Source organism: Streptomyces sp. NPDC052773, assembly GCF_044547145.1.
Taxonomy (GTDB): Bacteria; Actinomycetota; Actinomycetes; order Streptomycetales; family Streptomycetaceae; genus Streptomyces.
The window spans coordinates 504,798-560,345 of record NZ_JBITZX010000003.1 but is presented as its reverse complement, the minus strand read 5'-3'; the positions used below and the strand labels follow the sequence as shown (position 1 = coordinate 560,345).

General features: G+C 72.2%; 47 protein-coding genes (1 of these 47 cut by a window edge). 19 read left to right on the top strand and 28 right to left on the bottom strand.

Annotation, left to right across the window (positions count from 1 at the left end):
• Window positions 1-459: 459 nt before the first annotated feature.
• The gene (locus tag ACIG0D_RS10485; protein WP_399798165.1) at window positions 460-1,467 is read right to left on the bottom strand and encodes a stage II sporulation protein M; all 1,008 of its coding nucleotides are present in this window, start codon (window positions 1,465-1,467) and stop codon (window positions 460-462) included.
• A gap of 129 nt (window positions 1,468-1,596) precedes the next feature.
• On the opposite strand from ACIG0D_RS10485, the gene ACIG0D_RS10480 reads away from it, so the two are divergent.
• The gene (locus ACIG0D_RS10480; protein WP_399798163.1) at window positions 1,597-2,535 is read left to right on the top strand and encodes an RDD family protein; all 939 of its coding nucleotides are present in this window, start codon (window positions 1,597-1,599) and stop codon (window positions 2,533-2,535) included.
• A 69-nt stretch (window positions 2,536-2,604) separates the two neighbouring features.
• Here ACIG0D_RS10480 and ACIG0D_RS10475 read toward each other — a convergent pair whose 3' ends face one another.
• On the bottom strand, window positions 2,605-3,219 hold the full coding sequence (locus ACIG0D_RS10475; protein WP_399798161.1) for a hypothetical protein: 615 nt from the start codon (window positions 3,217-3,219) through the stop codon (window positions 2,605-2,607).
• A 127-nt stretch (window positions 3,220-3,346) separates the two neighbouring features.
• Window positions 3,347-4,804, bottom strand: a complete 1,458-nt coding sequence (gene ahcY, locus ACIG0D_RS10470) for an adenosylhomocysteinase (protein WP_399798159.1) — start codon at window positions 4,802-4,804, stop codon at window positions 3,347-3,349.
• A 397-nt stretch (window positions 4,805-5,201) separates the two neighbouring features.
• Between ahcY and ACIG0D_RS10465 the strand changes: the two genes are divergently transcribed.
• Both ACIG0D_RS10465 and lepB read left to right on the top strand, forming a co-directional pair.
• A complete protein-coding gene (locus ACIG0D_RS10465) occupies window positions 5,202-7,421 on the top strand; it encodes a fructose-specific PTS transporter subunit EIIC (RefSeq protein WP_399798156.1) in 2,220 nt (739 codons plus the stop codon).
• Between the two features lie 90 nt (window positions 7,422-7,511).
• Window positions 7,512-8,183, top strand: coding sequence for a signal peptidase I (gene lepB, locus ACIG0D_RS10460; RefSeq protein ID WP_399798154.1), 672 nt, complete (start codon window positions 7,512-7,514; stop codon window positions 8,181-8,183).
• A gap of 138 nt (window positions 8,184-8,321) precedes the next feature.
• On the opposite strand, the gene ACIG0D_RS10455 is transcribed toward lepB, so the two are convergent.
• The 6 genes from ACIG0D_RS10455 to ACIG0D_RS10430 all read right to left on the bottom strand — a co-directional run bounded on the left by ACIG0D_RS10455 (window position 8,322) and on the right by ACIG0D_RS10430 (window position 15,239).
• Window positions 8,322-9,302 (bottom strand): cation diffusion facilitator family transporter, encoded by a 981-nt coding sequence (locus ACIG0D_RS10455; protein ID WP_399798152.1) that lies wholly within the window; start codon window positions 9,300-9,302, stop codon window positions 8,322-8,324.
• A gap of 147 nt (window positions 9,303-9,449) precedes the next feature.
• Window positions 9,450-10,601: a mannose-6-phosphate isomerase, class I gene (gene manA, locus ACIG0D_RS10450; RefSeq protein ID WP_399798149.1), complete on the bottom strand. Its 1,152-nt coding sequence runs from the start codon at window positions 10,599-10,601 to the stop codon at window positions 9,450-9,452.
• Window positions 10,602-10,707: 106 nt separating this feature from the next.
• Window positions 10,708-11,835 carry an SIS domain-containing protein gene (locus tag ACIG0D_RS10445; protein ID WP_399798146.1) on the bottom strand — a complete coding sequence of 376 codons (1,128 nt, stop codon included), beginning with the start codon at window positions 11,833-11,835 and terminating at the stop codon, window positions 10,708-10,710.
• A 152-nt stretch (window positions 11,836-11,987) separates the two neighbouring features.
• Window positions 11,988-12,158, bottom strand: coding sequence for a Trm112 family protein (locus tag ACIG0D_RS10440; RefSeq protein WP_356343069.1), 171 nt, complete (start codon window positions 12,156-12,158; stop codon window positions 11,988-11,990).
• 1,054 nt (window positions 12,159-13,212) lie between these two features.
• A complete protein-coding gene (locus ACIG0D_RS10435) occupies window positions 13,213-14,577 on the bottom strand; it encodes a phosphomannomutase/phosphoglucomutase (RefSeq protein ID WP_399798144.1) in 1,365 nt (454 codons plus the stop codon).
• 239 nt (window positions 14,578-14,816) lie between these two features.
• Window positions 14,817-15,239, bottom strand: a complete 423-nt coding sequence (locus tag ACIG0D_RS10430) for a DUF3499 domain-containing protein (RefSeq protein ID WP_365766452.1) — start codon at window positions 15,237-15,239, stop codon at window positions 14,817-14,819.
• Window positions 15,240-15,481: 242 nt separating this feature from the next.
• Here ACIG0D_RS10430 and ACIG0D_RS10425 point away from each other — a divergent pair, with 242 nt between their 5' ends.
• Window positions 15,482-15,931, top strand: coding sequence for a metallopeptidase family protein (locus tag ACIG0D_RS10425; protein WP_365766453.1), 450 nt, complete (start codon window positions 15,482-15,484; stop codon window positions 15,929-15,931).
• Between the two features lie 135 nt (window positions 15,932-16,066).
• Here the strand turns inward: ACIG0D_RS10425 and ACIG0D_RS10420 are convergent, their stop codons facing one another.
• The 3 genes from ACIG0D_RS10420 to ACIG0D_RS10410 form a co-directional block, all read right to left on the bottom strand.
• Entirely contained in the window at window positions 16,067-17,578 is a 1,512-nt protein-coding gene (locus ACIG0D_RS10420; RefSeq protein WP_399798140.1) for a DUF5719 family protein, read from the bottom strand.
• Window positions 17,575-21,204, bottom strand: coding sequence for a glycosyltransferase (locus tag ACIG0D_RS10415; protein ID WP_399798138.1), 3,630 nt, complete (start codon window positions 21,202-21,204; stop codon window positions 17,575-17,577). The genes ACIG0D_RS10420 and ACIG0D_RS10415 overlap by 4 nt, the downstream gene beginning before the upstream one ends.
• A gap of 182 nt (window positions 21,205-21,386) precedes the next feature.
• Window positions 21,387-21,650 (bottom strand): WhiB family transcriptional regulator, encoded by a 264-nt coding sequence (locus ACIG0D_RS10410; RefSeq protein WP_003975777.1) that lies wholly within the window; start codon window positions 21,648-21,650, stop codon window positions 21,387-21,389.
• A gap of 688 nt (window positions 21,651-22,338) precedes the next feature.
• On the opposite strand from ACIG0D_RS10410, the gene ACIG0D_RS10405 reads away from it, so the two are divergent.
• The 4 genes from ACIG0D_RS10405 (at window position 22,339) to ACIG0D_RS10390 (ending at window position 26,295) form a co-directional block, all read left to right on the top strand.
• Window positions 22,339-22,833 carry a cysteine dioxygenase family protein gene (locus ACIG0D_RS10405; protein WP_365766711.1) on the top strand — a complete coding sequence of 165 codons (495 nt, stop codon included), beginning with the start codon at window positions 22,339-22,341 and terminating at the stop codon, window positions 22,831-22,833.
• 71 nt (window positions 22,834-22,904) lie between these two features.
• Entirely contained in the window at window positions 22,905-23,864 is a 960-nt protein-coding gene (cofD, locus tag ACIG0D_RS10400) for a 2-phospho-L-lactate transferase (protein ID WP_399798135.1), read from the top strand.
• Window positions 23,861-25,225 (top strand): coenzyme F420-0:L-glutamate ligase, encoded by a 1,365-nt coding sequence (locus ACIG0D_RS10395; protein WP_399798133.1) that lies wholly within the window; start codon window positions 23,861-23,863, stop codon window positions 25,223-25,225. The genes cofD and ACIG0D_RS10395 overlap by 4 nt, the downstream gene beginning before the upstream one ends.
• Window positions 25,226-25,266: 41 nt before the next feature.
• Complete coding sequence (locus ACIG0D_RS10390) at window positions 25,267-26,295, top strand: DNA-3-methyladenine glycosylase family protein (protein ID WP_399798130.1); 1,029 nt, start codon at window positions 25,267-25,269, stop codon at window positions 26,293-26,295.
• Window positions 26,296-26,600: 305 nt separating this feature from the next.
• On the opposite strand, the gene ACIG0D_RS10385 is transcribed toward ACIG0D_RS10390, so the two are convergent.
• Window positions 26,601-27,683, bottom strand: a complete 1,083-nt coding sequence (locus ACIG0D_RS10385) for a sugar phosphate nucleotidyltransferase (protein WP_399798128.1) — start codon at window positions 27,681-27,683, stop codon at window positions 26,601-26,603.
• Window positions 27,684-27,826: 143 nt separating this feature from the next.
• A complete protein-coding gene (locus tag ACIG0D_RS10380; RefSeq protein WP_399798125.1) occupies window positions 27,827-29,287 on the bottom strand; it encodes a peptidoglycan recognition protein in 1,461 nt (486 codons plus the stop codon).
• Window positions 29,288-29,427: 140 nt separating this feature from the next.
• On the opposite strand from ACIG0D_RS10380, the gene ACIG0D_RS10375 reads away from it, so the two are divergent.
• The 4 genes from ACIG0D_RS10375 (at window position 29,428) to ACIG0D_RS10360 (ending at window position 35,592) form a co-directional block, all read left to right on the top strand.
• Window positions 29,428-30,186: a TIGR03089 family protein gene (locus ACIG0D_RS10375; protein ID WP_399798123.1), complete on the top strand. Its 759-nt coding sequence runs from the start codon at window positions 29,428-29,430 to the stop codon at window positions 30,184-30,186.
• 205 nt (window positions 30,187-30,391) lie between these two features.
• Window positions 30,392-31,582: an LCP family protein gene (locus tag ACIG0D_RS10370; RefSeq protein ID WP_399798120.1), complete on the top strand. Its 1,191-nt coding sequence runs from the start codon at window positions 30,392-30,394 to the stop codon at window positions 31,580-31,582.
• Window positions 31,583-31,832: 250 nt separating this feature from the next.
• Window positions 31,833-33,665 carry an LCP family protein gene (locus ACIG0D_RS10365; protein WP_399798117.1) on the top strand — a complete coding sequence of 611 codons (1,833 nt, stop codon included), beginning with the start codon at window positions 31,833-31,835 and terminating at the stop codon, window positions 33,663-33,665.
• A gap of 307 nt (window positions 33,666-33,972) precedes the next feature.
• Window positions 33,973-35,592, top strand: coding sequence for an LCP family protein (locus ACIG0D_RS10360; RefSeq protein WP_399798215.1), 1,620 nt, complete (start codon window positions 33,973-33,975; stop codon window positions 35,590-35,592).
• A 37-nt stretch (window positions 35,593-35,629) separates the two neighbouring features.
• Here ACIG0D_RS10360 and ACIG0D_RS10355 read toward each other — a convergent pair whose 3' ends face one another.
• The gene (locus ACIG0D_RS10355; protein ID WP_399798114.1) at window positions 35,630-36,670 is read right to left on the bottom strand and encodes a glycosyltransferase family 2 protein; all 1,041 of its coding nucleotides are present in this window, start codon (window positions 36,668-36,670) and stop codon (window positions 35,630-35,632) included.
• A 74-nt stretch (window positions 36,671-36,744) separates the two neighbouring features.
• Here ACIG0D_RS10355 and ACIG0D_RS10350 point away from each other — a divergent pair, with 74 nt between their 5' ends.
• Window positions 36,745-38,268: an LCP family protein gene (locus ACIG0D_RS10350; protein WP_399798112.1), complete on the top strand. Its 1,524-nt coding sequence runs from the start codon at window positions 36,745-36,747 to the stop codon at window positions 38,266-38,268.
• Between the two features lie 19 nt (window positions 38,269-38,287).
• Here ACIG0D_RS10350 and ACIG0D_RS10345 read toward each other — a convergent pair whose 3' ends face one another.
• Window positions 38,288-38,836: an acyl-CoA thioesterase gene (locus ACIG0D_RS10345; RefSeq protein ID WP_399798109.1), complete on the bottom strand. Its 549-nt coding sequence runs from the start codon at window positions 38,834-38,836 to the stop codon at window positions 38,288-38,290.
• 119 nt (window positions 38,837-38,955) lie between these two features.
• On the opposite strand from ACIG0D_RS10345, the gene ACIG0D_RS10340 reads away from it, so the two are divergent.
• Complete coding sequence (locus ACIG0D_RS10340) at window positions 38,956-40,242, top strand: LCP family protein (protein WP_399798107.1); 1,287 nt, start codon at window positions 38,956-38,958, stop codon at window positions 40,240-40,242.
• A gap of 74 nt (window positions 40,243-40,316) precedes the next feature.
• On the opposite strand, the gene ACIG0D_RS10335 is transcribed toward ACIG0D_RS10340, so the two are convergent.
• A complete protein-coding gene (locus tag ACIG0D_RS10335) occupies window positions 40,317-41,474 on the bottom strand; it encodes an acyl-CoA dehydrogenase (RefSeq protein WP_399798104.1) in 1,158 nt (385 codons plus the stop codon).
• Window positions 41,475-41,637: 163 nt separating this feature from the next.
• Here ACIG0D_RS10335 and ACIG0D_RS10330 point away from each other — a divergent pair, with 163 nt between their 5' ends.
• On the top strand, window positions 41,638-42,981 hold the full coding sequence (locus tag ACIG0D_RS10330) for a UDP-glucose dehydrogenase family protein (protein WP_399798102.1): 1,344 nt from the start codon (window positions 41,638-41,640) through the stop codon (window positions 42,979-42,981).
• Between the two features lie 441 nt (window positions 42,982-43,422).
• Here ACIG0D_RS10330 and ACIG0D_RS10325 read toward each other — a convergent pair whose 3' ends face one another.
• Window positions 43,423-43,929 (bottom strand): CGNR zinc finger domain-containing protein, encoded by a 507-nt coding sequence (locus ACIG0D_RS10325; protein WP_399798099.1) that lies wholly within the window; start codon window positions 43,927-43,929, stop codon window positions 43,423-43,425.
• An 89-nt stretch (window positions 43,930-44,018) separates the two neighbouring features.
• Here ACIG0D_RS10325 and ACIG0D_RS10320 point away from each other — a divergent pair, with 89 nt between their 5' ends.
• Together ACIG0D_RS10320 and ACIG0D_RS10315 are read left to right on the top strand one after the other, a co-directional pair.
• On the top strand, window positions 44,019-44,384 hold the full coding sequence (locus ACIG0D_RS10320) for a VOC family protein (protein WP_399798096.1): 366 nt from the start codon (window positions 44,019-44,021) through the stop codon (window positions 44,382-44,384).
• A gap of 27 nt (window positions 44,385-44,411) precedes the next feature.
• Complete coding sequence (locus ACIG0D_RS10315; protein ID WP_365766307.1) at window positions 44,412-44,804, top strand: VOC family protein; 393 nt, start codon at window positions 44,412-44,414, stop codon at window positions 44,802-44,804.
• Between the two features lie 36 nt (window positions 44,805-44,840).
• On the opposite strand, the gene ACIG0D_RS10310 is transcribed toward ACIG0D_RS10315, so the two are convergent.
• From ACIG0D_RS10310 to ACIG0D_RS10285, 6 genes are all read right to left on the bottom strand, one after another.
• Window positions 44,841-45,968, bottom strand: coding sequence for a dipeptidase (locus tag ACIG0D_RS10310; protein WP_399798092.1), 1,128 nt, complete (start codon window positions 45,966-45,968; stop codon window positions 44,841-44,843).
• A gap of 154 nt (window positions 45,969-46,122) precedes the next feature.
• Window positions 46,123-46,386: a Txe/YoeB family addiction module toxin gene (locus tag ACIG0D_RS10305; protein ID WP_399798089.1), complete on the bottom strand. Its 264-nt coding sequence runs from the start codon at window positions 46,384-46,386 to the stop codon at window positions 46,123-46,125.
• Window positions 46,383-46,622, bottom strand: a complete 240-nt coding sequence (locus ACIG0D_RS10300) for a type II toxin-antitoxin system Phd/YefM family antitoxin (RefSeq protein WP_399798213.1) — start codon at window positions 46,620-46,622, stop codon at window positions 46,383-46,385. The genes ACIG0D_RS10305 and ACIG0D_RS10300 overlap by 4 nt, the downstream gene beginning before the upstream one ends.
• 13 nt (window positions 46,623-46,635) lie before the next feature.
• A complete protein-coding gene (locus ACIG0D_RS10295; RefSeq protein WP_399798086.1) occupies window positions 46,636-47,814 on the bottom strand; it encodes a dipeptidase in 1,179 nt (392 codons plus the stop codon).
• A gap of 53 nt (window positions 47,815-47,867) precedes the next feature.
• On the bottom strand, window positions 47,868-48,404 hold the full coding sequence (gene purE / locus ACIG0D_RS10290; RefSeq protein ID WP_399798084.1) for a 5-(carboxyamino)imidazole ribonucleotide mutase: 537 nt from the start codon (window positions 48,402-48,404) through the stop codon (window positions 47,868-47,870).
• Window positions 48,401-49,576, bottom strand: a complete 1,176-nt coding sequence (locus tag ACIG0D_RS10285) for a 5-(carboxyamino)imidazole ribonucleotide synthase (RefSeq protein WP_399798080.1) — start codon at window positions 49,574-49,576, stop codon at window positions 48,401-48,403. The genes purE and ACIG0D_RS10285 overlap by 4 nt, the downstream gene beginning before the upstream one ends.
• 162 nt (window positions 49,577-49,738) lie before the next feature.
• Here ACIG0D_RS10285 and ACIG0D_RS10280 point away from each other — a divergent pair, with 162 nt between their 5' ends.
• A complete protein-coding gene (locus ACIG0D_RS10280; protein WP_365766312.1) occupies window positions 49,739-50,287 on the top strand; it encodes a GtrA family protein in 549 nt (182 codons plus the stop codon).
• Window positions 50,288-50,328: 41 nt separating this feature from the next.
• Here the strand turns inward: ACIG0D_RS10280 and ACIG0D_RS10275 are convergent, their stop codons facing one another.
• Together ACIG0D_RS10275 and ACIG0D_RS10270 are read right to left on the bottom strand one after the other, a co-directional pair.
• The gene (locus tag ACIG0D_RS10275) at window positions 50,329-51,600 is read right to left on the bottom strand and encodes an ATP-binding protein (RefSeq protein ID WP_399798077.1); all 1,272 of its coding nucleotides are present in this window, start codon (window positions 51,598-51,600) and stop codon (window positions 50,329-50,331) included.
• A 32-nt stretch (window positions 51,601-51,632) separates the two neighbouring features.
• Window positions 51,633-52,310, bottom strand: coding sequence for a response regulator transcription factor (locus ACIG0D_RS10270; protein WP_037628240.1), 678 nt, complete (start codon window positions 52,308-52,310; stop codon window positions 51,633-51,635).
• Between the two features lie 509 nt (window positions 52,311-52,819).
• Between ACIG0D_RS10270 and ACIG0D_RS10265 the strand changes: the two genes are divergently transcribed.
• A complete protein-coding gene (locus ACIG0D_RS10265; RefSeq protein WP_399798072.1) occupies window positions 52,820-54,313 on the top strand; it encodes a peptide MFS transporter in 1,494 nt (497 codons plus the stop codon).
• A gap of 234 nt (window positions 54,314-54,547) precedes the next feature.
• On the opposite strand, the gene ACIG0D_RS10260 is transcribed toward ACIG0D_RS10265, so the two are convergent.
• Together ACIG0D_RS10260 and ACIG0D_RS10255 are read right to left on the bottom strand one after the other, a co-directional pair.
• Window positions 54,548-55,054, bottom strand: a complete 507-nt coding sequence (locus tag ACIG0D_RS10260; RefSeq protein ID WP_399798070.1) for an ATP-binding protein — start codon at window positions 55,052-55,054, stop codon at window positions 54,548-54,550.
• Window positions 55,055-55,216: 162 nt separating this feature from the next.
• Window positions 55,217-55,548 carry the 3' portion of an STAS domain-containing protein gene (locus ACIG0D_RS10255; RefSeq protein ID WP_399798068.1) on the bottom strand. Its footprint extends 49 nt past the window's final position, so only the last 332 of its 381 coding nucleotides appear in the window; the start codon falls outside the window, past its right edge; the stop codon is at window positions 55,217-55,219.

Sequence of the window (55,548 nt, the reverse complement as noted above, 5' to 3'; positions counted from 1 at the left end):
ACCTCGACCATCGGTGATCCGATGGACGGGGTATCAACATATCTGGCGTTGACTTTTGGCACGCTGTTGAGTTCTCAAGGAACGGACGCTTCCTTTGTACTCACCCTCTCGGGCTTTCCTCCGGGCGCTTCCCTTCGGTCTTGCGTTTCCGACTCTATCAGATCTTTTCTCGATCCGATTTCCTCGGTGCTTTCCAGGTTCCCGCTCTCGCGTTTCCCTTTCCGGCGGTTCCGACTTTATCAGAACTTTCGAGCCGGTCAGACCGGCCATCGGTTTCCGATTTCATCGGGAGGGGCTTCGTCGAAATCGATATTTCGAGAAGCGATAGGTTCTCAAGGTCACCGACCGGATCAGGTCCAGTCCCAGGCAACTGTTCGAATCTACCTCCCCGCTCGCGCCGTGTCAACGGCTCTTGCGGGGCGAAGAGGACACTAGCAGCTCAGCGGGCGTGGATGCACATCAGGCGGCCGTGGGCACGGTGGCGCTGCGTTCGGCCGCCTCTACGTCGCCGGTCTCCCCGGCGCGGGCCGCGCGGCCGCCGAGGACGTAGACGTAGGTCAGGAAGGCCAGCTCGGCGACGACGCCGATCGTGATGCGGGCCCACGTCGGCAGGCCGGACGGGGTGACGAAGCCTTCGATGGCACCGGCGACGAAGAGCACGAGGGCGAGGCCGATGGCCATGCCCAGGGCGGCACGGCCCTCCTCGGCGAGGGCTGTGCGGCGAGTGCGGGGGCCCGGGTCGATGAGGGTCCAGCCGAGACGGAGGCCGGTTCCCGCGGCGACGAAGACGGCGGTGAGTTCCAGGAGGCCGTGCGGCAGGACGAGGCCGAGGAAGGTGTCGAGGCGGCCGGCCGAGGACATCAGGCCGAAGCCGATGCCGAGGTTGAGCATGTTCAGGAAGAGGATCCAGATGACCGGAATGCCGAGGAAGACGCCCAGGATCAGGCAGATGGCGGCGGCCTGGGCGTTGTTCGTCCAGACCTGGGCGGCGAAGGAGGCCGCGGGGTGGCTGGAGTAGTACGACTCGTACTCGCCGCCGGGGCGGGTGAGCTCGCGTAGTTCGCTCGGGGCCGCGATCGTCGCCTGGACGTCGGGGTGGGTGCCGATCCACCAGCCCAGGAGGGCCGCGACGAGCGCGGAGAGCAGCGCGGTGGGCACCCACCAGTGACGGGAGCGGTAGACGGCGGCGGGGAACCCGTATGCGAGGAAGCGGGTCACGTCGCGCCAGGAGGCACGGCGGGTCCCTGTGACGGCTCCACGCGCGCGTGCCACCAGTTGGCTGAGCCGGCCGGTCAGCTGGGGATCGGGCGCGCTGGACCGGATGAGGGACAGGTGGGTCGCCGTGCGCTGGTAGAGGGCGACGAGTTCGTCTACCTCCGGACCGGTGAGCCGGCGCCGGCGGCGGAGCAGGGCGTCCAGGCGGTCCCACTCCGCGCGGTGGGCGGAGACGAAGACGTCGAGGTCCATCGGTGTGCCTGCTCCTCGGCTGATCGTCGCGACTCGTCGTGGATGTCAGCTTGTCGTACTGCGGCGCGATGTGCGCTCAGCTTGGCAGACTGGCCGTTCTCGGGGCAGGCCAGGGGAAGGACGGCGGGCGTGAGTGAGCTGGTGACGGGCGAGGCTGTGGCGCTTGAGCTGCGCCCGGCGAGGTTGCCCAGCAGGGCCTTGGCCGTGCTGCTCGATCTGGTCGTGGCCGTGGTGGCCTACATCGCCGTGTCCGTGGGGCTGCTCATGGCGACCGCGTCGTTGGATCAGGCCGCGCAGACCGCGGTGTCCATTGCGACATTCGTGCTGATCCTTGTGGGTGCGCCGATCGCGGTGGAGACGCTGAGCCATGGGCGTTCGCTGGGGAAGCTGGTGTGCGGGCTGCGGGTGGTGCGGGACGACGGCGGGCCGATCCGGTTCCGCCACGCGCTGGTGCGCGGCGCGATCGGGGCCTTCGAGATTCTGCTGACCTTCGGAGTCGTCGCCTGTATCGCCTCGCTGATATCGGCGCGGGGCCGGCGGCTCGGGGACGTGTTCGCGGGGACTCTCGTGGTGCGGGAGCGGGTGCCCGTGGCGCGGACCGGGTTCATCGCGCCGCCTCCGCCCGGGCTCGCCGGGCGGTTCTCAGGGCTGGACCTGTCCGCGGTTCCCGACGGGCTGTGGCTGGCCGTGCGCCAGTACCTGGCGCGGACGCGGCAGCTGGATCCGCAGGTGGGCCGGGCCATGGCGGAACGTCTCGCCGGTGATCTCGCGGCGCGGACGGGTGCTCCGGTGCCGCCGGGGGTGCCCCCGGCCGACTATCTGGCCGCGGTGCTCCAGGAGCGGCAGGCACGTGAGGTGCGGCGGGTGTTCGAGAACGGGAAGGGTTCGGCGGTCGGCCCCGCCGGGCAGCCGGCGGGGGGTTCGGCGGCCGGTGCCTCCTACGTTCCGCCCGCCGTGCCGGTCGAGCGGGCAGCACCGCCGGGCGGCGGGTCCGCGCAGCCTGCGCCGGCACGGGGTGAGGGTGCTTCAGCCGAATCCCCCGCCACCGGGTTCGTGCCCCCGGCCTGAGGTGCCGGCAGGCCGACCTTCGCGGGGGCCACGCATCGCTCGGGCGCGGACGTCACTCGGACGCGGTCGTCACTCGAACACGGTCGGCGGTGAGTCCAGGTCCTCCAGCTCGATGCCGGGGGCCGCGAGGACCACGTCGCCGGCGATGTGCACGGCGTGCTGCTCGCCCGTGTCCAGGGCTGTGACCTGGTATTCGTCCACGGTCAGGGGGCCGTTGTCAGTGCCGTGTGTTTCTCTGTTCACCAGGGCCCAGGACTGGTCGACGGTGCGCGGGGCGAGGACCGGGTCCGTGAAGGCGACGAGGCGTACGCGGGTGGCCGCGCTGGAGGGGGTGAGGCGCAGGAGACGAGTGGTGGCGACGAGAAACGCGGGGGATGTGCCGGTGAACGCGTGGGCGCGGACGTTGCCTTCCGTGGCGTGAGCGCCGGTGGGGTCCGTGCGGACCCAGGTGACCCCGTCGAGGGCGGCGCCGCGCACCTGCCAGCCGCCTGCGTGGAGTTCGAGGCGGATGGGGCGGCCGAGGTCGTCGAGGGCGAGGTCGACGGAGCCGTGGTGGTCGCCCGAGGGTGTCGTCGTCTGGGCGACGTAGCGCCAGCCGGAGGGGCCGGGGGCGCAGTGGAAGTGCTCTTCTGCGAGGGGGGTGTGATCGTGCGGATCGTGGAGCGAATAGCGGCCGCGGGGCATGGGGGTCCTGGGGTCTGACGGGCTGGTCCGGGACGCTGCCGACACGGACCGGTTCGGCCAAAGGGGCAGGCCCCCGGCACGGGGGTGCGGGGGCCTGCCTCGGAGGACGGTGACCGGGCCGGGTGGCTCAGTAGCGGTAGTGGTCCGGCTTGTACGGGCCCTCGACCTTCACGCCGATGTACTCGGCCTGCTCGGGGCGGAGCGTGGTCAGCTTCACGCCGAGCGCGTCCAGGTGGAGGCGGGCGACCTTCTCGTCGAGGTGCTTGGGCAGCACGTAGACGCCGGTCGGGTACTCGTCGGGCTTGGTGAACAGCTCGATCTGGGCCAGGGTCTGGTCCGCGAAGGAGTTGGACATCACGAACGACGGGTGACCGGTGGCGTTGCCCAGGTTCAGCAGGCGGCCCTCGGACAGGACGATGATCTTCTTGCCGTCCGGGAAGGTCCAGGTGTGGACCTGCGGCTTGATCTCGTCCTTGACGATGCCGGGGACCTTGGCGAGGCCGGCCATGTCGATCTCGTTGTCGAAGTGGCCGATGTTGCCGACGATCGCCTGGTGCTTCATCTTGGCCATGTCGCCGGCCATGATGATGTCCTTGTTGCCGGTCGTGGTGATGAAGATGTCGGCCGTCTCGACGACCTCGTCGAGGGTGGTGACCTGGTAGCCGTCCATCGCGGCCTGCAGGGCGCAGATCGGGTCGATCTCGGTGACGATCACGCGGGCGCCCTGGCCGCGCAGCGACTCCGCGCAGCCCTTGCCGACGTCGCCGTAGCCGCAGACGACCGCGGTCTTGCCGCCGATCAGAGTGTCGGTGGCGCGGTTGATGCCGTCGATCAGGGAGTGGCGGCAGCCGTACTTGTTGTCGAACTTCGACTTGGTGACAGCGTCGTTGACGTTGATCGCCGGGAACAGGAGGGTGCCTTCGCGCTGCATCTCGTACAGGCGGTGGACACCGGTGGTGGTCTCCTCGGTGACGCCGCGGATCTCGGACGCCAGCTGGGTCCACTTCTGGGGGTTCTCCGCCAGGGTGCGGGTCAGCAGTTCGAGGATGACGCGGTGCTCGTCGGACTCGGCGGTGTCGGGCGAGGGGACCTTGCCGTCCTTCTCGTACTCGACGCCCTTGTGGACCAGGAGGGTGGCGTCGCCGCCGTCGTCCAGGATCATGTTCGGGCCGCCGGTGGCGGTGCCGGGCCAGGTCAGCGCCTGCTCGGTGCACCACCAGTACTCCTCCAGGGTCTCGCCCTTCCAGGCGAAGACCGGGACGCCCTGCGGGTTGTCGGGCGTGCCGTTCGGGCCGACGGCGATGGCGGCCGCGGCGTGGTCCTGGGTGGAGAAGATGTTGCAGGAGGCCCAGCGGACCTGGGCGCCGAGGGCGACCAGGGTCTCGATCAGGACCGCGGTCTGCACGGTCATGTGCAGGGAGCCGGTGATGCGGGCGCCCTTGAGGGGCTGTGCCTCGGCGTACTCCTTGCGGATCGCCATCAGGCCCGGCATCTCGTGTTCGGCGAGGGTGATCTCCTTGCGGCCGAACTCGGCGAGGGAGAGGTCGGCGACCTTGAAGTCCTGTCGGTTGTCGACAGTCGTCATTACGAGCTGCTCCTCGGAGGTTGGGTCGAGGTGGGTACGGCTGATCTGCGCGGCGGCGGTCACCGGGGTGCCCGAACGAGGACACAGGCATGCCCGCGTACGCGCAGCGCAGTCCGTCGGAGGCCCTCTCTCCCTCGGTCGGTCCCGGTGGGACCGCCCGACCGCCATCAGCAGCGACGTCTGGCTCCGTCCCAAGCTACACCGGTCGGCCCGCCCGTCCCCAGTCCGCAGTCGAACAGATCACGCCGTTCATGGGACGGGACGGTGCTGTCCGTGGGCCCGCCGTGCCGCGTCGTCACGGCCCCCGCCGGGTCGTCATGGCGGCCGGGGGGTGGGGTCCGCAGGGGTGGGTGTTGCAGGATGCGGGGGTCCGCAGTGACGAAGTAAGGAGATCGACGTGACCAGTCCGGCCGGACCTCCCCCCACCGGCGGCGGTGGCGAGGGCAAGCGGTTGAAGCTGCTCGCCGTGACCGCGTGCCCGACCGGTATCGCGCACACGTACATGGCGGCGGAGAAGCTCGCGCAGGCGGCGGAGAGCCGCGGTATCGAGATGAAGGTGGAGACGCAAGGCTCGATCGGGGCCGAGAACGTCCTCGATGACAACGATGTCAGAAGCGCGGACGGGGTCATCGTCGCCGCGGACAAGGACGTGGACCTCGGTCGGTTCGCGGGCAAGCGGGTGCTCGTCGTCGGGGTCGCCGAGGGCATCCGGCATCCGGAGCGGCTGATCGAGCGGGTGTTGTCGGCGCCGGTCCTCGCGCCGGGCGGCGCGGCGGCGCCGGGTTCCGCCGACGGTCGTGACGGTGATGGCCATGGCAGTGGTGGCGGTGGCCGTGGCGGCAGGGAGCGGAGTGTCGCGTACAAGGCGCTGATGAACGGGGTCAGCTACATGATCCCGTTCGTGGTGGTCGGCGGATTGCTGATCGCGATCTCGCTGTCGCTCGGCGGGCACACCGATCCGTCCGGTGGGCTGGTCATCCCGAAGGACTCCTTCTGGATGGACGTGAACAACATCGGCGTCATCGGCTTCACGCTGATGGTGCCGATCCTGTCCGGCTATATCGCCTACGCGATCGGTGACCGGCCCGCGCTGGTGCCGGGCATGATCGGCGGGTGGATCGCCAACACGGGTGAGCTGTACGACTCCGAGGCGGGGGCGGGGTTCATCGGGGCGATCGTGACCGGGTTCCTCGCCGGATATCTCGTGGTGGGGATCAAGAAGGTCCGGGTGCCGAGGTTCGTGCAGCCGATCATGCCGATCATCGTGATCCCGATCGTGGCGACGACCGCGCTGGGGCTGTTCTTCGTCTACGTCATCGGACAGCCGATCGCCTGGGTGTTCGAGCATCTGACGAACTGGCTGAGCGGGATGACCGGCACGAGCGCGGTACTGCTCGGGGCGGTTCTCGGGCTGATGATCGCGTTCGACATGGGCGGGCCCGTCAACAAGACGGCGTTCCTCTTCGGCGCAGGGCTCATCGCGTCCGGCAACCAGACGGTCATGGGCATGTGCGCGGCGGCCATTCCGGTGATGCCGCTGGGGCAGGGACTGGCCACGCTGATACGGCGACGGCTGTACACCGAGCAGGAGCGGGAGACCGGGCTGGCCGCCCTCTTCATGGGCTGCTTCGGCATCTCCGAGGGCGCGATTCCGTTCGCGGCTGCGCGGCCGGCGCAGGTCATCCCGGCCAACATGCTGGGCGGCGCGGTGGCCGGGGCGATCGCCGGGCTCGCCGGGGTGGAGGACGCGGTGCCGCACGGCGGGCCGATCGTGGCGGTGCTGGGCGCGGTGAGCGGGGTGCCGATGTTCTTCGTGGCCGTGCTGGTCGGTTCCGTGGTGACCGGGGTGGCGACGGTTGCGCTGGTCGGGCTCGGCGAGCGGGGGCGGGGACCTGGGCACGGGCGGGGGCTCGGTGCGGTGAGCGGTCCCCGGTCCGAGGCCGCGTCCGAAGCCACGTCTGCTTCCGAGACCGTATCGGCTTCCGAGGCCGCGCTGGTCGGTGTCGGTGCGGAGGTGCCGGGGACGTCGGGGACCTCCTCGCGGGGCACGGCCTCACGGGCGGAGGGCGCCCCTGTCCCGCGCGGCGGAGGCGGCCGACCGGGCGAGGACGATCACGACGGCGGCCGGCGCCGGAGCGGCGTAGACGGCGGGGACGGTCGCGATGTGCTCTCCGGTCATCTGACCCGGCGGACGGTCCGGGTCGCTCTCGGGGCTCGGGACAAGGAGTCCGCGATCCGGGAGATGGCCGGGCTGCTGGCGCGGAGCGGCCGGGTCGCGGATGTGGACGAGCTGGTGCGGGTGGCGCTGCGGCGTGAGGCGCAGGGCACGACCGGGCTCGGCGAGGAGATCGCGATTCCGCATGCCAAGACGGATGCCGTGACCGCGCCGGTGGTCGGTTTCGCGCGGTCGGCTGAGGGCGTGGAGTGGGGCTCCCCGGACGGTACGAAGGCTCGGCTGGTGTTCATGATCGCCGTACCGGAGGCAGCGGCGGGTGATGAGCATCTGCGGATCCTGGCGCTGCTGTCGCGGCGGCTGATGGACCCCGCCTTCCGGGAGCGGCTGCTGGGTGCGGCGGACGAGGAGGCGGTGCTGGAGGTGCTGGGCGAGATCCGGTAGGTCGTACGGCCGCCCCCGGCGCGAGGTGTGTCGGTGGGCGGCCGTAGCCTCGGCGTCCACGGTTGTGCCGGGTGGGGAGGGAGAGCAGCGGTGGACGCGATACGCCGTGTCACGGTGGTGGCGTGGGTGGTGGGGGTGCTGGGGGTGGCGCTGATGGCCACGTCCCTGGTGAGTCTGCGCGCGGGATACAAGCTGGTCACCGTGCGGGGCGAGAGCATGGTGCCGACGTACGACATCGGTGATCCGGTCCTGTTCGAGCGCATCGGGGCGCAGGACGTGCGGCGGGGCGATGTGGTGCTGTACGCGGCGCCGGAGCGCTATCACGGGAAGAACGTCGTGCAGCGGGTGGTCGGTGTGGGCGGCGACCGGGTGGTGTGCTGCGTGGGGGCGGCGGGGACCGCCGACGAGCGGCTCGTACTCAACGGTGGGCCGCTGGTGGAGCCGTATGTCCGGGACGACGTCGGTGACGGGATGCGTCAGCCGTACGAGGTGCGGGTGCCGGAGGGGCGGCTGTTCCTGCTCGGCGACAACCGGATGACCGCGCGGGACTCGCGGGCCTTCGCCGCCGACCACGGCGGGACGGTTCCGGCCGGCGCCGTCATCGGCCGGGTGACCGGTGACCGCGTGGTGCCGGTGCTCTTGGCGCTGCTTCTGCTGCTGGGGCTGGTGCTGCTGGTGGGTGCGGTGCTGCTGGCGGTGTCGGCGCGGAACGTGCGGCGGCGGCCGTCGGTGCTCACGCAGTGGTGGCCGCAGCACCTGTGAGGTCCTGGGGGTGAGGAGGGGCCCTGCCGCTCGGGGTGAGCGGCAGGGCCCCTTCTTCGTTCGGGTCGTTCGAGTCGTACGGGTCGTACGGGTCGTACGGGTCGTACGGGTCGTAGGTGTCGTAGGTGTCGTACGGCGTCAGTGGTCGGTGCCGAGTGGTGCCGGGCCGCCGGGGGTGGCCTCCGGGTCGGGGCCCTTGGCGGCCTCGGTCTCGCTGTAGATGTCAGGCTCCAGGTAGATCACGCGGGCGATCGGGACGGCCTCGCGGATGCGGGCCTCGGCGGCGTCGATGGCGGCGGCGATGTCGGTGGCCGTGTCCTCGTGGCGTACGGCGATCTTGGCGGCGACCAGCAGCTCCTCGGGACCGAGGTGGAGCGTGCGCATGTGGATGATGCGGGTGACGGTCGTGCCGTCCACGATCGCGGCCTCGATCTTCTGGACCTCTTCCAGGCCCGCGGCCTCACCGAGGAGCAGCGACTTGGTCTCGGCGGCCAGGACGATGGCGATCACGATGAGCAGGACGCCGATGCACAGGGTGCCGATGCCGTCCCAGACGCCGTCGCCGGTGAGGAGGGCGAGGCCGACGCCGCCGAGGGCCAGGATCAGACCGACGAGTGCGCCGAGGTCCTCCAGGAGGACGACCGGCAGCTCGGGGGCCTTCGCGTGGCGGACGAACTCCTTCCAGGACTTCCTGCCGCGCACGGCGTTGGACTCCTTGATGGCCGTGCGGAAGGAGATCGTCTCGGCGATGATCGCGAAAACGAGGACGCCGACCGGCCAGTACCAGTGCTTGATCTCGTGCGGGTGCTTGATCTTCTCGTAACCCTCGTAGATGGCGAACATGCCGCCGACCGAGAAGAGGACGATCGAGACGAGGAAGGCGTAGATGTAGCGCTCGCGGCCGTAGCCGAAGGGGTGCTGCGGGGTCGCCTCGCGCTTGGCCTTCTTGCCGCCGAGGAGCAGCAGGCCCTGGTTGCCGGAGTCGGCGACGGAGTGCACCGACTCGGCGAGCATCGAGGACGAGCCACTGAAGAGGAACGCCACGAACTTCGCTGCCGCGATCGAGAGATTGGCGAACAGTGCCGCCACGATCGCCTTGGTACCGCCTGACGCGCTCATGTGTTGGCGTGGTCCCTTCGTACGTACGCCGCTGCCGGGCCTTGCCCGTCCTTGACGGTGGGCCATTGTTGCAGCCCTTGTGCGGGTACCGCGCCAGGCGGTCCTTACGGGCTGCTTAAGGTGCCCATATCGGTTGTTGCCGGACCGTCAGACGACGACGGTCGCCCGGAAGAGAGTGCCCGCGCCGGACACGTCGATGCCTTCGCCCGCCGGGACGAAGACGGACTGCCCGGGGCGCAGTTCGTGCTCTCCGGCCCGTACGGCGCCGGCCGTGCACAGCAGGATCTGCGGGGCAGGGCGCGTGAGGTCGCGGCGCGGGCCGCCCTCCGGGAGGACGTACCGGGACAGCCGGAACTCGTCGGTCGGGGTCTCGTAGACCTCCTCGCCGTCCGGGGAGGCCTCCGGGCGCAGGACGCCCGGGTCGCTCGGCTCGAAGCGGACGACGCGCAGGAGTTCGGGGACGTCGACGTGTTTCGGGGTCAGGCCGCAGCGCAGGACGTTGTCGGAGTTGGCCATGATCTCGACGCCGAGGCCGTTCAGATAGGCGTGCGGGATGCCGGCGCCGAGGAACAGGGCCTCGCCGGGCTGGAGCCGGACGTGGTTGAGGAGCATGGCGGCGATGACGCCGGGATCGCCCGGGTAGTGGTGAGCGATGTCGGCGTAGGGGGCGTAGGCGCCGCCGAGGCGGGTGCAGGCGGCGGTGGCCTCGGCGACCGTGCGGGCCATCTCCTCGCGGTCGGCGCCGAGGACGGCGGTCAGCACCTCGCGCAGGGCCGCGTCCTCGGGGTGGGCGTGCAGCAGGTCGACGTACGGCTTGAGGGAGTCGACCTCGAGGCCGGCGAGGAGGTCGGCGGCCCGGACCGGGTCGCGGAAGCCGCACAGGCCGTCGAACTCGGTGAGCGCGCAGATCAGTTCGGGCTTGTGGTTGGCGTCCTTGTAGTTGCGGTGCGGGGCGTCCGCGGGGATGCCGCGGCGCTCCTCGTCCTCGTAACCCTCCTTCGCCTGGGCGAGGTTCGGGTGGACCTGGAGGGAGAGCGGGGCGCCGGCGGCGAGGAGCTTGAGGAGGAAGGGGAGGCGGGGGCCGAACCGGGCGACGGCCGCCTGGCCCAGTTCCCGTTCCGGGTGAGCGTCGATGACCTCGGCGAGGGTGCCGCGCGGGGTGCGGGAGGGTGCGCCCGGGTGGGCGCCCATCCACATCTCCGCCTGGGGTTCGCCGGTCGGTTCCACGCCGAGGAGGTGCGGGATCGCGGTGGGGGAGCCCCAGGCGTAGGGGCGGATGGTGTTGTCGAGCCGGTCCATGGGGGTTCTCTGGGTTCTTTCTGCCGTCGGACCCTCGGGGGGCGGGCGGCGTACGAGGTCCGTCCCGTGGGTCCGCGGCGGTCGGGTCAGGGTGTCCCGGGCAACGTCAGGGCCTCGAGGCGAGCGCCAGGTAAACGGCGGCGAAATCCGTGATGGCGATCAGTTCCGCGAGGGTCTCCAGTTCGCCGCCCGGCTCCGGCTCGAGTTCGCTGATCGGCGTGTCGTGGCTGAGGGCCAGGTCACGGGCCCCGGGGGCGGCGGTGAGGCCCGCGATCGGGCGGTCGCGGAGCAGGACCACGCGCGCGTGGAGGGCGGGTGGCTCCTCGACACGGTCGCGGAAGAAGTCGTCCGGGTTGGCGCGGGCCGCGAGGGGGCCGGCGAGCAGGGCGCTGTGCGCGGCGAGCGCCTCGGGCAGTTCGGCGACGACGGCCGGGGTGCCGGACAGCTCCGCGAGGGCGGCGGCGAAACGGCGGCCCGCGGGGCCCGCCGAGGTGCCCTCGGTCCAGATCACCGGGAGGGCGTCGGCCAGCTCGGCGGCGAGGGTCTTCGCCGGGTTGCTGTACGTGGCGATGGCCGGGCCGCAGCGTTCGGCGACGAGGTCGAGGCGGTCGGCGACCTTGTCCAGGGCCTCGGTGGAGGCACCGAGCAGGCCGATGCGGTCCAGGAGGGCGAGGAGGGGGGTGAGCAGGGCCCACAGGACGCCGGGGGCGGAGGCGGCGAGGGGTTCGTCCTGGTCGTACGGGGCCGTGGCCATCGGTACGAAGAGGCCGTGGGCGCCGGCGACGGCCTCGGCGAGCGGGGTGCTGGGCGGGGCTACGGCGACGACGGTGCAGCCGCGGCGGTAGGCCTGCTCGGCGAGGAGGGCGAGGCCGGGTTCGGTGCCGTCCGGGGTGGTGATCAGGAGCAGGTCCACGGAGCCGGCCCAGCCGGGGAGTTCCCAGCGGAGGGCGCCGGCGGCCGGGGCCACGCCGGTGGGGGCGAGGCGGGTGACGGGGCTGCCGGGGCCGGCGAGGGTGCCGAGGAGGTCGGCGGCGTGGGTCGCTGCGGCGCCCGGGCCGGCGATCAGGACCGCGCGGGGGCGGCCGTCGGGTTTCAGGCCGCCGACGCCGGCCTCGGCGGCGTGGCGGGCCGCGGTGCGGACGCGGGCGCCGGCCTCGGCGGCGCCGCGCAGCAGGCCGCGGTGGTCGGCCTCGGCCAAGGCCTCGGGGGTGTCGAGCAGCGATTCGTCGAGCATGGGCGGCAGCCTCCGGACGCCGGGTGGTGTGTGCGGGTTGACTGCGGTGCTGGGGGTGGTTCCGGGTGGCGAGGAGCCCCCGGGTCGCGCCGGGTGTCGGGGGCGCGCCGGGTGTCGGGCCTCGCGGGTCCGGGTGCTCCGGGGGTGCCGGGTTATGCCGGGCGGCGGGCCTCGTCGACGAGGAGGACGGGGATGCCGTCGCGGATGGGGTACGCCAGGCCGCAGTCCTGGCCGGTGCAGATCAGCTCGGTGTCCTGCTCCTTGAGGGGGGAGTGGCAGGCCGGGCAGGCGAGGATCTCCAGGAGGCCGGCTTCGAGCGGCATGGGGGGTCCCTTCTGGGGTGGGGCGGGTTGGTCTGGATCGGTCTGGGTTGGTCTGGATCGGTCTGGGGTGTGGGTGCGGCGAAGTGTGCGTGCGGTGCGCTTGCGCGGTGCTTCGCGTGCGGGGGCGCGGGTGCGCTCTATGGCTGAATGCTGTACGGCTGTTGGGCTTGGTGTGTGGATGTGCCTGGTCAGCGTACCGCCGTGGGGGGTGGTGTGCCGGGGTTGGGCGGGGTTGGTGGGGGTGGGCGTCGGGGAGGCTCGCCCCGCCGCCCCTACCCATTCCCATCCCCAGGGGCTCCGCCCCTTCGACCCCGCCAGGGGCTCCGCCCCTGGACCCCGGCGGGGGTGCACGCCGTGGGCGCCCGGCCCGGCTGGGTCTCCCGCCCCGGCGGCGGCTGCGCCCCCTGCACCCCGCAGGGGCTGCGAGCTGGGTTGCGCCCCCTCGGCCTCGGGGGCCATGGCGGGGGCTGCGCGCCCGGTATCCCGCGGGGGCTGCGTGGGCTGCGGCCCCGGGGCGGGCGGCTGGCTCCGCCCTTGGACCTCGGCGGGGCTGTGCGCCCTGCACCCAGCGGGGCTGCAACCTGGGGCGCGGCCCCTGGGCCCGGTGAGGGCTGCAGCCCTTGGCGCCGGCAGAGGCTGCGCCTGCCGACCTCGGCGGGGGCTGCGCCCCGGCACCCCACGGGGGCTGCGTGCTGGGCTGTGCCCCCTGGGGCCTCGGCGGGGGCTGCGATCTGAGCTGCGCCCCCGCGGCCCGAAAGGACTCCGCCCCTTCGACCCCGCCGGGGGCTCCGCCCCTGGACCCCAGCGGGGGCTCGCCCCCTGCACCCCGTCGGGATACGACCCCTGCACCGGCCACCTCGACAACCGGCCCGCCGCAGCCCCCGTCCGGCACGCCCGGACCCGGAGCCTGCAGTTCGGTGACCGTCCTGCCCAGCCCCGTCCAGCAGGCGTCGGCAGTTCGACGACCGCCTCGCCCCGTCGTCGCGATCCGACCCGCCCCGGGTCGAGGCCCAACCGCGGCGCGCTCTGAGTCACCTCGGCGCGAGCACGCGTCTCAGCCGCGGATGATCGTCAGTACCTCGTCGCGGATCTTCGTCATCGTCGCCTCGTCGCGGGCCTCGGCGTTGAGGCGGAGGAGGGGTTCGGTGTTGGAGGGGCGGACGTTGAACCACCAGTCGGGGGCGGTGACGGTGAGGCCGTCGAGTTCGTCGAGGGTGACGCCCTCCCGGGACTCGAAGGCCGACTTGAGGGCGGCGAGGCGCGCCGACTGGTCGTCGACGGTGGAGTTGATCTCGCCGGAGCCGGCATAGCGGTCGTACTGGGCGACCAGGCCGGACAGCGGGCCCTCCTGGCCGCCGAGGGCGGCGAGGACGTGGAGGGCGGCCAGCATGCCCGTGTCGGCGTTCCAGAAGTCGCGGAAGTAGTAGTGCGCGGAGTGCTCGCCGCCGAAGATCGCGCCGGTGCGCGCCATCTCCGCCTTGATGAAGGAGTGGCCGACACGGGTGCGGACCGGCGTGCCGCCGTTCTCCTTGACGACCTCCGGGACGGACCAGGAGGTGATCAGGTTGTGGATGATCGTGCCCTTGCCGCCGTTCCTGGCGAGTTCGCGGGAGGCGACCAGGGCGGTGATGGCGGACGGGGAGACCGGGTCGCCGTGCTCGTCGACCACGAAGCAGCGGTCGGCGTCGCCGTCGAAGGCGATGCCGAGGTCGGCGCCCTCCTCGCGGACCCGCTGCTGGAGGTCGACGATGTTCGCCGGGTCGAGGGGGTTCGCCTCGTGGTTCGGGAACGTGCCGTCCAGTTCGAAGTACATGGGGACGAGCGTCAGGGGCAGGCCCGCGAAGACCGTGGGGACCGTGTGGCCGCCCATGCCGTTGCCCGCGTCGACGACGACCTTCAGGGGGCGGATGGAGGTCAGGTCGACGAGCGAGCGGAGGTGGGCCGCGTAGTCCTCCAACGTGTCGCGCTGCGTGATCGTTCCCTGGGTCGCCGCCGGTTCCGGGGCGCCCGAGTCCACCCAGCGCTCGACGAGTTCGCGGATGTCGGCGAGGCCGGTGTCCTGGCCGACCGGGGCCGCGCCCGCGCGGCACATCTTGATGCCGTTGTACTGCGCGGGGTTGTGCGAGGCGGTGAACATCGCGCCGGGCAGGTTCAGCGCGCCCGAGGCGTAGTACAGCTGGTCGGTCGAGCACAGGCCGATCTCGGTGACGTCGACGCCCTGTGCCGCCGCGCCACGCGCGAACGCCCGGGACAGTCCAGGCGACGAGGGGCGCATGTCGTGGCCGATCACGATCGCGTCCGCGCCGGTCACCCGGGCGAACGCCGCCCCGAAGAGCTCGGCCAGCGACTCGTCCCACTGGTCGGGGACGACTCCGCGCACGTCGTACGCCTTCACGATCTGTGACAGATCAGCAGCCACGGCCAACCCTCCTGAAAGTCCTGTCGGTCACCACAAACTACCCGCCCACGCTGACACTCCACCGGGTGGTCCGGCGAGCGGACTTCCCGTCTTCATCGGATTCAGTGGGTTCAGTGGGTTCAGTGGGTTCAGTGGGTTCGTCGGGTCGCGGCGTTCGCCGGTGCGCGGCGACAGTGTCGGGTCGCGGCGACAGTCACGGCTGTGCCCGTGCGTCGATCAGGAGTCGTCGCTGCTGCGGCTCAGTTGTCCGGTGAACGCAGAACCCGCAGGTGGCCGCGACGGGCGACCTCCATCGGGTCCGCCGCGCGGCCCGCGCCGCCGGCCTGCGCCGCGCGCTCCTGGGGGCGGGCCGCCTCGCGGACGGCGTTCGCCAGCGCTTCCAGGTCGTCGCCGCTCGGGCGGGCGGGCGCCGAACCGTCGAGCAGCCGGACGACCTCCCAGCCGCGCGGGGCGGTGAGGCGCTCGGAGTGCTCGGCGCACAGGTCGTAGCAGTGGGGTTCGGCGTAGGTGGCGAGCGGGCCGAGGACCGCGGTCGAGTCGGCGTAGACGTACGTCAGCGTCGCGACGGCGGGTCGGCCGCAGGCGGTGCGCGAACAGCGACGTACAGGGCTCACGACGTTGGACGGTACCGCACTCTTGAGCGGGCCGCGACGACTCTCCATCAGGTCACTCCACCGTGTCGTGCTGTGAAACGCCCCACACACCCCTCTTGGCATACCCCACTGACCTGGGCAGATATGCACATTCCGCCCCCTGGGGAGGGCGTGAAGCGGTCATCAGTCGGTATAAACGCCGTCATTTGCCTCGCGCTCGTCGGTCTCGGAGAGATACAGAATCGAGCCCAACCTTGGCCGGAATGGTCATCCAGCGACACGCCGTCCGTGAGGACTACCCTTCACCAGTGATGGACAACCGAGTACCGCCCCGTGCCGCCGGCCCCGGGCCCCGCCGCCGTGATCGTCACGGCCGGGGCATGCGCGGCCCGATCGCGCCGCCGCAGGTTCCGCTCGCCGCGAGCCGCGCCGATGTGTTCGCGGATCTGGTGCAGGACTCCGTGGAGCGGCTGGAGCGGCGGTGGCCGCAGCTCGCCGACATCGACTTCCTCGTGCTCGAGGTGCCTCGGCTGGACGGCCCCGGGCAGGTGTGGAACGACGAGGCCGTTCCGCTCGGCGGGATCATCCCCGCGCGGGAGGGGCGGCGGGCCCGGGTGGTCGTCTACCGGCGGCCCGTCGAGATCCGGACCAAGGGGCGGGACGAGCGCGCAGCGCTGGTCCACGAGGTCGTCGTCGAACAGGTCGCGGAGCTGCTGGGGCTGACGCCGGAGACGGTGGATCCGCGGTACGGGGAGGACTGACGGCCGGGGATCCGCGGTACGGGAGGGCTGACGGACGGGGATCTGCGGTAGGGGGAGGGCTGAAGGGCGGGGATCCGCGGTGGGGGCGGGGCTGAGGCCTGGCGTCCGGCCGGGGTTTCCCAGCCCCGCCGCCCCCTACTCCTGGAGCACCGCGAGGTCCTCCTCCGTCTCCGGTACCGAAACCGTCCCCCGGTCGTCCGGGAGGGTCTGGATGGTGAAGGCCGGGACGCCGTCCTGGTCGGTGCCGAGGGTGCGGGCCGCGTGGACGGGGCCGCCGGAGAGCGGCTCCACGGTCAGCGCGTAGGTACCCTCGAGGCCGCTCGGGACCGGGACCTCGACGTTCTGGGTCGTGCCCGCCTTCAGGGTGTAGGTGCGGGAGACGGGGCTGCCGCCCTCGCTGCCCGCCGACGCCGTGACCTTGACCTTCGCCGACTCGGCGGGTGCGGTCAGGGACAGGGTCGTGCCCTTGGCCCCGTTGCCGGCCGCGCTCGCGCGGCTCTCCACCGCGCGGGTCGCCGGGACGAACGCCGACTCCTGCGCGGAGCCCTTGCCCCGCAGGACCCGCACGGCCGCCACCACGGGCACTTCCTCGTCCGTCGGAGTGAGGACCAGGGAACCCGCCTCGCCGCGCGTGACGTCGCCGAGGTCGATCGCGGTCGTCATGCCCGCCTTGACGTGCAGCGTCTCGTTCCCGGCCGGGGTGATCTCACCCGACGGGGAGGCGAGCCGCACCTTGAGGTCGGCGTCCGAGTCCCCGGGGGAGAACGCGACGAGCCGTACGGCGGTGGCGTCCTCGGGGATGCCCGGCAGCACCAGGCTGCCCGCCGGGTCCGCGGCGGCGGTCAGCCAGTCCCCGCCCAGCTTGTCGTCGAGCGCCTGGACCGCCGCGCCGACCCGCCCGCCGCGCACGGTCACATGCACGGTGAGGTTGGTCTGCTTCTCGGCGGTGAGCGTGGACAGCAGGATCGGCTCGGTGGAGTGCGGCGGGACCGTCATGCCCTCGCCCACCTCGCTCTCCAGCTCGCCCTCCTTGCCGTACAGCTCGATGTCGACGACGGCCGCGGAGTCGTCGGGGTTGGTCAGGTGGAGGTAGTCCGTACGGCCCTCCTCCGTGCTCGCGCCCGGGAACCAGAACTCGGTGTCCGGCACGGTGCAGCTGAGGCCCTGCAGGCCCCGCCCGGTGCCGGCCGTGACCTCGGTGGTCTGCTGCACGGTCCAGCCCGGCGCGTACGTCCCCTCGGCGCTGCCGGTCAGCGCGGGCGACTCGGCGCCGGAGGCCTCCCCCGTGGTCGGCTTGCCGGGCTCCCCAACCTCGAGGACGGGCTTTCCGGCCTTCTCCGTTTCCTCGGTTTCGTCGGCCTTGCCCCTCTCGCCGGTCTCCGTCGACTTCCGTTCCGCGGCGCGCAGTTCGGCCTTCCCCTTGCCCGTCGCACCCTTGGTCACGGGGGTGAAGGACGCGTACGACGTCTCGGCGAGGTCGGAGGAGCTGGGCGCCGGGCAGGCCAGGCTGGTGCGCTCGACGGGCAGTTGGGCGGCCGCGCGGGCGGTGTCGGTGCCGGACGCGTCGGGGGCGGTGAGCGAGGCGACCGCGGTGACGGCGGCGAGCGCGCTCGCCCCGGCGATCAGGGACAGGGTGGTGCGGTTCACTGCTGGCTCCCGTCGGAACGCTCACTGCCGTGCGGCTGCCGCGCCGGGTCGTACGGCGCGTCGTAACCCGCTTGGTACGTCGGGTCGTAGGCCTGTTCGTACGTCTGCTCGTACGTCTGGTCGTACGAGCCGGGCTGGGCCGGGCCGTCGTACGCGTACGGGTCGTACTGGCCGCTCTGGTAGGCGTCCGCCGGGTACGACTGGCCGTAGCCCTGGTACTGGTCGTAGGCGGGCTGTGCGGGGGGCGTGGTCTCCCAGTCGCCGTAGGGCTGCTGCTGGGGCGCCGGAGTCGCGGGGTCCTCCTGGGGAGGGGGCGGGACGGCGTCGGGGGCGGTGGTCTCGGACTCGGCCTGGGCGCGCAGCCGGCGGGCCCGGCGGCCCTCGCCCGCGACGGCCTGCGCGGGGACCGGGGGCTCGTCGGGGAGGTCGTCGTCGACGTCGCGACGGCGGCCGGGGAGGGCGAGGACCACGAGGACGACGGCGAGGGCGCCCTGGGCCCACAGCCAGGCGGTGTGGGTGAGCGGGGCGTCGTAGGTGACGTCGAGCCTGCCGCCGGTGGGGGGCAGCTCGAAGCCCTGGGCCCAGCCGTCGACCGTGGTGGGGGTGAGCGGCTTGCCGTCCAGGGTGGCGGTCCAGCCCTCGGCGGCCGCGTCGGCGAGGCGCAGGACGCGGCCCTGGGCGCCGGTCGGGATGGTGGTGTGGATCTCGACGGGTCCGGCGGCGACGGGCCGCGGGTCGCCGGAGCCGGAGGCCGGGACGATCACCGCGCGGGAGACCTCGTCGACCACCCGCCACAGGGCGCTGCCGTTCTGCTCGCTGAGCCGCATCAGGCCGGGCGTGGTGTCCAGCACGCGGCTGACCTCGCGCGGGGCGCCCTTGTGGACCAGGACGTACCGCACGGCGTAGGCGCCGAGTTGGTCGGCCTGGTCGGCGCCGGAGCCTGCGACGAGGTTGGCGACGACCTTGTCGAGCCGCTCGTTCGCGCCCTGGGCGGCGGCGAGTTCGGCGTCGCCGAGGCGGGCGCCGGAGCCGCGGACCAGGGTGTAGCGGACGTGCGCGGTGGAGTCGCTGTCGAGGACGAGGGTGCGGGCCTGGTCGCGGGTGCCGCTGTCCTCGGCGACGAACGCGGGCACCTGCGCGGGGTCGTCGCGGCGCTCCAGGGGACCGTCGGCGCCGCGGATCATCCAGCCGGCGGCGACGAGCAGGGGGCCCGCGGCGGAGGCGAAGGCGATCAGCGCGGCGACGGGCTGGCGCCAGCCGAAGCTCTGCTCGGCCACGCGTGCGCGTGCCCCGTCGGCGCCGAGGACGGCGGCGGCGAGGAGGGCCAGGCCGTAGACGAGGGTGGCGGGGCCGGCCCACGTGGAGCGGTTGGCGAGCACGGCGAAGACGAGGCCGGTCAGGGCGACCGCCCAGGCCGTCAGGATGGAGAACCGGCGCTCGGAGCGAAGGAGGGCGGCGAGCGCGGCGAGCACGACGCCGATGAGCATCAGCCCGCTGACCGTGCCGGAGCCGCCGGGGCTGGCGCCGAGCAGGTCGAGCCCGGAGGCGCTGGAGGCGCCGTACTCCAGGCCGGCCTCCCGGAAGAAGCCGAACGGCAGCAGCGACAGCGACCACGGGGCGAGGACCAGCAGGGGCGTGCCGAGCTGGGCCAGGAAGCGCAGGCCGTAGGCGGTGATGTCGGTGCGGCGGACGGCCAGCAGGGCGAGGCCGAGGACCAGGGCGACGGGCCAGACGATCGGGGTGAACGCGGTGGTGACCGTCAGCAGCAGGGCGTACGCCCAGGTGGCGCGCCAGCTGCCGCGGGCGCCGCCGGGGTGGCCGAGACCGCCGGCGGCGACGCCCGCGCGGGCGAGCAGCGGCAGCAGCACGGCAAGGACGGCGGTGCCGATCCGGCCGCCGGCGAGGGCGCCGGTGGCGGCGGGCAGGAAGGCGTAGACGACGGCGGCCCAGGCGCGCAGCAGCCGGGAGGTGACGAGCGGCCGGGAGGCGAAGTAGGCGGTGAGGCCGGCGAGCGGCACCGAGCAGACCAGCAGGACGGTGACGGCGAGGCCGGTGGAGCCGAACAGCACGGACGCCAGCAGGGCGACGAGTGCCAGGTAGGGCGGCGCGTCGGGGGTGCCGCCGGCGCCGACCGGGTGCCAGGCGTCGGTGTACCGCGACCACAGGTCGCCGGAGTCGGCGGGGGCGGGCAGCAGGGCGCCGCCCGCGAGGGCGCCGCCGCCGAGGAGGGCGCGGCAGGCGACGAGGGAGACGAGCAGCAGCACCAGGAAGAGCATCGGAGCCGGGTTGCGGGCGATGCGCTTGAGGCGGGCGAACTGTTCGATCTCCATGAAGTCGGCGTCGTCGCCGCCGGGTCCGGACTCGATGGCGCCGCCGTGCCGTCCGGCGCCGGAGGCGGTCTCGGAGTCGGAGCGGCCGACGACATTGCCGGCGACCTGTTCGACGGTGGCGCGGACGGTCGCGCCGGGCGGCGGGAACAGTGCGCGCAGTTCGGCCTTGTCGATCTGCGGTGTGCCGCGCCTGCGGCGTCCGGCGACGATCCGCTCGGGCCGCAGCAGCACGCCCATCAGGCCGCGGATCTCGTCGACGGCCTGTCCGGGGACCTTGCCGACGAGGTAGGCGACGGTCCTGACGAGGGTGCCGAGCACGAGCCGCAGCAGGACCCAGGGGAGCGCGGCGGTGCGGGTGTTGACGAGCAGGGTGTAGACGGCGCCGGCCTTGTCGACCTTGTGCGGGGAGGCGGTGGTGCGGCCCGCGCAGTCGACGGTGCGGCGTTCGCGGGAGGCGGCCTCGGCGTGCCGGACGACCGCGTCGGGGGCGACGAGGACGCGGTGGCCCGCGGCGTTGACGCGCCAGCACAGGTCGACGTCGTCGCGCATGAGCGGCAGCCGCCGGTCGAATCCGCCGAGTTGTTCGAAGACGTCGCGGCGGATGAGCATGCCGGCGGTGGACACGGAGAGCACGGACCGGATGTGGTCGTGCTGGCCCTGGTCCTGTTCGCGGCGGTCGAGGCCGGTCCAGCGGCGGCCGGAGTTGGCGATGGAGACGCCGACCTCCAGGAGCTGCCGTTTGTCGTACCAGCCGCGCAGCTTGGGGCCGACGACGGCCACGTCGTCGCGGCCCAGCTCCATCTCGTTCTCGACGACGCGCAGCAGCTGGGCCAGGGCGTCGGGTTCGGGGGCACAGTCGTCGTGCAGCAGCCACAGCCACTGGACGGGCTCGCCGTGCGGCAGCTCGGGGAGGTCGTAGGCGTCGTCGCGCCAGGTGCGGGTGGCGGGGTCCCAGCCGCTGGGCCGCTTGAGATACGGCAGGTCCTCGGGGGTGAGGTGCGGGGCGGTGCGGTGGGCTTCCTCGACGGCCTGGCCGAAGCCGGTGCGGCGGGCGAGGTGCAGCACCCGGTCGGGTCCGATGGCGTCGGTGATCAGCTGTGCGGAGTCGTCGGCGCTGCCGGTGTCGGCGGCCATGACGTACTGCACGGGGCGCTCCTGGCCGAGCAGCCCGGCGAGCGCGTCGGGCAGCCAGCGGGCGCCGTCGTGGGAGACGAGGACCGCCGTCACCACGTGACGCGGAAACTCGGGTGGGGCAGTGGCGTCTTGGCCGACTGCCGTGTGGCTGTGCACGGACATCGAGGTACGGGCCCCGGTTCGGTGGACTGCGGTGGACGCCTGTGCCCCGAGGGGGCAGCGGGGCGTCTCGGACGAGCGACCACACTATCGGCTGGGCATGACGACGGCCCGCCGCCTGTGGACAACCCAGCCGCGACGGGCCGTTCGCCCCTTCTGTCCGCTGGTGGCGCGGGGCCGTGGGGTCAGACGGCGGCCTTCTTCAGCCGGCGGCGCTCACGCTCGGACAGGCCGCCCCAGATGCCGAACCGCTCGTCGTTGGCGAGGGCGTACTCGAGGCACTCGGAGCGGACCTCGCAGGCGAGGCAGACCTTCTTGGCCTCGCGGGTGGAGCCGCCCTTCTCGGGAAAGAAGGACTCGGGGTCGGTCTGGGCGCACAGCGCGCGCTCCTGCCAGCCGAGTTCCTCGTCCGCGTCGTCGACCAGCAGTTGCTGCACCAGCTCGGTCATGTGCGCCCCTCGTCTGTTCTTTCCGCGTCCCCGTGATGTAGCCGTTACCGATCTCGGCTGAACGACACGAGTGAAATTACAAGTGTGCTGCTCCGGGCGAGTCAAGCCGAGATCTGCTATTGGGCCCCTTATTCACTCTGCGGAACCAAGGCCATGCGGAAAGTGTTCAAATCGGCATAAACCTTGACACAGGGACGGGGCCCGGGAGGGTCGCCGGCCCCGCACGGTCCTGTACGGAGGAAGACGCCCGCGTGTTCGATCCCGTTCCGACACGCCCGCCGAAGCGAACCGGATCACAGTCGGATCACGGGATCGCAACGGCGCTTGCGCGCCCGGTTGTGCGCCATGTGTCCCGGCGACCCCATGCACAAACCTTTCATCTGCCAGATGGCCCGGAAGAGGTGAACCGGGTCCCACATACCGGGCATCGAGTTGACAGTGGAGGTGTGAACCGCTGTCCTTGTGGGCATGCTCGCGAACTTGGCACTCACCTCGACCCGCACCGCCGGGTCCCACGGTGCTGCCCGGGCTCGCTGTAGCTGTTGCTGTCCCTGCTGTTGAGCCTTCCCTCGCTCCAGCCTCCGGCCAGGCCCCTCTTCTCACGGCCCAGGCCGCCGCGTTTCCACCTTCGCCCCCGCCCACGGGGCCACCCTCTGTTCGCTCCTTCCGCCAAGGAACCACCGCACCCATGAACAGCGACAGCGACCTCCAGATCGCCGGCGACATCCTCGAAGTACCGCACCTGCTCCAGGCCCGGCGAGAGCACCCGGCCACCGTCGCCGAGTTCGTCGGCCTGGCCCGCGCCATCGCCGCCGACCGCGCCCAGTGGGAACCCCTGGTGCGCTACGACGCCACCACCCGCTGGTACCACCGGCTGCGCACCGGGCCCGGCTACGAGGTCTGGCTGCTGTCCTGGGTGCCCGGGCAGGGCAGCGGGCTGCACGACCACGGCCCGTCCTCCGGAGTGCTGACCGTGCTGGACGGCACGCTGACCGAGCACACCCCGGGCGGCACGCGGGTGCTGGCGGCCGGGGCGCAGCGCGTGTTCGCCCCCGGTTACGCGCACGAGGTCGTCAACGACGCCCTGGAGCCCGCCGTCAGCCTGCACGTCTACTACCCGGGCCTCACCGAGATGCCGATGCACGGCACGGCCCGCTGCGCGGCGGCCACGCCGGTGGCCTGAACGCGTCCGTCGCGGCCCGGCTCGCCCCGACTCGCCGACACGTTGTCAGACCCGCCTGACAGACTTGCCCCATGCGCATTGTGGTTCTGGCAGGCGGTATCGGCGGTGCCCGGTTCCTGCGCGGTCTGAAGCGGGCCGTGCCGGAAGCGGACATCACCGTCATCGGCAACACCGGGGACGACATCCACCTCTTCGGGCTGAAGGTCTGCCCGGACCTCGACACGGTGATGTACACGCTCGGCGGCGGTATCAACGAGGAGCAGGGCTGGGGCAGGGCCGACGAGACCTTCCATCTGAAAGAGGAGCTGGCGGCGTACGGCGTCGGCCCCGAGTGGTTCGGGCTGGGCGACCGGGACTTCGCCACGCACATCGTGCGGACCCAGATGATCGGCGCCGGATATCCGCTCAGCGCGGTGACCGAGGCGCTGTGCGACCGCTGGCAGCCCGGCGTGCGCCTGATCCCCATGACCGACGACCGCGTGGAGACCCATGTCGCCGTCGAGCTGGACGGCGAGCGCAAGGCGATCCACTTCCAGGAGTACTGGGTGCGGCTGCGCGCCTCCGTCCCCGCGGAGGCGATCGTGCCCGTCGGCGCCGAGCAGGCCAAGCCGGCGCCCGGCGTCCTGGAGGCGATCGCCGAGGCCGACGTCATCCTCTTCCCGCCGTCCAACCCCGTCGTGTCGGTCGGCACCATCCTCGCCGTGCCCGGCATCCGCGAGGCCATCGCCGACGCCGGGGTGCCGGTGGTGGGCCTCTCCCCCATCGTCGGCGACGCGCCGGTGCGCGGCATGGCCGACAAGGTGCTGGCCGCGGTCGGCGTCGAGTCCACGGCCGCCGCGGTCGCCGAGCACTACGGCTCCGGGCTGCTCGACGGCTGGCTGGTCGACACCGTCGACGCGGGCTCCGTCGCGCGCGTGGAGGCCGCCGGGATCCGCTGCAAGGCGGTCCCGCTGATGATGACCGACATCGAGGCGACCGCGCGGATGGCCCGGGAGGCGCTGGCCCTGGCGGAGGAGGTGCGGGGGGCGTGACCACCGAGCCCGCCGACCGGCCCGCCGCTCCCCGCGCTCCCGGCGTCCCGCCCGGCAACGCCCCGTCCTACCGCGTCTGGGCCGTGCCCGGCATCCCCGAGGTCGGGCCAGGCGACGACATCGCCAAGCTGATCGCGGCGGCCGAACCGGGGCTGGCCGACGGGGACATCGTCCTGGTCACCTCCAAGATCGTGTCCAAGGCGGAGGGACGGATCGTCGAGGCGGCGGACCGCGAGGCCGCGATCGACGCGGAGACCGTCCGCGTGGTGGCCCGGCGCGGCACGCTGCGCATCGTGGAGAACCGGCAGGGCCTGGTGATGGCCGCCGCCGGGGTCGACGCCTCGAACACCCCCGCCGGCACCGTGCTCCTGCTGCCCGAGGACCCGGACGCCTCCGCCCGCGCGATCCGCGCCGGGCTGCGCGAGATCCTCGGCGTCACCGTCGGCGTCGTGATCACCGACACCTTCGGGCGGCCCTGGCGCTCGGGCCTCACGGACGTCGCGATCGGCGCCGCGGGCGTGCGGGTGCTGGACGATCTGCGCGGCGGCACGGACGCGTACGGCAATCCGCTCAGCGCCACCGTCGTCGCCACCGCCGACGAGCTGGCCGCCGCCGGTGACCTGGTCAAGGGCAAGGCGGCCGGGCGGCCCGTCGCGGTGGTGCGCGGCCTGCCGCACACGGTGACCGGCCCCGAGGACGACGACGGGGGCGCCCGGGCCCTGGTGCGCGGCGCGCGCGACGACATGTTCCGCCTCGGCACGTCGGAGGCGGTCCGCGAGGCGGTCACCCAGCGGCGTACGGTCCGCTCCTTCACGGACCAGCCCGTCGACCCGGGGGCGGTACGCCGCGCCGTGGCCGCCGCGGTGACGGCGCCCGCGCCGCACCACACCACGCCCTGGCGGTTCGTCCTGCTGGAGTCCGCGGAGTCTCGCACCCGGCTGCTGGACGCGATGCGAGAGGCGTGGATCGCGGATCTGCGCCGGGACGGCAAGAGCGAGGAGTCCATCGCCAAGCGGGTGCGGCGCGGGGACGTGCTGCGCAACGCGCCGTATCTCGTCGTGCCGTGCCTCGTCATGGACGGCTCGCACACCTACGGGGACGCGCGGCGCGACGGGGCGGAGCGGGAGATGTTCGTCGTCGCCGCCGGGGCGGGTGTGCAGAACTTCCTCGTCGCCCTGGCCGGGGAGCGGCTCGGCTCGGCGTGGGTGTCGTCGACGATGTTCTGCCGGGACGTCGTCCGTGACGTACTGCGGCTGCCGGAGGACTGGGATCCGATGGGTGCCGTGGCGGTCGGCCACCCCGCGGAGGAGCCGAGACCTCGCCCTGAACGGGACGCGGCGGCCTTCATCGAGGTGCGGTGACCGTAGGCTCGTAGGGTCTTCTCCCCTTAAGGACCTCACCCGTGGCTGGACGCTTCGCTCCCCGACCCACACTCCCCCACAGCCTCAAGGGCGTGGGAGGGACCCCCGTGCGCGGCGGGCACGTCCCGGCGTCCCGAGGCGTGCCGCGGCCGTCGGCCGGGCCCGGGCGGGTGCGGGCCTACGTGCCGGACGGCCCGCTGGATCTCGGGCTGGTCCTGGGGCCGCTGCGGCGCGGCCCCGGCGACCCCACGTTCCGGGCGGCCCGGGACGGCTCCTTCTGGCGGACCAGCCGGACCCCGCAGGGCCCCGGGACCCTGCGGGTGACCGCGCGCGGCGCGGAGGTACGCGGTGAGGCGTGGGGGCCGGGCGCCGAGTGGCTGCTCGACCGGTTGCCGGACCTGCTGGGCGCGGCGGACGATCCGTCGGCGTTCACGCCACGGCACCGGCTGGTGGCGCTCACCCGGCATCGGCGGCCCGGGCTGCGGCTGACCCGTACAGGGCTGGTGATGGAGTCCCTGATCCCGTCGATCCTGGAGCAGAAGGTCACCACCGACGAGGCCTACCGGGCGTGGCGGTTGCTCGTCCGCAAGTTCGGCGAGCCCGCGCCCGGGCCCGCGCCCGAGGGGATGGCCGTGATGCCGGAGCCCCGGACCTGGGCGCTGATCCCCTCCTGGGAGTGGCACCGGGCCGGGGTCGACAACAAGCGGGCGTCCACGATCCTGCGGGCCGTACGGGTCGCGGCGCGGCTGGAGGAAGCCGTGCGGATGGATCCGGTGGCGGCGCGGGCGCGGCTGGAGGTCGTACCCGGTATCGGGCCGTGGACCTCCGCGGAGACGGTGCAGCGCAGCCATGGGGCGGCGGACGAGGTGACCGTCGGGGACGTGCATCTGCCGGGGATCGTCGGGTGGGCGCTGGCCGGGGACCGGGATGCGGACGACGCGGAGATGCTGCGGCTGCTGGAGCCGTACGCGGGTCAGCGGCACCGGGCTGCCCGCCTGATCCTGCTCAGCGGGAGGGTGCCGCCGCGGAGGACTCCGAAGATGCCGGTGTGGGACATCGGGCAGCTGTAACCGGGCCCCGCGGTTGTGGCCGGCCGGGGGTGGGGAGCGCAGCCCGGCGGAACGGGGCGCCTCCCCCAAGCTCTTCGAGCAGGGGGTACCCCCAGCGCCCACCCGTGCCGCCCCAGCGGCACGACTGCCCGCAGCTACGTGGGGAGCGGCCACCGCCCCACCCGCGCAGGCCGCCGCAGGCACCCCCGCCAGGCCACCGCACGCCGCCGCAGGCACCCCGCCACGCCGCCGCAGACCGCCGCAGCATCCCCGCCAGGCCGCCGCAGGCCACCGCACGCCGCCGCAGGCACCCCGCCCGCTCCGGCCTACTGGTCGGAGGAGAAGCGCACCGCCCCCGCCGGAATCCGGGCGTCGCACCACACTCGCATGCCGTCGCGGAGTTCGTTGTCGGCTCCGATGACGGCGCCGTCGCCGATGACGGTGCCGCTGAGGATGGAGCGTTCGCCCACGCGGGCGCGGGTGCCGATGAGGGAGTCGGTGATGACGGCGCCGGGCTCGATGACCGCGCCGGGCAGGATCGTCGAGCCGAAGACCCGCGCGCCCTCCGCCACGAACGCGCCCTCGCCCACCACCGTGCCGCCCGCGAGCTTCGCGTCCGGCGCCACTCTCGCCGTGGGCAGGATCAGCCGGTCCCCGCAGCGCCCCGGCACCGCCGGCGACGGCGCGCGGCCGAGGACGAGGTCCGCCGAGCCGCGGACGAACGCCGCGGGCGTGCCCAGGTCCAGCCAGTAGGTGGAGTCGACCATGCCCTGGAGGTGGGCTCCGGCCGACAGCAGGTCGGGGAAGGTCTCGCGTTCCACCGACACCGGCCGCCCCTGCGGAATCGTGTCGATCACCGACCGGCGGAAGACGTACGCCCCCGCGTTGATCTGGTCGGTGACGATCTCCTCGGGAGTCTGCGGCTTCTCCAGGAAGGCCTGCACCCGCCCGGTCTCGTCGGTCGGAACCAGCCCGTACGCCCTGGGGTCCGTCACCTTCGTCAGATGCAGCGAGACATCCGCGCCGGTGGTCTCGTGCGTCCGCACCAGCGCCCGGATGTCCAGCCCCGTCAGGATGTCCCCGTTGAAGACCAGGACCGGTTCGTCCGGCCCCGAGTGCAGCCGCGACGCCACGTTGCGGATCGCACCGCCCGTGCCGAGCGGCTCCTCCTCCGTGACGTACTCGATGTGCAGCCCCAGCGACGAGCCGTCACCGAAGTACGGCTCGAAGACCTCCGCCAGATAGGACGTCGCGAGCACGATGTGCTCGACCCCCGCCGCCCTCGCCCGCGCCAGCTGGTGCGTGAGGAACGGCACCCCCGCCGCCCTGACCATGGGCTTGGGCGTGTGCACCGTGAGCGGGCGCAGCCGGGTGCCCTTGCCGCCGACCAGGAGGATCGCTTCTGTCACCTGTCGTCTCTGCTTCCTGCCGGGACCGGCCGAACTGTCTTTCGGCCGGCCAGTGTATGCAGACCGTCGTCCGGCAGCTCCGACGGCGTGCGGCGTCGCGCAGCGTCCTCATTCCCCCGCCCCCCTCGCCGCCCCGCCGCCGGCTATTCGCGTCCCTGGTAGTAGGCCGCGTAGCCGCGCACCGAGCCGAGCTTGCCGTAGAGCTTCCGCCCCGGGCATTCCGTGGGAAACCCGTCGCGGTGCCCGGAGATTACATTCAGTCGTACGTTCTTACCTTTTGCGTAGAGATTGCCACCGCCGGACTTCAGATACGTCTTGCCACGCGGATTGGCCCCGTGCAGACCCAGCTTCCACGCCGTCAGCCGGCCCAGCGCCTTCACCGTGGCCTTGGTGGGCTTGGCCGAGCTGAACGTGCCGAGCACGGCGATCCCCATGCTGTTGCTGTTGAAACCGAGAGTGTGCGCGCCCATGACGGGCTTCGCCACACCCCCCGCCCGGCCCTCGTAGATGTTTCCGCACTTGTCGACGACGAAGTTGTAGCCGATGTCCCGCCAGCCCATGCTCTTCACGTGGTAGCGGTAGATACCGCGAATGACGGAGGGTGCCTGGGAACAGGTGTAGCCGTTGCCGGTGGCGGAGTGGTGCACGAAGGCCGCCTTCACCTTCTTGGTGTAGATGAACGTCTTCTCGCGCAGCGACTCGTCCGCGCCCCAGCCACGGCGGGTGACGATGGCCGGACGCGGCCCGATCTTCGGCTTCGCCCGCTGGTCCGCCGTCAGTTCCGCGGCGCCCAGGGCCGACAGCGTCGACAGCTCCCGCTCGGTCGCCCCCCGGTCGAGCGCCGGGATCTCGGTGGCGCCGAGCGGGGCGAGCACGGCGTTGGGTTCGGAGGCGGCGACGGTCTCGGGGGTCAGCGTGCCCAGGCGGGAGGACGCGGCGGGGGCGCCCTGGGTGGGGGTGTCGTCGGAGCCGCCGGGGTCGATGAGTTCGAGGCGGAGCCCGGCCGGAAGGGCGGCCCGGGAGGCAAGCCCGCGGTCACCGTCCTGCGATGACGACGTGTCGTACGCCGGCTCCTCCTCCACCACCCCCTGCCCCTGCTCCTGCCCTTGCGAGGGCGCGTGCGCGGCCTCCGCCGGTACGGCCCGGACCCGTACCTCCACACCGTCCGACTCCCCCACCCACAGCGGGGCGGTGGCGCCGCGGACCCGGCCGGAGGCGCGCTCCTCGGTGCCGAGGTCGGCCGCATGGTCGGCGTTGTGGGTCTCGACGTCCTGCCAGTCGGACCAGGTGCCGGTGGAGGCGGTGCGGGTCCGGACCTCGACCTGGCCGTGCAGTTCGGCGTCCGGGTCGTCCCAGACGACGCCGACCATCGAGAAGTGCCGTACGTCACGGCGCGGCAGGCCCTGGACGGTGGCGGAGCCGAGGGAGCGGTCGTCGGTGAGCGGGACGAGGGGCAGCGACTGGGTGCTGCCCGGGATCCCCGGCGACTGGGCTTCCTCGGCCACACCCGGTCTCGCTGTCGCCGGTGCCGCGGGCAGGGTCAGCGGGAGGGCCAGGGCGGCCGCGCAGGTGACGCTTATGGAGCAAGCAAGGAATCCATGCATGCTCCCGATCCTGGACATAGTCAGACAACTCTGTCCATCCGGGAATTGACGCCTTCTCACGGGCGACGGGGCCGCGGTTCGCCCGATCCGGTGGTGCAGCCACTCGATGCCCGGCCGGGCGCCCGCGTACGCTTGCGCGGGTGACTGCCACCGATCGCACCCCTGCCGACCTGCTGCGTTCCGCACTGGCCGCGGACCCCGCGCGGCCCCTGGTGACCTTCTACGACGACGCCACCGGCGAGCGCGTCGAACTGTCCGTCGCCACCTTCGCCAATTGGGTGGCCAAGACCGCGAACCTCCTCCAGGACGAGTGGTCCGCCGAACCCGGCGACCGGGTCGCGCTGCTGCTGCCCGCGCACTGGCAGACGGCGGTGTGGCTGCTGGCGTGCGCGTCGGTGGGCGTGATCGCGGACGTGGAGGGCGATCCGGCGCGGGCGGACCACGTCGTGGCCGGCCCCGGCCGGTTCGACGCGGGGCTGGCCTGCGACGGGGACCGTTACGCGCTGTCGCTGGAGCCGCTGGGGCGGCGCTTCATCCCCTCGCCGCCCGCCGGGTACGCCGACTACGCCGTCGACGTGCCGAGCCACGGGGACCGGTTCACGCCGTACGCGCCGGTCGACCCGGAGGCGCCGGCGCTGATCGTGGCCGGGGCGGAGTTCACCGGCGCCGAGGTCGTGGAGCGGGCCCGCGCGGACGCGCCCGGGCTGGGACTGATCGGCCCCGGTTCGCGGATCCTCGCCGCGCTGCCGTACGACACCTGGGAGGGGCTGAGCGCGGGCCTGTTCGCGCCGCTGGCGTCCGGGGGGTCCGTGGTGCTGTGCCGGAACCTGGACCGGCTGGGCGAGGAGGCCCTGGCCAAGCGGATCGAGAGCGAGCGGGTGACGGCCGTGTCCCGGTAGGGCGATCGGCACTGCGGCGTAGGGCGATCGGCACTGCGGCGCGGCGCACGGCACCGCGCCGCACCCACCCCTACGCCACCCCACCCCCCTCCCGCCCTTCACCCGTTCAGCCCACCCCCACCCCCCACCCGCACCCCATCCACGCCATCGTCGTAGGAGCAGTGCAGGACGTCACGCTCGTACGCCATGAGGGGTGGACACAGTCGTGAGCGACACCGCAGGCACGCCGACCGGGCGCACCGGGCGGGCCCTCGGGCCGGGCCTCGGGGTGTCGGCTTCCGGCATCGGGCTGATACGCCGGCGCAGGAGGCGCTGGATACGCGTCGGGACCCTGGGCGTCACCGCCGTCGTGGCGGTGGCCGTGGGAACCGCCTCGGCCCTCTACGCCAAGCTCGACGGGAACATCACGCCCGACGAGGCGGCGGCGGCCGAACTCGCCCGCTACGAGAAGGAGCGGCCCACCGCGCTGGCCAAAGGCGCGCGGAACATCCTGCTCATCGGTTCGGACTCGCGTGCGGGCGCGGGCAACGGCCGCTACGGGCGGGACCGGGGCACCGCGCGCTCGGACACCATGATCCTGCTGCATCTGGCCGCGGGCCGCCGCAGTGCCACCGCCGTCTCCATACCCCGCGATCTGATGGTCGACGTCCCCGCCTGTCTGCGCCGGGACGGCACCCGCGCGGAGCCGATGTTCGCGATGGTCAACTACGCGTTCGAGACCGGCGGTTCGGCCTGCGCCATCCGGACCCTGGAGCAGCTGACCGGGATTCGCATCGACCATCACGTCGTCGTCGACTTCACCGGGTTCAAGAGGATGGTCGACGCTGTCGACGGCGTACAGATCTGCCTCAAGAAGGCCATTCACGACAAAGCCGCCAAACTCCGCCTCCCCGCCGGGACGGTGATCCTCAACGGCGAACAGGCCCTCGGCTACGTCCGCGCCCGCAAATCCCTCGGCGACGGCAGCGACACCGACCGCATGGACCGCCAGCAGCGCTTCCTCGCCGCCCTGGTCAACAAGGTGCGCAGCAATGACGTCCTGCTGAACCCGGCGAAGCTCTACCCCGTGCTCGACGCGGCGACCTCCGCCCTCACCACCGACCCGGGGCTGGCCAGTCTGCGCAATTTGTACGAACTCGTCCGCGGGCTGCGCGACATTCCCACGGAACGTGTGCAGTTCCTGACGGTTCCGAGAGAGTCGTACGTCTACAACGCCAACCGGGACCAGCTCGTGGAGCCGGAGGCGGAGCGCCTGTTCGAGCGGCTGCGCACGGACCGCCCCGTGGAGGTGACGCCGGATTCCGGGCGCGGCAACGGCTCCCAGGAGCCCGCGGCCCGCGTCTCCCCGGCGCCGACCTTCCGAGGGAACACGGCGGCCGACGACGACTGCCGGTAAAGCGTGCACCAAGCCGGCACCAAGACGGCGAACCTCACTTCAAGGAAATGCGCCGGATTGCCCAGTTGTAGGGACGTGGAATTTGTCACCGCCGTCGCTTGACGCTGAACTGGGCGGATAGTGTGAGCGATCCGGTGCACCCGGCTCCACGGCCACCAGTCCGTCCAGGGGTCGCGCACTGTATGTACGAGACCCGAGCGCCTCGGAGGGGGAAGGCGCCGCGTGGCCCCGACGGAGGATTCAGGCAACCGTGGACGCGCAAGGCCGTGGGCGGGCGGAGCACATCGACCCCGCAGACCAGTGGGTACTCAATCCGAACACCGGCGAATACGAACTGCGACTGACCCCTTCCGCACCGCAGTCGGCGGTCCCGGGCCCGCGCAGGGGCGCATCCCGGGGCCGCACCGCCGCCCCGGGCCGTGAGCGCCGCGAACCCCGCCCCGCCCCGGGCGGCGAGCGGGACGCCCGCGCGGGCCGTGACGGCGGCCGGGACGGCCGGGACGCGCGGGGGGGCCGCGACGGCCGCGAGGGCCGGGGCAGCCGCGAGGGCCGGGGCAGCCGCGAGGTCTCCGGGCCGCGCAGAGGACGCGGCGCCGCGCCCGAGCCGGACGCGGGCCGGCGCGGCAGGCGCCCGGCGAAGAAGAAGCGCGCCGGGAAGATCCTGCTGTGGACCGGCGGCACCATGGCGTTCCTGCTGGTCGCCGGCGCGGGTGCCGGTTACCTGTACCTGGAGCACCTCAACGGCAACATCGAGTCCATCCCGGACGACGGCGCGAGCACCGGTGGCTTCCAGAAGGACCAGGCCATCAACATCCTGCTGATCGGCACGGACAAGCGCACCGGCGCGGGCAACGAGTCCTACGGCGACCACGGCAGCCCCGGACACGCCGACACCACGATCCTGCTGCACGTCTCCAAGGACCGCTCGAACGCGACCGCGCTGAGCATCCCGCGCGACCTGATCGTGGACATCCCGGACTGCCCGACCACGCAGGAGGACGGCAGCCAGAAGGTCATCCCCGGCGAGCAGGGCGTCCGCTTCAACACCAGCCTGGGCCAGAGCGGCCGTACGCCGAGCTGCACCATGCGCACGGTGACCGAGCTGACCGGGATCAAGCCGGACAACTTCATGGTCGCCGACTTCAACGCGGTCAAGACGCTGACCACGGCGGTCGGCGGCGTCGAGGTGTGCCTGGCCAAGGACATCAACGACGAGGACTCCAAGCTCAACCTGACCAAGGGCAAGCACGTCATCGAGGGCGAGCAGGCGCTGGCCTTCGTGCGCACCCGGCACTCCGTGGGCAACGGCGGCGACCTGAGCCGGATCAACCTCCAGCAGCAGTTCCTGAGCGCGCTGATGCGCAAGCTGAAGTCCAACGACACGCTCACCAACCCGTCCAAGATGATCAAGCTGGCGGAGGCTGGCACCAAGGCGCTCACCGTCGACGATGATCTGGACAGCATCGGCAAGCTGAAGGACCTCGGCCTGGAGCTGGGCAAGCTCAACGTCAAGAACCTGACGTTCACCACGGTCCCGGTGGTCGACAACCCGGCCGAGACCGTCAAGGCCACCGTCGTACCGCACCCCACGCAGGCGCAGGAGGTGTTCGACGCGATCGCGAACGACGTCTCCTTCACCGCCGTCAAGGAGAAGAAGGCCAAGGAGAAGGCGGAGGTCGCCGCCCGGCTCAAGGGCCCCAAGGCCGACGCGTCCGAGGTCCGGGTGCGGGTCCTCAACGGCGGCGCCCCGTCCGGCAGCGCGTCCGAGACGCTGCTGTGGCTGCAGAACGACGAGGGCGTCACCAAGTCCGAGAACGCGGGCAACGCGGACACCGTGCTGAGCAAGACCACGCTCGAGTACGCGCCCGAGCAGGCCGACCAGGCCCGCCGGCTGGCCGACATCATGGGCCTGTCCGGTTCGGCGATGAAGCCGGGCGAGAGCGTGACCAACTCCCAGGGCCTGCCCACGATGACGCTGACGCTGGGCAAGGACTTCAAGGGCGCGGGAGTGTCGCTCACCGCTCCGAGGAAGGCCCCGGACGTGGACAAGTCCACCGCGGACAAGGTCCAGTGCGCCAGCTAGGGGGTGTCGTTCGGATCAGCCCGGTTGAAGGCCGGGCCCGGGGGTGCCCCCGCGCGAGCGCAGCCGAGCGTGGGGGATTCGGCGAGTGACGACAACGCGGCAGATGCGCGTGCCAGGGCCCGCGACGCCGGGATGATCCGAACGACAGGCCCTGGCCCGGCGGGCGGTGAAATTGGGGGGTAACCCCACGGGTCCCTCGTGCGTCTGACTTGACGCGGGGCGGACCCGTGTCAGGCGCAGGGTGGGGAGGGCAGGCGAAGTGGCGCAGAGCAGTGTGCGGGAGGACGTGCCCGCGGTGGAGGACACGATGTCCCTCACGGCGCGGGACGAGGCCTCGCAGGACGGGGAACCGGCCGGCGGCGCGGAACCGGCGCAAGACCGCGGCAGGCACGGCGGAGGCGGCGGTGGCGGTGGCCGGCGGCGCGGGGGCCGCCGCGGCACCGGACCGCGGCGCAGACGCCGGGTGCTGCGCTGGTCGGCGACGGTGCTGGCGGTGCTCATAGTCGGCACCGCGGGAGCGGGCTACCTCTACTACCAGCACCTGAACGGCAACATCAAGAAGGACAAGCTCAACCTCGGCGACAGCAAGGTCGCCGCGCCGACGCCCAACGCGGCGGGCCAGACCCCGCTGAACATCCTCCTCATCGGCTCGGACGCCCGGGACAGCAAGGAGAACCAGAAGCTCGGCGGCGCCAGGGACACCTTCGGCGGGACCCCGCTCGCGGACGTCCAGATGCTGCTGCACCTGTCGGCGGACCGCACCAACATGTCGGTGGTCAGCATGCCGCGCGACACCCTGGTGCACCTCCCCAAGTGCACCACCCCGGACGGGAAGGTCTATCCCGCGAGCGCCGTTCCGCGGCCCACCAACGAGAGCCTGGGCCGGGGCGGCCCGGGCTGCACGGTGGCGACCTGGACCGAGCTGACCGGCATCCACATCGACCACTTCATGATGATCGACTTCGCGGGCGTGGTGTCGATGGCGGACGCCATCGGCGGCGTCCCGGTCTGTGTGGACGCCAACATCCACTCGCGCGACAGCCAGGGCCGCGGCTCCGGGCTGAAGCTGGAGGAGGGCACCACCAAGGTCAAGGGCGAGCAGGCCCTGCAGTGGCTGCGCACCCGGTACGGCTTCGGTGACAACACCGACCTCTACCGCGCCCGGGCCCAGCACATGTACATGAACTCGATGGTCCGCGAGCTGCGCGCCAACGCCACCCTCAGCAACCCGAACAAGCTGCGCAAGCTCGCCGAGGCCGCGACGGACGCGATCACGGTCGACGAGGGCCTGGGCGACATCAAGAAGATGTACAGCCTGGCCAACGAGCTGAAGAAGGTCCCCACCGACCGCATCACCATGACGACCATGCCGAACCGGCTGGTCGGCTACCGGGTGGAGCCCACCGAGGACGCCGAGACGCTGTTCCGCATGATTCGCGAGGACATCGCACTCGACGGCAAGGACAAGAAGAAGAAGCCGAAGAAGGAGACGGAGTCGTCGGATCCGGCGGCGCCCGACGGCGAGATCGCCGTGCAGGTCCGCAACGGCACCCGCACGGACACCCTGGGGGCGGCTCCCGGCCGGGCCAGTGCGGTGGCCGGGATCCTGGCCGGCGAGGGCTTCACGCAGGCCGTGGCCGACTCCTCGGTGCTGCCCGTCGAGAAGACGACGGTGATCCGCTTCCCGAGCACCGACCTGGAGGGCGACGCCCAGCGGGTCGCCAAGGCCCTCGGCATCCCGCTGAGCGCGGTGAAGAAGTCCACGGACGTCTCCGGCGTCACCCTGATCGTCGGCGCGGACTGGCGCGAGGGGACGGCGTACGAGGCGCCGAAGAAGCAGGACAAGACGCCGGACTCGGCGAACGCCCTCAACGCCTCGGACGACTCCGCGTGCATGGAAGTGAACCCGAACTACACCTGGGAGTAGCCCGGGTCACCGGAAAAACCCTCCGGGGCGGGCTCGCTCAGCCGACCGTGCTGTCGGTGGCCCGCACCGCCGGCCGCCGCGCCGCGATGACCTTCCTGGCCAGCGACTTCGGGCTGGTCAGGAAGCCGAAGCCCCACGACATGTGCATGGTGGCGAGGGCGACCGGGATCTGGAGCCGGGCCTTCAGCGGCAGCCCCTTGCCCGCGGGGACCGACCCGGCGACGATCGCCGCGAGGTAGCCGCCGGGGATCACGAAGCCCCACGGGGTGACCGCCGCGCCCACCACGAGGCCCGCGGCGATCGCGCAGACCGCGGCGGGCGGGGCGAGGTAGCGCAGGTTGATCGAGCCGGAGTGGTAGCGGGCGACAACGTGCCGCCAGCGGCCGTAGTCCTTGTACTGCTTGGCGAGGGCCTTCACGCTCGGCCGGGGCCGGTACGACACCTTCAGCTCGGGCGAGAACCAGATCAGGCCGCCCGCCTCGCGGATGCGGAAGTTCAGCTCCCAGTCCTGGGCGCGGATGAACTCCTCGTTGTAGCCGCCCTGCTGCTCCAGCGCCTCACGGCGGAAGACACCGAGGTAGACGGTCTCAGCGGGGCCGGCCTGGCCGCCGGTGTGGAAGGCGGCGTTGCCGACGCCGATCTTCGAGGTCATGGCGGCGGCGACCGCCTTCTCCCAGTCGTTCTCGCCCTCGGCGTGCATGATGCCGCCGACGTTCTGCGCGCCGGTCTCCTCCAGGAGCCGCACGGCGGTGGCGATGTAGTTCGGCGAGAGCATGCCGTGGCCGTCGACGCGGACCACGATCGGGTGCCGGGAGGCCTTGATCGCGGCGTTGAGCGCGGCGGGGGTGCGACCGGTCGGGTTCGGCACGGTGTGCACCCGCGGGTCCTCGCGCACCAGCTCGGCGGCGATCTCGTCCGTGCGGTCCGTGGACGGACCGAGGGCGATCACGACCTCCATCTCGCCGGCGTACTCCTGGGCGAGGATCGCGTGGACGGCGCCGCGCAGATGCCGCTCCTCGTTGAGGACGGGCATGATCACGGACACGGCGGGGAGCTGCACGTCGGGCTTCGCGTTCATAGGGGCCTCACGTTACCGCGAACGGGGGACACCGGTGCGCCCCGCCGGTGACGCTGCACCGGGCCGCAGATCGTATGGGCCTACGGTGCTCACGGCTCCCGCGTACGGCCGTCGTCCGGAGGTGTCCCTTGCCCGCACCGCCTCGGTCCCCGAGCCGGCCCGAGCGTCGCCCGCAGCCCTCGCGCCGCGCGCCGCGTCCGCCCGTCCGGAGGAAACGGCCGCGCTGGGCCATGCGGGCGGTGACGACCCTGTCGGTGGTGGTCCTGGCCTCCGCCGGGATCGGCCACGCGGTGATCACCAGCCTGGAAGGGGACATCGCCCGCGTCGACGCCTTCCGCGACATGAAGAACCGGCCGCGCGCGGGCCACGGCATGAACGTGCTGATGGTCGGCACGGACGGCCGCGACAAGATCGGCGCGGCCGACCGGCACCGGCTCCGGCTGGGCGGGACGTCCTGCCGCTGCACGGACACGATGATGATCGTGCACATCTCGGAGGACCGGAAGCGGGCGAGCGTGGTGAGCCTGCCGCGCGACTCCTACGCCGAGCTGCCGCCGCACACCGCCCGCACCACCGGCAAGCGGCACGGCGGCCATCCGATCAAGCTGAACGCGGCGTACGCGGAGGGCGGGCCGCAGCTGACCGTGCGCACGGTCGAGCACATGACCAAGGTGAAGATCGACCACTATCTGGAGGTCGACTTCACCAGCTTCATGAAGACGGTGGACGTCCTCGGCGGGGTGAGGATCTGCACGGCCCGCCCGCTGAAGGACCGCTACTCCGGCCTCGACCTGCCGGCCGGCACGCACACCCTCAAGGGCCCTCAGGCGCTCCAGTACGTCCGCGCCCGCCATGTCGACGGCGCCTCCGACCTCGGCCGGATGCAGCGCCAGCAGCGCTTTCTCGCCGCGCTGATCGACCACGCGACGTCCTCCGGTGTGCTGCTGAACCCGATGAAGTTCCGGGACGTGACGCGGGCGGTGCTCGGGTCGGTCCGCGCGGACAAGGGGTTCGGCACGGACGAGCTGCTGGGCCTGGGCCGGGCGATGCGGAACTTCTCGCCGTCGTCGTCGGAGTTCACCACCGTCCCGATCGGGCGGATGGGACACGCCGTGAAGGGCATCGGCTCGACCCTGAAGTGGGATCCGGTCAAGGCGGACCGCCTCTTCCAGGCGCTGCGCGACGACCGTCCGCTGGCCGCCGCCCGCCCGAAGGGCGCGCCGGTCCGGGTGGTCGACGTGGCGCCGCAGCAGATCCGGGTGCAGGTGGAGAACGGCACGGACATCGCCGGTCTCGGCCGGCGCGCCGACGCGGCCCTCGCGGCGACCGGCTTCCGCACCACCCGGCTGCCGGTGAACGCGGCGCACCGGGAGGTGTGGCGCACGGTCGTGGCGTACGACCCGCGCTGGGACCGCTCCGCGAAGTCGCTGGCCGCCGCGCTGCCCGGCAGCGAGCTGCTCGCGGTCAAGGGGCAGGGCGGCACCCTGAGGGTGATCGTCGGCGCGGACTACAAGGGTGTCGCCAAGGTGCGTGCCGAGTCGCCCCGGCCGCCCGGGCAGCCCGCGGTGGTGCGGGGCGACGAGGTGGGCTGTTCCTGACCGGGTGCCCTCGGGGGCTTCAGTCCTCGAAGCCCTCGGCGGCCCGCTTCTCGCGCAGCTCCATGATCGCGCGGCGGCGGGCGAGGCGGTGGGTGCGGCGGATCTGGGCCTCCTGGTAGCGGCGCTTGTCGCGCTCGGTCTCCGGGATGACCGGCGGCACCCGGCGGGGCTTGCCGTCGGCGTCGACCGCGGCGAAGACGAGGTAGGCGGAGCCGACCTGGGTGGGCGGGGCGGACTCGTTCCAGCGTTCGGCGAGGACGCGGACGCCGACCTCCATGGAGGTGCGGCCGGTCCAGTTGACCTGGGCCTTGACGTGGACCAGGTCACCGACGCGGACCGGCTCGAGGAACGCCATCTCGTCCATGGAGGCGGTCACGGCGGGCCCGCCGCTGTGCCGGCCGGCCACGGCGCCCGCGGCGTCGTCCACCAGCTTCATGATCACGCCGCCGTGCACCGTACCCAGCAGGTTGGTGTCGTTGTGGGTCATGATGTGGCTGAGCGTGGTCCGGGACGCGGAGGTGGGCTTGCCCGGGATGTCCGGCTCCGTGGCGCTGGCCTGGTCTGTCATGGCCTCCACCTTATGCCGAACGGGCATCCGGGGAATTTGTGTCGGGTTCGCAACAGCCAGGCCCCTGTTTTCCACGGACCCTTGTAAAGCACACGGCCGCGCCCGGCACACTGGGGCCCATGAACGATTGGCCCGAGGGATGGTCCGACGACAACCGCGGCCCGCGCTACGGACGCGGGAGCGCCGGCGCGCAGCCGGAAGGTGCCCGCGTGATGCGCCAGGTGCGGCGCGGCGGCCCGGCGGTACCGCCCGCCTCGGGCCCGGGGGCACCGCCGTACGGCCAGGGGGTGCCCCGGCAGCCGTCGTACGTCGACGGCGGTGAGGGCGATCCCGGCGGGTACGACAGCGGCTACAACACCGGGCAGGTCTACGGCAGCCCCGGCGGCCGTGGTCCCGGCGGGGGCGGGCCCCGGCAGGCGCGGCCCGCGCCGAACTGGCGCCGCCGGATCAAGGTGACCTCGATCACGCTGGCCACGGTGCTGGTCGTGACGACCGTCGGCACGTACTTCTGGGCCGACTCCAAGCTCAACCGCGAGGTCGATCTGTCGACGGTGATCGACCGGCCGGAGAAGGGCGAGGGCACCAACTACCTGATCGTCGGTTCGGACAGCCGTGAGGGCATGACCGACGAGCAGAAGAAGAAGCTGCACACCGGGTCCGCCGAGGGCAAGCGCACGGACTCGATGATGATCCTGCACACCGGCAGCAACGGCCCGACGCTGATATCGCTGCCGCGTGACTCCAACGTCACGATCCCCGAGTTCAAGGGCTCGGAGTCGGGCAAGATGCTGCCCGCGAAGGGCGCGAACAAGCTGAACGCCGCGTACTCCATCGACGGGCCGACGCTGCTGGTGCGCACCGTGGAGTACAACACCGGGCTGCACATCGACCACTACGTGGAGATCGGCTTCGCCGGCTTCGCGAACATCGTCGACGCGGTCGGCGGCGTGGAGATGGACATCCCGCAGGACATCAAGGACACCAAGTCCGGCGCGAACTTCGAGAAGGGCAGGCAGACCCTGAACGGCGAGGAGGCGCTCGCCTTCGTCCGCACCCGGTACGCGCTGGCCGGCTCCGACCTGGACCGCACGAAGAACCAGCAGAAGTTCCTCAACGCCCTCGCCAGCCAGGTGGCCACCCCCGGCACGATCCTCAACCCGTTCAGGCTCTACCCGACGATGGGCGCGGGCCTGGACTCCCTGATCGTCGACAAGGACATGGGCCTGTGGGACCTGGCGTCCATGTTCTGGGCGATGAAGAGCGTCAGCGGCAACGAGGGGACGTCCATGAACATGCCGCTCGCGGGGAACGCCGCGAACGGCAACCTCCAGTGGGACATGACCAAGGTCAAGCCGCTGATGGAGCAGCTGAAGAACGACGAGAAGGTGACCGTCTCGGCCGGCTGAGGACGGCATGAGGACGGCGTGGGAACGGCCCCCGGCGCGTCGCCGGGGGCCGTTTCGCGTGTCCGTGTCCGGGGTTACGGCAGGTTGCGCGCCATCACGATGCGCTGGACCTGGTTGGTGCCCTCGTAGATCTGGGTGATCTTGGCGTCGCGCATCATGCGCTCGACCGGGTAGTCACGGGTGTAGCCGTAGCCGCCGAGGAGCTGGACGGCGTCCGTGGTGACCTCCATGGCGACGTCGGAGGCGAAGCACTTCGCCGCCGCGCCGAGGTAGGTGAGGTCGGCGTCGCCGCGCTCGGAGGCGGCGGCGGCCTGGTAGGTCAGGGCCCGGGCGGCCGAGATCTTCATGGCCATGTCTGCGAGCATGAACTGGATGCCCTGGAAGTCGGCGATCGGCTTGCCGAACTGCTTGCGCTCCTGGACGTAGCCCTTGGCGTAGTCGAGGGCGCCCTGGGCGATGCCGAGGGCCTGGGCGGCGATGGTGATGCGGGTGTGGTCCAGGGTCTTCATCGCCGTGGCGAAGCCGGTGCCCTCCTCGCCGATCATGCGGTCGGCGGGGATGCGGACGTTGTCCAGGTAGACCTCGCGGGTGGGCGAGCCCTTGATGCCGAGCTTCTTCTCGGGGGCGCCGAAGGAGACGCCCTCGTCGGACTTCTCGACGACGAAGGCGGAGATGCCCTTCGAGCGCTTGGAGGGATCCGTCACGGCCATCACCGTGTAGAACTCCGACACGCCCGCGTTGGTGATCCAGCGCTTGACGCCGTTGAGCACCCAGTGGTCGCCGTCGCGGACCGCGCGGGTCTTCATGCCGGCCGCGTCGGAGCCCGCGTCGGGCTCGGAGAGGCAGTACGAGAACATCGCCTCGCCCTTGGCGAGCGGGGTCATGTACTTCTTCTTCAGCTCCTCGGAGCCGGAGAGGATGACGGGGAGCGAGCCGAGCTTGTTCACCGCGGGGATGAGGGAGGACGACGCGCAGACGCGGGCCACCTCCTCGATCACGATCACGGTCGCCAGGGCGTCGGCGCCCGCGCCGCCGTAGGACTCGGGTACGTGCACGGCGTGCAGGTCGTTGGCGACCAGGGCGTCCAGCGCCTCCTGCGGGAAGCGGGCCTCCTCGTCCACGGCGGCGGCGTGCGGCGCGATCTTCGCCTCGGCCAGCGCGCGGACGGCGTCGCGGAGCATGTCGTGCTCCTCGGACGGGCGGTACAGGTCGAAATCAGCCGATCCGGCCAAGGTCTCTCACGCTCCAAGGACGCTAATTACCGTTAAGTAACACAAATTTTAGAGCTCTGGCCACGGCAGGGGTAGGTGAGCTTGGCGACAGGGGGAAAGCTGCCCGGCGTGCGGCCCGACTATGCTCGGGCTCCGCATGACCGTCGTACCCCCAGGAGCATCCATGGCCCTCAAGATCACCGTGATCGGCACCGGCTATCTCGGCGCCACGCACGCCGCGGCCATGGCCGAACTCGGGTTCGAGGTGCTGGGGCTCGACGTGGTCCCCGAGAAGATCGAGATGCTGCGGCGGGGCGAGACCCCGATGTACGAGCCGGGCCTGGACGAGCTGCTGCGGGGGCACGTCGCCGGGATCGAGGGCTCCACCGGGCGGCTGCGGTTCACCACCGACTGGGCCGAGGTCGGCGCCTTCGGCGACGTGCACTTCGTCTGCGTCAACACCCCGCAGCGGCACGGCGAGTACGCCTGCGACATGTCGTACGTCGACGCCGCGTTCGCCTCGCTCGCCCCGCACCTGAACGGCCCCGCCCTGGTCGTCGGCAAGTCCACGGTGCCCGTCGGCTCCGCGGACCGGCTCGCCCGCTACCTCGCCGAGCACGCCCCGGCCGGCGGCGACGCCGAGCTGGCCTGGAACCCGGAGTTCCTGCGCGAGGGCTTCGCCGTCGAGGACACCCTGCACCCGGACCGGATCGTGGTCGGCGTGCGCAGCGACCGCGCGGAGAAGCTGCTGCGCGAGGTGTACGCCACGCCGCTCGCCGAGGGCACGCCGTTCGTCGTCACCGACTTCCCGACCGCCGAACTGGTGAAGACCTCCGCGAACTCCTTCCTCGCCACCAAGATCTCCTTCATCAACGCGATGGCCGAGGTCTGCGAGGCCGCGGGCGGCGATGTCGCCAAGCTGGCCGAGGCGATCGGCTACGACGACCGGATCGGCCGCAAGTTCCTGCGCGCGGGCATCGGCTTCGGCGGCGGCTGCCTGCCGAAGGACATCCGGGCGTTCATGGCCCGCGCCGGTGAGCTGGGCGCCGACCAGGCGCTGACCTTCCTGCGCGAGATCGACTCCATCAACATGCGCCAGCGCGGCCAGATGGTGGAGCTGGCCCGGCAGGCGCTGGGCGGCGGGCCGTTCCTCGGCAAGCGCGTCGCGGTGCTCGGCGCGACCTTCAAGCCGGACTCGGACGACGTCCGCGACTCGCCGGCGCTGAACGTGGCCGGGCAGATCCACCTCCAGGGCGGCCAGGTCACCGTCTACGACCCGAAGGGCATGGACAACGCCCGCCGGATCTTCCCCACCCTCGGCTACGCCGACTCCGCGCCGGAGGCGGTGCGCGGCGCGGACGTCGTGCTGCATCTGACGGAGTGGCGGGAGTTCCGCGAGCTGGACCCCGAGGCGCTCGGCGAGGTGGCGGCGGCCCGCGTCATCCTCGACGGCCGCAACGCGCTCGACCCGGAGCTGTGGCGCCGCGCGGGCTGGACGTACCGGGCGATGGGCCGCCCCACCGCGTAAGCCGCGGCGTGCGCGTGGGCCGCGCCTCGCCGCCCGGGGTGCACCGGCACGCACGGCGACGCCGGTTCGGCCGAGGCTCAGTCGGCCGAACCGGCGTCTTGTCGCATTCTGCACCAACTCGGCCGACGCCACGTATCCTTCGCGGCGTCTCACACGTACTCCACCGCGCACCGCACGCGCTTCACCGCGCGCCACCCCGCGCCCCGCCACGCGCCGCACGTGCTTCAGCGCGCCGCGCGCGTCCCGCGCACTTCGTCGGGCGAGGCACCGCTGGGCGTGAGACGCCTGCTCGCCGCCTGCGGCGGGCCCTCCGCCGGGTAACCGGCGACCACGCCTCGCCGCATGGCAGCCCTGGGCGGCGGCACGTGTGCCCCGCGCGCCCCGGCGCCCACGCACAGCGCCCCGGACTCGGTTCGCCGCGCCGCGCGCGCTTCCCGCCCCTCACGCCCCCTTCGCCCGGTAGCGGCGCATCTTCGCGCGGGCGCCGCAGACCTGCATGGAGCACCAGCGGCCGCGGCCGGCCGGGCTGCGGTCGTAGTACGCCCAGTGGCAGGAGGGCAGTTCGCAGGCCTTCAGCCGCTCCCAGGTGCCCTCGGTGAGGGCCTGGGCCACGGCCGCCGCGACCCGGGACAGCAGTGGCCCGTCGTCGGCGGGGGCCAAGCGGGCCGAGCCGTCGCGCGGGTCGACGGCGACGTACAGCGGCGCCCGCGCCAGCAGGTCCCCGAGCGGGGTGACCGGGCGGTGCGGCGGGTGACCGGCGTGCGCCAGACAGGTCGCGCGCAGCGACTCCCGCAGTTCCCGCGCGGCGTCCAGGTCCCCCTCCGCGATCCCGAACCGCGCCCGGCCCTCGGGCGTGTCGAGATCGTCCCGCCCCGACTCCAGGTCGACGGTGTTGACCAGGGCCTCGACCAGGGCGAGTCCGCCGGGCGCGGGAAGTCTGTCGCTCATGCTTGCGACGTTACCCGTTATGGGGGAGCATGCGGTAACGGTTACCGGTTACCCGTCTCTACCGGTAACGCCTCGACGAGGAGGAAGTCATGGCACTCGCGAAACTGGGCGTCGTCGTCCTGGACTGTCCCGACCCGCGCCGGCTGGCCGATTTCTACGCCGCGGTGCTGGGCGGCACCGTGAAGCCGGAGGAGGACGGGAGCTGGGTCTCCCTGAAGGTGCCCGACGGGCAGGACCTGGCCTTCCAGGCCGCACCGGGCTTCGTCCCGCCGAAGTGGCCGTCCCCGGACGCCTCGCAGCAGTTCCACCTCGACCTGGACGTCGAGGACCTGGACGCGGCGGAGCAGGAGGTGCTCGCGCTCGGCGCCACCGTGCTGGACGCCGAGGACCGCTCCCGCACCTGGCGTGTGTACGCCGACCCCGCGGGGCACCCGTTCTGCCTCTGCGCCTGCTGAGCCCGGACCACACCCATGGAGGTGCCCATGCCGCCCGCCGCCCGTCTGCGTTCCGTCGTCCTCGACTGCCCCGACCCGCGCGCCCTCGCCCGCTTCTACGCCGGGATCATCGGCGGCGAGCCCGAGGACGCCGACCCCGACTGGGTGGTGCTCCAGGTCCCCGGCGGGCCCCGGCTGTGCTTCCAGTCGGCGCCGGACCTGCGCCCGCCGGAGTGGCCGCGCTCCGACCGGAACGCGCAGCAGTTCCATCTCGACCTGGACGCCGGGTCCACCTGGGAGGAGGTCGACGAGGCCGAGAAGCGGGTGCTGGCCCTCGGCGGCCGGGTCCTGGACGCGGAGGACGACAAGACGAAGGACTTCCGGGTCTACGCCGATCCGGCGGGGCATCCGTTCTGCCTGTGCCGGATCGAGCGTTCCTGAGGTGACCTGAGCAGTCCTGACGTCACCTGCCCGTACCTATCCGTCGAGTTCGGCGATCTTCACCGCCGACGGGGCCCGGCGCTGCTGCGCCGCCCGCGCCGTGAAGTCCGCGACGCGCAGCACCCGCTGGACGTTCCCCCAGGTCAGCAGCGCCAGGTCGGGTTCGCTCCAGCCGCGCCGCAGCAGCTCGGCGATCAGATGCGGATAGCAGGAGGCGTCGCCCAGCTCCTGCGGGTGGGCGCAGCCGGCGTCGTAGGTGCCGGAGAGGCCGACGGACGCGGGGCCGGCCAGGTCGCGGACGTGGTCGAGGTGGTCGGCGACGTCCCGCACCGACGGGCCGGTCTGCTCGGCGGTCAGCGGCACCATGCACAGGCCCTGGGCGGCGCCCAGCTCGGCCAGCAGCTCGTCGGGCAGGTTGGCGGGGTGGGGGCGCAGGCTGCGGGCGGCGGAGCGGGTGGCCAGCACGGGCGCCCGGGAGCACGCGAGGATCCGGCGGAAGGTCTCCTCGGAGGCACCGGAGAGGTCGGCGAGCACGCCGAGCCGGTTCATCTCGCGCACCACCTCCTCACCGAACCGGGTCAGCCCCGCCTTGCTCGCCCACGAGGTCCCGGAGAGGGTGAGCACCCGCAGTCCGAGCGCGTGCAGCACCCGCAGCAGGCCGACGGAGTCGTCGAGGGCGGCGGCGTGGGCGGGGCCGAGGATGACGGCGGCCCGGCCGCAGTTGCGGGCGTCGATGACCTGCCCGGCGGTGAGGGCCAGGCGCAGGCTCTCGGGGTGCCCGGCGATCACCTTGCGGACCAGGTCCAGCTGTTCCAGCGTCGCGGCCACCGCGCGGTCGGCGGCCAGCCCCTCGGGCAGGTGCAGGGAGCAGAACAGCGCCCCGACATGTCCCTGCCGCAGCCGCGGTACGTCGGTGTCGACGGCGGTTTCGCCGGTCTCCAGGTCGTACCAGGGCAGATGGCGCAGGGCCCACGGCAGCCCGCTGTAGCCGTCGGCGACGGGGTGCGCGGCGAGCAGGGCGTGCGCCCGCTCCAGCGGGGCGGCGTCGGGGTCGTCCCCCTCGCCGGGGACGTACGGCTCGGGCGGGAACGGCCCGCCCAGCGGCAGGTCGCCGAGCTCGCCGACCTCGGAAGGGGTGTGCAGGTCGTCCTGGAGTTCGGCCATGGCGGCTCCTGACGTGCGCGGCGGTCGCTTACCGTCACCGTCGCACGCCACCCCGAGCCGTACCCGGTGGACGGGGCGTTCGGGGGTACCCCCGGCCGAGAACCCCAGGTCGGCGCGGCTGCTCCGCTCCGATCACCTCGACGGGGCCACGCCCTCAGTCGTGGTAGTGGTAACGCGCTTTGAGGATCTTCACTTCCTTGTCGTCGGCCCGGTACACCAGCCGGTGCTCGTCATCGATCCGGCGGGACCAGTAGCCGGACAGGTCGCCCTTGAGCGGTTCCGGTTTCCCGATGCCGCCGAACGGGTCGCGCTGGACCTCACCGATCAGGCGGGTGACCCGGCGGGCCATCCTGCGGTCCGCGGCAAGCCAGAAGAGGAAGTCCTCCCAGGCGTCCGGATCGAGGTGGACGCTCCTCACTCGTCCCCCGCCAGCGCTTGCAGCTCCTCCAGGGTCTTGGCGACGGTGCCCTCACCGGCCCGGTCCCGGGCCACGGCCTCCATGAGGCGCCGGGCGTTCGCGGGCGAGCGCAGCAGGTAGACGGTTTCCTGCCAGGCCTCGAAGTCGTCTGCGGACATGAGGACCGCGTCGCCACCCTTGGAGCTGATGCGGACCGGCGTGTGGTCCTCGTTGACGCGCTTGATGAGGGGAAACAGGTCCCGACGTGCCTCAGCCGTCCAGTTCCTCGATGCTGGCGTTGGAGGGGGCCCGGGTGGCCTGGAGGTCGCGTGCCACGTCCTCGGCCGCGCCCAGGACACGTACCGCGTTCTGCCAGGTCAGCTTGGCCAGGTCGGTCTTGGACCAGCCGCGGTCGAGGAGTTCGGCGATGAGGTTGGGGTAGCCGGAGACGTCGTCCAGGCCGTCGGGAGTAAAGGCGGTGCCGTCGTAGTCGCCGCCGATGCCGAGGTGGTCGATGCCGGCGACCTCGCGCATGTGGTCGAGGTGGTCGGCGACCGTGGCGACGGTCGCGACCGGGCGCGGGTGGCGCTCCTCGAAGGCGCGGTGCACCTTCATCGCCTCGGGGGTGGTGTCGAGGTGGTGGAAGCCGTGGGCGCGCATGTTCTCGTCGGCGGCGGCCGTCCAGTCGACGGCGGCCTGGAGCACGAACTTCGGCACGAACGTCACCATCGCGACACCGCCGTTGGCGGGGAGGCGTTCCAGCACGTCGTCCGGGATGTTGCGGGGGTGGTCGCAGACCGCGCGGGCGGAGGAGTGGGAGAAGATCACCGGCGCGGTACTGGTGTCCAGCGCGTCCCGCATGGTGGTGGCGGCCACGTGCGAGAGGTCGACCAGCATGCCGAGGCGGTTCATCTCCCGGACCACCTCGCGGCCGAAGGCCGACAGCCCGCCGACGCCCGGCTCGTCCGTCGCGGAGTCCGCCCAGTCCACGTTGTCGTTGTGGGTGAGCGTCATGTAGCGCACGCCGAGCGCGTACAGACCGCGCAGGGTGCCCAGGGAGTTGGCGATGGAGTGCCCGCCCTCCGCGCCCATCAGGGAGGCGATACGGCCCTCCGCGCGCGCTTCCTCCACATCCGCCGCGGTCGTCGCCGGGCGCAGCGCGTCCGGGTGACGGTCGATCAGCCGGCGCACGCAGTCGATCTGCTCCAGCGTCGCGGTGACCGGGTCGGGCAGGTCGGCGCGGACGAACACCGACCAGTACTGGGCGCCCACCCCGCCGGCCCGCAGGCGCGGGATGTCGGTGTGCAGATGGCCGCCCTGGGGGACGGCGATGTCCCGGGCGCCGAGGTCGTAGCGGACCTGCTCGCGCAGTGCCCAGGGCAGGTCGTTGTGCCCGTCGACCACCGGGAACGCGCGCAGCAGTTCCCGGGCCTCCTCCAGCGAGGTCATCGCCGTCCCTTCGTCAGTGGGCGTGAGTGGCGTCGGTACGCCTCAGCGGGCTGTCACTTGCCGAAGCCGAAGCCGTTGCCGGAGCCGTCGACCTTGGCGCGCAGCCGCTTGCCCTTCTCCGTGGCCTGGTCGTTGAGGTCCTGCTGGAACTCGCTCATCCGCGCCAGCAGGTCCTCGTCGTGTGCGGCGAGGATACGGGCCGCGAGCAGACCGGCGTTGCGGGCACCGGCGACGGAGACCGTCGCCACCGGGACACCGGCCGGCATCTGCACGATCGACAGCAGGGAGTCCATGCCGTCGAGGTACTTCAGCGGGACCGGCACGCCGATGACCGGCAGCGGGGTGACGGAGGCGAGCATGCCGGGCAGGTGGGCGGCGCCGCCCGCACCGGCGATGATCACCTTGATCCCGCGGTCCGCGGCCTGCTCGCCGTACGTGATCATCTCGCGCGGCATGCGGTGCGCGGAGACCACGTCGACCTCGTAGGGGATCTCGAAGTCGTCGAGGGCCTTGGCGGCGGCCTCCATGACGGGCCAGTCGCTGTCCGACCCCATGACGATGCCCACGACGGGGCCCGCGGCGGTGCTCATTCGGTGATCGTGCCTCTCAGGTAGCCGGCAGCGTGACGGGCGCGCTCCAGCACGTCGTCCAGGTCGTCGCCGTAGGTGTTGACGTGACCGACCTTGCGGCCGGGCTTCACGTCCTTGCCGTACATGTGGATCTTGAGCTGGGGGTCGCGGGCCATGCAGTGCAGATACGCCGGGTACATGTCCGGGAAGTCGCCGCCGAGGACGTTGACCATCACGGTCCACTTGGCGCGCGGGCGCGGGTCGCCGAGCGGCAGGTCCAGGACCGCGCGGATGTGGTTGGCGAACTGTGAGGTGATGGCGCCGTCCATCGACCAGTGGCCGGAGTTGTGCGGGCGCATCGCCAGCTCGTTGACGAGGATGCGGCCGTCGCGCGTCTGGAACAGCTCGACGGCGAGGTGGCCGACGACACCGAGTTCCTTGGCGATCGTCAGGGCCATCTCCGACGCCTGGAGGGACAGCGACTCGTCGAGGTCCGGGGCGGGGGCGATGACCGTGTCGCACACGCCGTTGACCTGGCGGGACTCGACCACGGGGTAGGCCACGGCCTGCCCGTGCGGGGAGCGGACCACGTTGGCGGCCAGCTCGCGCACGAAGTCGACCTTCTCTTCGGCGAGCACCGGCACTCCGGCGCGGAACGGGTCGGCGGCCTCCTCGACGGAGTCCACCACCCACACGCCCTTGCCGTCGTAGCCGCCGCGGACGGTCTTGAGGACCACGGGGAACCCTCCCCCACTCTCGGCTTCGCTCGAGCGGGAGGTGCCCCCACCCTCCGCCGCGAAGGCCGCCACGTCGTCCGGATCGCTCACGATCCGGTGGCGCGGACACGGCACGCCGATCTCGACGAGCTTCGCCCGCATCACGCCCTTGTCCTGGGCGTGCACCAGCGCGTCGGGACCCGGGCGCACGGGGATGCCGTCCGCCTCCAGGGCCCGCAGGTGCTCGGTGGGCACATGCTCGTGGTCGAAGGTGATCACATCGCACCCGCGCGCGAACTCGCGCAGCGTGTCGAGATCGCGGTAGTCGCCGATGACGACATCGCTCACGACCTGCGCCGCGGAATCCTGAGGGGTGTCACTGAGGAGCTTGAACTTGATGCCCAGCGGGATGCCCGCCTCGTGTGTCATACGAGCGAGCTGGCCCCCGCCGACCATACCGACTACCGGGAACGTCACGCCCCCAGGGTATCCGGCGCGCCAAGGCGGCCGGATTCCGCCGTCGCCCTGGCCGGTCGGCGGTCTTTCCGCGGCCCGCCCGCTCGTCCACAGGCGATCACGGAAGGGGGGTGGTTAGCATGACGGGGTTGACGAATCCGACGGACGGGGGCCTTCACGACCATGGGACGTGATTCCTCGGGGCTCCCTGCGACGCCCCCCACCGCGCTGCGGCAGCGGCTGAGCCGCCTCGCGCGCGAGGCCGCCAAGTTCGGAGCCGTGGGCGGTGCGGGTCTGCTCGTCAACCTCGCCGTGTTCAACCTGGTACGGCACGTCACCGAGCTGCCGGTGGTGCGGGCCAGTGTGATCGCGACCGTCGTGGCGATCGCCTTCAACTACGTGGGCTTCCGCTACTTCACCTACCGGGACCGCGACAAGAGCGGCCGAACCCGTGAGATGACGCTGTTCCTGCTGTTCAGCGCGGTGGGCCTGGTCATCGAGAACGGGGTTCTCTACACCGCGACGTACGGCTTCGGCTGGGACAGCCCGCTGCAGAGCAACATCTTCAAGTTCCTCGGCATCGGCATCGCGACCCTGTTCCGGTTCTGGTCCTACCGCAGCTGGGTGTTCCGGGCACTGCCGGTGCGGCCGGCCTCCGCCGACCCCGAGTCGTTCCTGGAGACCGAGCGGCCCCGCGACCGCGAGCGCACCCGGCAGCGGGCCAAGGTCTAGCTCTACGGCGCGGACCGGGAGCGCCGACGGCCACCGGCCGGCTAGCGGACCGTCCGCTCGCCCTCGTCCTCCGGCTTGCGCACCGCCGTACGCGACAGGAACAGGCCGAAGACCGGCGGTGACGCCTGGAGCATCTCCAGCCTGCCCCCGTCGGCCTCGGCCAGGTCGCGGGCGACGGCCAGGCCGATACCGGTGGAGTTGCGGCCGCTGATGGCCCGCTCGAAGATCCGGGCGCCCAGGTCGGCCGGGACGCCGGGGCCCTCGTCGGTGACCTCGATGACGGCCTGGTTGCCGGTGACGCGGGTGCGCAGGGCGACCGTGCCGCCGCCGTGCATCAGGGAGTTCTCGATCAGCGCCGCGAGCACCTGGGCGACCGCGCCCGGGGTGCCCACCGCCTTCAGATGGCGCTTGCCGGAGCTGACGATGGCGCGCCCCGCCTGGCGGTAGGCCGGGCGCCACTCGGCGAGCTGCTGCTGGATGACCTCGTCGAGGTCGAAGGTGACGGCGGAGCCGGTGCGCGGGTCGCGCGAGTTCGTCAGCAGCCGCTCCACCACGTCCGTCAGGCGTTCCACCTGGGTGAGCGCGATGGTCGCCTCCTCCTTCACCGTGGCCAGGTCGTCGGTGAGGGTGATCTCCTCCAGCCGCATCGACAGCGCGGTGAGCGGGGTGCGCAGCTGGTGGGAGGCGTCGGCGGCGAGCCGGCGCTCGGCGGTGAGCATCCGCGCGATGCGCTCGGCGGAGGCGTCGAGGACGTCGGCGACCCGGTCCAGCTCGGGGACGCCGTAGCGCTTGCGCTTGGGCCGCGGGTCGCCGGAGCCGAGGCGTTCGGCGGTCTCGGCGAGGTCGGTGAGCGGTGAGGCGAGCCGGTCGGCCTGACGCAGCGCCAGCAGCACCGCGGCGATCACGGCGAGCAGCGCGACCGCGCCGATGATCAGCAGGGTCCGGCCGACCTCGCGGAACACCGCGGAGCGGGGCTCCTGGACGGTGACCGTCTCGCGCTGGTCCCCGGTGCGGGTGGCCTCGATGACGTCGCCGTCCGGCTTCTGCCCGATCTCGATGGGCGCCTGGCCGGGGATGCGGATGACGGCGTACTGGTCGCTGCCGAGCTGGTCGCCGAGCAGATCGGCGCTGATCTTCTCGGCGGCGAGGATCCGGCTGTCGACGATGCTGGCCAGCCGGACCGCCTCCGACTCCACCCGCTCCTTGGCGCTTTCGCTGATGGTCCGGGTCTCGACGATGACGAGGGAGACGCCGAACACGGCGATCACGACGAGGACCACGGCGAGCGTGGACTGGATCAGTCGGCGGCGCATGTCCTGCTACTCCCCAAGGCCCGGTGGCGGGCTCAGCTCTTCTCGAAGCGGAAGCCCACGCCGCGGACCGTCGCGATGTACCGGGGGTTGGCGGCGTCGTCGCCGAGCTTCTTGCGCAGCCAGGAGATGTGCATGTCGAGGGTCTTGGTGGACGACCACCAGGTGGTGTCCCAGACCTCGCGCATCAGCTGGTCGCGGGTGACGACCCGGCCGGCGTCGCGGACCAGCACCCGCAGCAGGTCGAACTCCTTCGCGGTGAGCTGGAGCTCCTCGTCGCCCATCCAGGCGCGGTGCGACTCGACGTCGATGCGCACGCCGTGGGTGGCGGGCGGCTGCTGGGGTTCGGCGGAGCCGCGCCGCAGCAGGGCCCGGACCCGGGCCAGCAGCTCGGCGAGCCGGAACGGCTTGGTGACGTAGTCGTCGGCGCCCGCGTCCAGGCCGACCACGGTGTCCACCTCGTCGGCGCGCGCGGTGAGGATCAGGATGGGCACGGTGTGGCCTTCGGCACGCAGCCGGCGGGCCACCTCCAGGCCGTCCATGCCGGGCAGACCGAGGTCCAGCACGACCAGGTCGACGCCGCCCTGCATTCCCGCGTCCAGCGCGGTGGGTCCGTCCTCACGCACCTCGACCTCGTAACCCTCCCGGCGCAGCGCGCGCGCCAGCGGCTCCGAGATGGACGCGTCGTCCTCGGCGAGCAGTACACGGGTCATGAGCTGATGGTAGTCCCAGCGTGACAAGAGACGGGGTGTGATCGCGGCCTTGCTTCTTACCGTTCTCCGCACCGGTTCTTACCTTGGTACGGACCTGCATCTGCGAGGTGCGATCCTAGAAGTGACCTTCGAATGCGGTCGTGCGGTTCCCGTGACACCTGTGATCCGCGTCTCAAGTCCTTCCATATCCGGCAGTGTCCTGACGTATGGTGATTGAACGCCTGTAGCACGCGTGACCTTTGGCGGCCGTCTTGACGCTGAAGGTCTCTTTTGTGTGCGGGCTGGTCTAGACCAATTCTGGGCCGGCCTCGAAAGGAATGACCTGTGGCCGGGCCTCGCGCGCAGTGACGCACGCGGGGCGTGGATCCCGGTGGACGCCGTCCGCCGCTCCGTGACCCGGAGCGGAAAACCCCTGGGCGTGGGGCGGACGTGTTCGATCGTGCCGGTGCCGGCTCCCCCACCGGGCGCGCAACGCTCCAATCGCGCGTCCCGACCAGCAAGGAACGACCATGGCGTCCAGCCTGACGAAGGACTCGGCCCGACCGGGCACCCCCGGTTCCGAGAAGACCTTCTTCGGCCACCCCCGCGGACTGGCCACTCTCTTCATGACCGAGATGTGGGAGCGCTTCTCCTACTACGGCATGAGGGCACTGCTCCCCCTCTACCTGGTCGCCCCCGCCGGGCTCGGCCTGGACGCCGGCACGGCGATCGCCATCTACTCCGTCTACGTCTCGACGGTGTACCTGCTGGCGATGCCGGGCGGCTGGTTCGGCGACCGCGTCTGGGGTCCCCGCAAGACGGTCACGATCGCGGGCTCGGTCATCATGGCCGGCCACCTGGTCCTGGCGCTGCCCACCGACGGCACCTTCTACTTCGGCCTGCTGCTGGTCGCCATCGGCTCCGGCCTGCTGAAGTCGAACATCTCGACCATGGTGGGCCACCTCTACGACGGCCCGGGCGACCCGCGCCGCGACGGCGGCTTCACGGTCTTCTACATGGGCATCAACCTCGGTGCCTTCGCCGCGCCGCTGATCATCGGCACCGTCGGCCAGAAGGTCGACTGGCACCTCGGCTTCGCGCTGGCCGCCCTCGGCATGGCGCTGGGTCTCGTCCAGTTCCTGCTCGGCAGCCGCCACCTGTCGGACCGCTCCGCCGTCGTCCCGAAGCCGCTGGACACCGCCGAGCGCAACGCCACGCTGCGCAAGGCCATGATCTGGATGCTGATCGCGGCCGTCTTCTACACGATCGTCGTCACCACCGGCCACTACACCCTGAACTGGGTGATGGTCCCGCTGATGGTCATCGGCCTGGTCGTCCCGATCACGGTCCTGGCGCGCATCAAGCGCGACAAGGAGCTGACCGGCGTCGAGCAGTCCAAGGTCTCCGGCTACATCTGGTTCTTCGTCGCCGCGGCCGTCTTCTGGATGATCTACGACCAGGGCGGCTCGACCCTGTCGATCTTCGCGGACAAGCACGTCGACAACCACGTCTTCGGCTGGGAGTTCCCGGTCTCCTGGTTCCAGTCGGTCAACCCCGTCCTGGTGATGGCGCTCGCCCCGGTGTTCGCCACGATCTGGCTGGCGCTCGCCCGCAGCGGCAAGGAGCCGAGCACGATCGTCAAGTTCGCGGGCGGTCTGGTCCTGGTCGGCATCTCCTTCTTCGTCTTCCTGCTGCCGCTGGTGGCGGCGGACGGCGGCAAGGTCTCGCCGTGGTGGATCGTGCTGATCTACTTCTGCCAGACGACCGGTGAGCTGATGCTCTCCCCGGTGGGTCTGTCGGTGACCACGAAGATGGCCCCGGCCAAGTACGCCTCGCAGATGATGGGCGTCTGGTTCCTCGCGGTCACCGCGGGCGACGCCGTCACCGGTCTGCTGTCCACCTACGGCGTCGACCTCAACAAGACCGGCGTCGTCGCCGCGGAGGCCGCCCTCGCGGTGCTCGCGGGTGTCGCGGTCTGGATGTACCGCAAGAACGTCAAGCAGCTCATGGGCGACGTCCGCTGACGCGAACCGCACGCTCCTGAAGCCCGGAGGGCCACCGCATCACTGATGCGGTGGCCCTCCGGCGTTGCTGGAGGCGTCTGGGTGCACGGTGGGGCGCCGTCCCGGCAGGGGGTGCCGGGGGGCTCGGGAGTGAGGGGGGTGCGTGGTCGCCGGGGCCGGGGACGGCGCGGCGGCAGGCCGAGCCGGGGCCCCGTGTCGGCGCGGCGGCGCGGCGGGTACCGGCGGCGGCGACGTTTACGCCGGGGCGCCCAGTTCCGCCCAGACCCGCTTGCCGGCGACGCCGGGGGTGCGTACGACGCCCCAGTCGAGGCAGAGGCGCTGGACGATGAACATGCCGTGGCCGCCGGGGCGGCCGGCGCGGTGGGGGGTGCGGGGCGCGGGCTGGCCGGTGCCGCGGTCGGAGACCTCGATGCGGATCACCTTGTTGTCGCAGGCGATCGACATCTCGTCCGGGCCCTCGGCGTGCAGGCAGGCGTTGGTGACCAGCTCGGAGACGACGAGCAGCACGTCCTCCGCCGCGGCCCGCTGGTCCGCGGTGGAGGCCGGCAGCCAGCCCCAGGCGTAGAGCGCCTGGCGGGCGAAATCCCGGGCCATCGGCACGACCCCGGCCTCACCGGCCAAGCTCAGCCTGCGGACCTGCCGTCCCTGTGACGAGACGGGCACGCCCCCCTCCGGCGCCCCGGAAGCGCCGCTGGGCTCCGGGCCGCGGTCGCCCGGCGGGTAGGGCCGGGTGGTGCTCATCAGCGCTTCACCTCACCGATTCACCAGTTCACGATTCAAGAGTTCTTTACGGGCGCCGAACCAGAATGTCTCCTGCCCGACCGGACCGGAGGGACACTCCCCTTTTCGGCACACGCACCCTTTCGGCACCTCCCCGTCACCGCGGGCCCCGCCGACGCGCACTCAGCCGGCGTCGCCGTCGGGGAGGGCGGCCTCGAGGGAGTCGTGGACGGTGAAGACCGCCTCCGCCCCGGTGATCTCGAAGACGCGCGCCACCACCGGCTGCATCGCGGCCAGGTGCACTCCGCCGCCCGCGGCCTCCGCCTTCAGCCGGGCGCCGAGCAGGACGTTGAGCCCCGTCGAGTCGCAGAACTCCAGCCGTGAGCAGTCCACGACCAGCCGGTTGAAGCCCTTGGCGAGGCACTCCTCGAGTGGTTCGCGCAACAGATCGGCGGTGTGGTGATCGAGCTCACCCGCCGGAGTCACAACGGCACTGGAGCCCGCTTCCCGCACCT

Coding starts and splice junctions, on each gene's coding strand:
- ACIG0D_RS10260 (WP_399798070.1), bottom strand. CDS start 55,054: ATGAGCACCACCCGGCCCTACCCGCCGGGCGACCGCGGCCCGGAGCCC.
- ACIG0D_RS10295 (WP_399798086.1), bottom strand. CDS start 47,814: ATGACCTCGCTGGAGGAGGCCCGGGAACTGCTGCGCGCGTTCCCGGTG.
- manA (WP_399798149.1), bottom strand. CDS start 10,601: ATGGACCGGCTCGACAACACCATCCGCCCCTACGCCTGGGGCTCCCCC.
- ACIG0D_RS10410 (WP_003975777.1), bottom strand. CDS start 21,650: ATGACCGAGCTGGTGCAGCAACTGCTGGTCGACGACGCGGACGAGGAA.
- ACIG0D_RS10350 (WP_399798112.1), top strand. CDS start 36,745: ATGGGCCTACGGTGCTCACGGCTCCCGCGTACGGCCGTCGTCCGGAGG.
- ACIG0D_RS10425 (WP_365766453.1), top strand. CDS start 15,482: ATGGACAACCGAGTACCGCCCCGTGCCGCCGGCCCCGGGCCCCGCCGC.
- ACIG0D_RS10380 (WP_399798125.1), bottom strand. CDS start 29,287: ATGCATGGATTCCTTGCTTGCTCCATAAGCGTCACCTGCGCGGCCGCC.
- ACIG0D_RS10270 (WP_037628240.1), bottom strand. CDS start 52,310: ATGACCCGTGTACTGCTCGCCGAGGACGACGCGTCCATCTCGGAGCCG.
- ACIG0D_RS10455 (WP_399798152.1), bottom strand. CDS start 9,302: ATGAGCGCGTCAGGCGGTACCAAGGCGATCGTGGCGGCACTGTTCGCC.
- ACIG0D_RS10360 (WP_399798215.1), top strand. CDS start 33,973: ATGTCCCTCACGGCGCGGGACGAGGCCTCGCAGGACGGGGAACCGGCC.
- ACIG0D_RS10315 (WP_365766307.1), top strand. CDS start 44,412: ATGCCGCCCGCCGCCCGTCTGCGTTCCGTCGTCCTCGACTGCCCCGAC.
- cofD (WP_399798135.1), top strand. CDS start 22,905: ATGCGCATTGTGGTTCTGGCAGGCGGTATCGGCGGTGCCCGGTTCCTG.
- ahcY (WP_399798159.1), bottom strand. CDS start 4,804: ATGACGACTGTCGACAACCGACAGGACTTCAAGGTCGCCGACCTCTCC.
- ACIG0D_RS10320 (WP_399798096.1), top strand. CDS start 44,019: ATGGCACTCGCGAAACTGGGCGTCGTCGTCCTGGACTGTCCCGACCCG.
- ACIG0D_RS10275 (WP_399798077.1), bottom strand. CDS start 51,600: ATGCGCCGCCGACTGATCCAGTCCACGCTCGCCGTGGTCCTCGTCGTG.
- ACIG0D_RS10345 (WP_399798109.1), bottom strand. CDS start 38,836: ATGACAGACCAGGCCAGCGCCACGGAGCCGGACATCCCGGGCAAGCCC.
- ACIG0D_RS10440 (WP_356343069.1), bottom strand. CDS start 12,158: ATGCCGCTCGAAGCCGGCCTCCTGGAGATCCTCGCCTGCCCGGCCTGC.
- ACIG0D_RS10310 (WP_399798092.1), bottom strand. CDS start 45,968: ATGGCCGAACTCCAGGACGACCTGCACACCCCTTCCGAGGTCGGCGAG.
- ACIG0D_RS10325 (WP_399798099.1), bottom strand. CDS start 43,929: ATGAGCGACAGACTTCCCGCGCCCGGCGGACTCGCCCTGGTCGAGGCC.
- ACIG0D_RS10280 (WP_365766312.1), top strand. CDS start 49,739: ATGGGACGTGATTCCTCGGGGCTCCCTGCGACGCCCCCCACCGCGCTG.
- ACIG0D_RS10355 (WP_399798114.1), bottom strand. CDS start 36,670: ATGAACGCGAAGCCCGACGTGCAGCTCCCCGCCGTGTCCGTGATCATG.
- ACIG0D_RS10265 (WP_399798072.1), top strand. CDS start 52,820: ATGGCGTCCAGCCTGACGAAGGACTCGGCCCGACCGGGCACCCCCGGT.
- ACIG0D_RS10485 (WP_399798165.1), bottom strand. CDS start 1,467: ATGGACCTCGACGTCTTCGTCTCCGCCCACCGCGCGGAGTGGGACCGC.
- ACIG0D_RS10405 (WP_365766711.1), top strand. CDS start 22,339: ATGAACAGCGACAGCGACCTCCAGATCGCCGGCGACATCCTCGAAGTA.
- purE (WP_399798084.1), bottom strand. CDS start 48,404: ATGAGCACCGCCGCGGGCCCCGTCGTGGGCATCGTCATGGGGTCGGAC.
- ACIG0D_RS10475 (WP_399798161.1), bottom strand. CDS start 3,219: ATGCCCCGCGGCCGCTATTCGCTCCACGATCCGCACGATCACACCCCC.
- ACIG0D_RS10415 (WP_399798138.1), bottom strand. CDS start 21,204: ATGTCCGTGCACAGCCACACGGCAGTCGGCCAAGACGCCACTGCCCCA.
- ACIG0D_RS10340 (WP_399798107.1), top strand. CDS start 38,956: ATGAACGATTGGCCCGAGGGATGGTCCGACGACAACCGCGGCCCGCGC.
- ACIG0D_RS10445 (WP_399798146.1), bottom strand. CDS start 11,835: ATGCTCGACGAATCGCTGCTCGACACCCCCGAGGCCTTGGCCGAGGCC.
- ACIG0D_RS10430 (WP_365766452.1), bottom strand. CDS start 15,239: ATGGAGAGTCGTCGCGGCCCGCTCAAGAGTGCGGTACCGTCCAACGTC.
- ACIG0D_RS10330 (WP_399798102.1), top strand. CDS start 41,638: ATGGCCCTCAAGATCACCGTGATCGGCACCGGCTATCTCGGCGCCACG.